The sequence below is a fragment of the Streptomyces sp. NPDC102437 genome (assembly GCF_044765565.1).
Classification (GTDB): Bacteria; Actinomycetota; Actinomycetes; order Streptomycetales; family Streptomycetaceae; genus Streptomyces.
The window spans coordinates 1-56920 of record NZ_JBIWKI010000003.1; the positions used below are offsets into that span (position 1 = coordinate 1).

General features: G+C 70.3%; 51 protein-coding genes and 5 pseudogenes (1 of these 56 cut by a window edge). 39 read left to right on the forward strand and 17 right to left on the reverse strand.

Annotated features, from left to right (window positions below):
• Positions 1-172: 172 nt before the first annotated feature.
• The 3 genes and pseudogenes from ACIRJP_RS04965 to ACIRJP_RS04975 all read right to left on the reverse strand — a co-directional run.
• Entirely contained in the window at positions 173-592 is a 420-nt protein-coding gene (locus ACIRJP_RS04965) for a CBS domain-containing protein (RefSeq protein ID WP_404168221.1), read from the reverse strand.
• 462 nt (positions 593-1054) lie between these two features.
• Entirely contained in the window at positions 1055-1327 is a 273-nt protein-coding gene (locus tag ACIRJP_RS04970; RefSeq protein WP_404168223.1) for an SHOCT domain-containing protein, read from the reverse strand.
• A 362-nt stretch (positions 1328-1689) separates the two neighbouring features.
• Positions 1690-2271, reverse strand: a pseudogene (locus ACIRJP_RS04975) (CBS domain-containing protein); the annotation flags it as partial.
• Between ACIRJP_RS04975 and ACIRJP_RS04980 the strand changes: the two are divergent.
• From ACIRJP_RS04980 to ACIRJP_RS05000, 5 genes and pseudogenes are all read left to right on the forward strand, one after another.
• The gene (locus ACIRJP_RS04980; protein ID WP_404168225.1) at positions 2222-2440 is read left to right on the forward strand and encodes a hypothetical protein; all 219 of its coding nucleotides are present in this window, start codon (positions 2222-2224) and stop codon (positions 2438-2440) included. The pseudogene ACIRJP_RS04975 and the gene ACIRJP_RS04980 sit on opposite strands and share 50 nt — an antisense overlap.
• A 139-nt stretch (positions 2441-2579) precedes the next feature.
• Positions 2580-3233 carry a CBS domain-containing protein gene (locus ACIRJP_RS04985; protein ID WP_404168227.1) on the forward strand — a complete coding sequence of 218 codons (654 nt, stop codon included), beginning with the start codon at positions 2580-2582 and terminating at the stop codon, positions 3231-3233.
• A 153-nt stretch (positions 3234-3386) separates the two neighbouring features.
• Positions 3387-4388 carry an Acg family FMN-binding oxidoreductase gene (locus ACIRJP_RS04990; protein ID WP_404168229.1) on the forward strand — a complete coding sequence of 334 codons (1002 nt, stop codon included), beginning with the start codon at positions 3387-3389 and terminating at the stop codon, positions 4386-4388.
• Between the two features lie 60 nt (positions 4389-4448).
• The gene (locus ACIRJP_RS04995) at positions 4449-5324 is read left to right on the forward strand and encodes a universal stress protein (protein WP_404168231.1); all 876 of its coding nucleotides are present in this window, start codon (positions 4449-4451) and stop codon (positions 5322-5324) included.
• Positions 5325-5635: 311 nt separating this feature from the next.
• Positions 5636-6343 (forward strand): annotated as a pseudogene (locus ACIRJP_RS05000) (response regulator).
• A 32-nt stretch (positions 6344-6375) separates the two neighbouring features.
• Here the strand turns inward: ACIRJP_RS05000 and ACIRJP_RS05005 are convergent.
• Positions 6376-8118, reverse strand: a complete 1743-nt coding sequence (locus tag ACIRJP_RS05005) for a GAF domain-containing protein (protein WP_404168233.1) — start codon at positions 8116-8118, stop codon at positions 6376-6378.
• Between the two features lie 300 nt (positions 8119-8418).
• Between ACIRJP_RS05005 and ACIRJP_RS05010 the strand changes: the two genes are divergently transcribed.
• Together ACIRJP_RS05010 and ACIRJP_RS05015 are read left to right on the forward strand one after the other, a co-directional pair.
• A complete protein-coding gene (locus ACIRJP_RS05010; RefSeq protein ID WP_404168234.1) occupies positions 8419-10746 on the forward strand; it encodes a heavy metal translocating P-type ATPase in 2328 nt (775 codons plus the stop codon).
• A 321-nt stretch (positions 10747-11067) separates the two neighbouring features.
• Positions 11068-11523 (forward strand): Crp/Fnr family transcriptional regulator, encoded by a 456-nt coding sequence (locus tag ACIRJP_RS05015; protein WP_404168235.1) that lies wholly within the window; start codon positions 11068-11070, stop codon positions 11521-11523.
• Positions 11524-11619: 96 nt separating this feature from the next.
• Here the strand turns inward: ACIRJP_RS05015 and ACIRJP_RS05020 are convergent, their stop codons facing one another.
• Positions 11620-12486 carry a CBS domain-containing protein gene (locus tag ACIRJP_RS05020; RefSeq protein ID WP_404168236.1) on the reverse strand — a complete coding sequence of 289 codons (867 nt, stop codon included), beginning with the start codon at positions 12484-12486 and terminating at the stop codon, positions 11620-11622.
• Between the two features lie 168 nt (positions 12487-12654).
• Here ACIRJP_RS05020 and ACIRJP_RS05025 point away from each other — a divergent pair, with 168 nt between their 5' ends.
• The 10 genes and pseudogenes from ACIRJP_RS05025 (at position 12655) to ACIRJP_RS05070 (ending at position 20375) form a co-directional block, all read left to right on the forward strand.
• The gene (locus ACIRJP_RS05025) at positions 12655-13098 is read left to right on the forward strand and encodes a hypothetical protein (RefSeq protein ID WP_404168238.1); all 444 of its coding nucleotides are present in this window, start codon (positions 12655-12657) and stop codon (positions 13096-13098) included.
• Positions 13095-14024, forward strand: coding sequence for a hypothetical protein (locus tag ACIRJP_RS05030; RefSeq protein ID WP_404168240.1), 930 nt, complete (start codon positions 13095-13097; stop codon positions 14022-14024). Before ACIRJP_RS05025 ends, ACIRJP_RS05030 begins: the two co-directional genes overlap by 4 nt.
• Positions 14011-15453, forward strand: coding sequence for a V-type ATPase 116kDa subunit family protein (locus tag ACIRJP_RS05035; protein ID WP_404168242.1), 1443 nt, complete (start codon positions 14011-14013; stop codon positions 15451-15453). Before ACIRJP_RS05030 ends, ACIRJP_RS05035 begins: the two co-directional genes overlap by 14 nt.
• On the forward strand, positions 15438-15851 hold the full coding sequence (locus ACIRJP_RS05040; RefSeq protein WP_404168244.1) for an ATP synthase subunit C: 414 nt from the start codon (positions 15438-15440) through the stop codon (positions 15849-15851). Before ACIRJP_RS05035 ends, ACIRJP_RS05040 begins: the two co-directional genes overlap by 16 nt.
• Before the next feature lies 1 nt (position 15852).
• Positions 15853-16080 (forward strand): hypothetical protein, encoded by a 228-nt coding sequence (locus ACIRJP_RS05045; protein ID WP_404168246.1) that lies wholly within the window; start codon positions 15853-15855, stop codon positions 16078-16080.
• A complete protein-coding gene (locus tag ACIRJP_RS05050) occupies positions 16077-16583 on the forward strand; it encodes a hypothetical protein (protein WP_404168248.1) in 507 nt (168 codons plus the stop codon). The genes ACIRJP_RS05045 and ACIRJP_RS05050 overlap by 4 nt, the downstream gene beginning before the upstream one ends.
• Entirely contained in the window at positions 16583-17017 is a 435-nt protein-coding gene (locus ACIRJP_RS05055; protein WP_404168250.1) for a hypothetical protein, read from the forward strand. Before ACIRJP_RS05050 ends, ACIRJP_RS05055 begins: the two co-directional genes overlap by 1 nt.
• A 15-nt stretch (positions 17018-17032) precedes the next feature.
• A pseudogene (locus ACIRJP_RS05060) lies at positions 17033-18367 on the forward strand (V-type ATP synthase subunit A); the annotation flags it as partial.
• Positions 18364-19758: a V-type ATP synthase subunit B gene (locus ACIRJP_RS05065; RefSeq protein WP_404168252.1), complete on the forward strand. Its 1395-nt coding sequence runs from the start codon at positions 18364-18366 to the stop codon at positions 19756-19758. The pseudogene ACIRJP_RS05060 and the gene ACIRJP_RS05065, both read left to right, overlap by 4 nt.
• Complete coding sequence (locus ACIRJP_RS05070) at positions 19755-20375, forward strand: V-type ATP synthase subunit D (protein ID WP_404168254.1); 621 nt, start codon at positions 19755-19757, stop codon at positions 20373-20375. Before ACIRJP_RS05065 ends, ACIRJP_RS05070 begins: the two co-directional genes overlap by 4 nt.
• A gap of 61 nt (positions 20376-20436) precedes the next feature.
• On the opposite strand, the gene ACIRJP_RS05075 is transcribed toward ACIRJP_RS05070, so the two are convergent.
• Positions 20437-20859 (reverse strand): Hsp20/alpha crystallin family protein, encoded by a 423-nt coding sequence (locus tag ACIRJP_RS05075; RefSeq protein ID WP_404168256.1) that lies wholly within the window; start codon positions 20857-20859, stop codon positions 20437-20439.
• A 172-nt stretch (positions 20860-21031) separates the two neighbouring features.
• On the opposite strand from ACIRJP_RS05075, the gene ACIRJP_RS05080 reads away from it, so the two are divergent.
• The 10 genes from ACIRJP_RS05080 to ACIRJP_RS05125 all read left to right on the forward strand — a co-directional run bounded on the left by ACIRJP_RS05080 (position 21032) and on the right by ACIRJP_RS05125 (position 33700).
• Positions 21032-22465: a nicotinate phosphoribosyltransferase gene (locus ACIRJP_RS05080; RefSeq protein ID WP_404168258.1), complete on the forward strand. Its 1434-nt coding sequence runs from the start codon at positions 21032-21034 to the stop codon at positions 22463-22465.
• The gene (locus ACIRJP_RS05085; protein ID WP_404168260.1) at positions 22455-25310 is read left to right on the forward strand and encodes a cation-translocating P-type ATPase; all 2856 of its coding nucleotides are present in this window, start codon (positions 22455-22457) and stop codon (positions 25308-25310) included. The genes ACIRJP_RS05080 and ACIRJP_RS05085 overlap by 11 nt, the downstream gene beginning before the upstream one ends.
• Positions 25307-25966, forward strand: coding sequence for a potassium channel family protein (locus ACIRJP_RS05090; protein WP_404168262.1), 660 nt, complete (start codon positions 25307-25309; stop codon positions 25964-25966). Before ACIRJP_RS05085 ends, ACIRJP_RS05090 begins: the two co-directional genes overlap by 4 nt.
• Positions 25963-26619: a potassium channel family protein gene (locus tag ACIRJP_RS05095; RefSeq protein WP_404168264.1), complete on the forward strand. Its 657-nt coding sequence runs from the start codon at positions 25963-25965 to the stop codon at positions 26617-26619. Before ACIRJP_RS05090 ends, ACIRJP_RS05095 begins: the two co-directional genes overlap by 4 nt.
• 203 nt (positions 26620-26822) lie before the next feature.
• Positions 26823-28658 (forward strand): acetate--CoA ligase, encoded by a 1836-nt coding sequence (acsA, locus tag ACIRJP_RS05100; protein ID WP_404168266.1) that lies wholly within the window; start codon positions 26823-26825, stop codon positions 28656-28658.
• Positions 28655-29680, forward strand: a complete 1026-nt coding sequence (gene pdhA / locus ACIRJP_RS05105; RefSeq protein ID WP_404168268.1) for a pyruvate dehydrogenase (acetyl-transferring) E1 component subunit alpha — start codon at positions 28655-28657, stop codon at positions 29678-29680. Before acsA ends, pdhA begins: the two co-directional genes overlap by 4 nt.
• Positions 29677-30756 (forward strand): alpha-ketoacid dehydrogenase subunit beta, encoded by a 1080-nt coding sequence (locus tag ACIRJP_RS05110; protein WP_404168270.1) that lies wholly within the window; start codon positions 29677-29679, stop codon positions 30754-30756. Before pdhA ends, ACIRJP_RS05110 begins: the two co-directional genes overlap by 4 nt.
• 1 nt (position 30757) lies before the next feature.
• The gene (locus ACIRJP_RS05115; protein ID WP_404168272.1) at positions 30758-32311 is read left to right on the forward strand and encodes a 2-oxo acid dehydrogenase subunit E2; all 1554 of its coding nucleotides are present in this window, start codon (positions 30758-30760) and stop codon (positions 32309-32311) included.
• A gap of 5 nt (positions 32312-32316) precedes the next feature.
• Positions 32317-32592, forward strand: a complete 276-nt coding sequence (locus tag ACIRJP_RS05120; protein ID WP_404168274.1) for an acyl carrier protein — start codon at positions 32317-32319, stop codon at positions 32590-32592.
• A gap of 190 nt (positions 32593-32782) precedes the next feature.
• Positions 32783-33700, forward strand: coding sequence for a pyridoxamine 5'-phosphate oxidase family protein (locus ACIRJP_RS05125; RefSeq protein ID WP_404168276.1), 918 nt, complete (start codon positions 32783-32785; stop codon positions 33698-33700).
• A 353-nt stretch (positions 33701-34053) separates the two neighbouring features.
• On the opposite strand, the gene ACIRJP_RS05130 is transcribed toward ACIRJP_RS05125, so the two are convergent.
• Genes ACIRJP_RS05130 through ACIRJP_RS05150 form a run of 5 tightly spaced genes read right to left on the reverse strand, consistent with a single transcriptional unit; the run spans position 34054 to position 38653 of the window.
• On the reverse strand, positions 34054-35421 hold the full coding sequence (locus tag ACIRJP_RS05130) for a Ni/Fe hydrogenase subunit alpha (protein WP_404168278.1): 1368 nt from the start codon (positions 35419-35421) through the stop codon (positions 34054-34056).
• A complete protein-coding gene (locus tag ACIRJP_RS05135) occupies positions 35418-36200 on the reverse strand; it encodes an oxidoreductase (protein ID WP_404168280.1) in 783 nt (260 codons plus the stop codon). The genes ACIRJP_RS05130 and ACIRJP_RS05135 overlap by 4 nt, the downstream gene beginning before the upstream one ends.
• Before the next feature lies 1 nt (position 36201).
• The gene (locus tag ACIRJP_RS05140) at positions 36202-37038 is read right to left on the reverse strand and encodes an FAD/NAD(P)-binding protein (protein ID WP_404168282.1); all 837 of its coding nucleotides are present in this window, start codon (positions 37036-37038) and stop codon (positions 36202-36204) included.
• Entirely contained in the window at positions 37038-37496 is a 459-nt protein-coding gene (locus ACIRJP_RS05145) for a Crp/Fnr family transcriptional regulator (RefSeq protein WP_404168284.1), read from the reverse strand. The genes ACIRJP_RS05140 and ACIRJP_RS05145 overlap by 1 nt, the downstream gene beginning before the upstream one ends.
• Positions 37493-38653, reverse strand: a complete 1161-nt coding sequence (locus tag ACIRJP_RS05150) for a 4Fe-4S dicluster domain-containing protein (protein ID WP_404168286.1) — start codon at positions 38651-38653, stop codon at positions 37493-37495. Before ACIRJP_RS05150 ends, ACIRJP_RS05145 begins: the two co-directional genes overlap by 4 nt.
• A gap of 176 nt (positions 38654-38829) precedes the next feature.
• Here ACIRJP_RS05150 and ACIRJP_RS05155 point away from each other — a divergent pair, with 176 nt between their 5' ends.
• On the forward strand, positions 38830-39333 hold the full coding sequence (locus ACIRJP_RS05155; RefSeq protein ID WP_404168288.1) for a hydrogenase maturation protease: 504 nt from the start codon (positions 38830-38832) through the stop codon (positions 39331-39333).
• 664 nt (positions 39334-39997) lie between these two features.
• Here the strand turns inward: ACIRJP_RS05155 and ACIRJP_RS05160 are convergent.
• Positions 39998-41794 carry a multicopper oxidase family protein gene (locus tag ACIRJP_RS05160; protein ID WP_404168290.1) on the reverse strand — a complete coding sequence of 599 codons (1797 nt, stop codon included), beginning with the start codon at positions 41792-41794 and terminating at the stop codon, positions 39998-40000.
• A gap of 551 nt (positions 41795-42345) precedes the next feature.
• Between ACIRJP_RS05160 and ACIRJP_RS05165 the strand changes: the two are divergent.
• From ACIRJP_RS05165 to ACIRJP_RS05180, 4 genes and pseudogenes are all read left to right on the forward strand, one after another.
• Positions 42346-42522: pseudogene (locus tag ACIRJP_RS05165) on the forward strand (IS6 family transposase); the annotation flags it as partial.
• Positions 42523-42698: 176 nt separating this feature from the next.
• Positions 42699-43031: a biotin/lipoyl-containing protein gene (locus ACIRJP_RS05170; RefSeq protein ID WP_404168292.1), complete on the forward strand. Its 333-nt coding sequence runs from the start codon at positions 42699-42701 to the stop codon at positions 43029-43031.
• A gap of 330 nt (positions 43032-43361) precedes the next feature.
• Positions 43362-43805 carry a hypothetical protein gene (locus ACIRJP_RS05175; RefSeq protein ID WP_404168294.1) on the forward strand — a complete coding sequence of 148 codons (444 nt, stop codon included), beginning with the start codon at positions 43362-43364 and terminating at the stop codon, positions 43803-43805.
• A 422-nt stretch (positions 43806-44227) separates the two neighbouring features.
• Positions 44228-45763: a DUF1254 domain-containing protein gene (locus ACIRJP_RS05180; protein ID WP_404168296.1), complete on the forward strand. Its 1536-nt coding sequence runs from the start codon at positions 44228-44230 to the stop codon at positions 45761-45763.
• A 119-nt stretch (positions 45764-45882) separates the two neighbouring features.
• Here ACIRJP_RS05180 and ACIRJP_RS05185 read toward each other — a convergent pair.
• Positions 45883-46200: pseudogene (locus ACIRJP_RS05185) on the reverse strand (hypothetical protein); the annotation flags it as partial.
• 305 nt (positions 46201-46505) lie between these two features.
• Here ACIRJP_RS05185 and ACIRJP_RS05190 point away from each other — a divergent pair.
• From ACIRJP_RS05190 to ACIRJP_RS05215, 6 genes are all read left to right on the forward strand, one after another.
• The gene (locus ACIRJP_RS05190) at positions 46506-46664 is read left to right on the forward strand and encodes a hypothetical protein (protein WP_404168298.1); all 159 of its coding nucleotides are present in this window, start codon (positions 46506-46508) and stop codon (positions 46662-46664) included.
• A gap of 367 nt (positions 46665-47031) precedes the next feature.
• On the forward strand, positions 47032-48063 hold the full coding sequence (locus ACIRJP_RS05195) for a 1-phosphofructokinase family hexose kinase (protein ID WP_404168300.1): 1032 nt from the start codon (positions 47032-47034) through the stop codon (positions 48061-48063).
• 1042 nt (positions 48064-49105) lie between these two features.
• On the forward strand, positions 49106-49972 hold the full coding sequence (locus ACIRJP_RS05200) for a universal stress protein (RefSeq protein WP_404168302.1): 867 nt from the start codon (positions 49106-49108) through the stop codon (positions 49970-49972).
• Positions 49973-50075: 103 nt separating this feature from the next.
• Positions 50076-51548, forward strand: coding sequence for an AAA family ATPase (locus tag ACIRJP_RS05205; protein ID WP_404168951.1), 1473 nt, complete (start codon positions 50076-50078; stop codon positions 51546-51548).
• A gap of 97 nt (positions 51549-51645) precedes the next feature.
• Positions 51646-51840: a hypothetical protein gene (locus ACIRJP_RS05210; protein ID WP_404168304.1), complete on the forward strand. Its 195-nt coding sequence runs from the start codon at positions 51646-51648 to the stop codon at positions 51838-51840.
• Between the two features lie 10 nt (positions 51841-51850).
• Positions 51851-51985 (forward strand): CBS domain-containing protein, encoded by a 135-nt coding sequence (locus tag ACIRJP_RS05215; protein ID WP_404168306.1) that lies wholly within the window; start codon positions 51851-51853, stop codon positions 51983-51985.
• A 277-nt stretch (positions 51986-52262) separates the two neighbouring features.
• Here ACIRJP_RS05215 and ACIRJP_RS05220 read toward each other — a convergent pair whose 3' ends face one another.
• Positions 52263-53687 (reverse strand): RtcB family protein, encoded by a 1425-nt coding sequence (locus tag ACIRJP_RS05220; protein ID WP_404168308.1) that lies wholly within the window; start codon positions 53685-53687, stop codon positions 52263-52265.
• A 112-nt stretch (positions 53688-53799) separates the two neighbouring features.
• Here ACIRJP_RS05220 and polX point away from each other — a divergent pair, with 112 nt between their 5' ends.
• Entirely contained in the window at positions 53800-55527 is a 1728-nt protein-coding gene (gene polX / locus ACIRJP_RS05225; protein WP_404168310.1) for a DNA polymerase/3'-5' exonuclease PolX, read from the forward strand.
• A gap of 31 nt (positions 55528-55558) precedes the next feature.
• On the opposite strand, the gene ACIRJP_RS05230 is transcribed toward polX, so the two are convergent.
• The 3 genes in view from ACIRJP_RS05230 to ACIRJP_RS05240 are tightly spaced (at most 32 nt apart) and all read right to left on the reverse strand, a layout consistent with a single transcriptional unit that may run on beyond the window.
• A complete protein-coding gene (locus tag ACIRJP_RS05230) occupies positions 55559-55987 on the reverse strand; it encodes an archease (protein ID WP_404168312.1) in 429 nt (142 codons plus the stop codon).
• A gap of 32 nt (positions 55988-56019) precedes the next feature.
• The gene (locus ACIRJP_RS05235) at positions 56020-56526 is read right to left on the reverse strand and encodes an HPP family protein (protein WP_404168314.1); all 507 of its coding nucleotides are present in this window, start codon (positions 56524-56526) and stop codon (positions 56020-56022) included.
• 28 nt (positions 56527-56554) lie between these two features.
• Positions 56555-56920: the 3' portion of a nitroreductase family deazaflavin-dependent oxidoreductase gene (locus ACIRJP_RS05240; protein ID WP_404168316.1), read on the reverse strand. It continues 78 nt past the right edge of the window; only the last 366 of its 444 coding nucleotides appear in the window; its start codon lies beyond the right edge, outside the window; it ends in the stop codon at positions 56555-56557.

Here is a 56920-nt window from a genome sequence, read left to right on the forward strand (position 1 = left end):
ACCGGCTCGGACTCTGGAGCAACTGCGAGCCCGCCTGTCGCCCGTCCCAGGCCCTTTCGAAGAGGAGACCTGACAGTTATTCATTTACAGGCCCCCAGGGTGCCGGAGTACTGCCTGGCCACCCCGGGCGAGGACACACCGTCAAGGCAGCACCGGGATGCCACCCCGACGGTCACTTCGTGGCGCAAATGACCTCGACGAGGTGGCCCACTTGCTCCTCCGGTAGGCGACGTGCGAGGTCCGCCTCACTGATCATGCCGACCAGGCGATGGTTCTCAATGACCGGCAGCCGCCGGATCTTGTGCTCCTGCATGGCCCGCAGAACGTCATCCGAGTCGGCCCCAGCGTCAATGGTGATCGGTTTACCCTGCTCCAGCATGCCTGCGGTCATGCTCTTCGGGTCTTTACCCTTGGCGAGACACTTCACCACGATGTCGCGGTCGGTAACAATGCCGTGGAGCCTGTCGTCCGGCCCGCATACCGGGAGCGCTCCGACGTCCAGCTCGCTCATCCGGCGCGCCGCGACGTCCAGCGTCTCGTTCTCCTGGATGCAGGTTGCATCGGCGTGCATGATCTCCCGTGCAATGGTCATGGCCGTCTCCTTCGAGCCTGATGATCCACGCGGCAGAGCCCGCAGGTCCGGCCACGCCCCGAATCCTTCCTCCCTGAAACCAGTGTGGGTTCTTCGTATCCCCGACGCATGCTGGCCCCCAGAGTCGCCGCGCCTGGCCTGACCGCGTTCGGGACGGGATCTCGGTATCGGATGGTGATCCCTCTTGGTGTTCTCCGGGGCCATGGCGTCGACGGTTGCTGCTGCCCTCGCCGGCTACTGCGAGCTGGAGGCAAGTCCGGTCAGCCACATAGGGCTGCAGCCGTGATCGAGGACGTCGAAGTCGTAGGTGGTCAAGAGTCCGACGACACGCCGATGCTTGTCCAGAACGGGCAGGGTGCACACGCCGAACCTGCGAAGCGCGCGCCCCTCTTCTCGCGTCGCATGTGGTCCCCGCACCGCCAGCCTTCAAGGGCCCGGTCGCGGTGTGTGACAGCGCTCTGTTCACCGCTGCTCACGCAACAGCGTGAGGCGGCGCTTGTACTCCTCCTCGTCGATTTCCCCCCGGTCGAACCGTTCCGCAAGCAGGTCTTCGGCTCGCCGGCTTCCCCATGCCGGCTCACCGGAGGACGAACCCGGCTGGCGACCGCGGTGGGTATTGGTGAGGTAGTGAGTGAGGGCAACGATCCCGACGATCAGCAACGACCAGAACACCACCATGATCACGGTCATGAATAGCCATCCGCTCCAGGCCCAGCGTCCGTCGTACCACATCATGCCGATCACCTTCTTCGGGACGGCCGGCCCTTCAAATTCCACAGCGGCGCTGCATGACGCCGACAAGGAAGGGAAACGTGGGCCCTTTCAGGGGGCTGAACGGTCCGTGTGATCTGTACGCGGTCGGTCACTCACAAGTCCGCTCAAGGCGGTGGCCCTCGCGTGCCTCGGCGCTCTGTGGAGCACGACACATCGAAGGAACAACGGTGCGGGAGTCACCCTTCCACACTGCTGTCGCCCCTTGCGCCAGCTCCAAGGCGTGGAGGACGGCGGCAGGGATTGACGGGTGTGCAGTGTTCCCGGAAAGGACGTACCGAGGGCACTGCCGTCGGGCTTGTGGTCGGACGACAGCGGACGATGGCTCACTTGCCAGCGGGCGAACCCGGTACGTCGTCGATCCGGAACGTCAGGTGCTCGGTGACGGACACCACTCCGTCAACGCTCCGGCAGAGCCGTTCGATGACCGGAATCAAGCTCTTGAACTCGACGGCACCTGTCAGGGCCACCTCGCCCTGCCGGACCTCGACCATCACCTCCGAGGGTCCGAGGTCCATCTTCCGCTGCAGCGGATCCCGGTTGGTCTCCTCGCGGATGGCTTCATCTCGGCGCAGGAAAATCCGCAGCAGGTCTCTGCGGCTGACAATGCCCAGCAGCTTGTCCGTGTCGTCCACAACAGGCAGACGCTTCACATCCTGCACTTCCATGAGGCGGGCCGCCTCGACCACGGTCCACTCCGGCCGAGCACACACCGCGGGCGCCGACATCAGTTCCTCGGCCCTGGCCTCCTCGGCCTTGGCCCGCTCCCACTCCTCCAGGCATGGAATCGGGGTCCGGCCGGTCGGGTCGGCGATGTCTGCGGACTTGCGCAGCAGATCGGCCTCGGACAGGACGCCCATGGGCCGGTCCAGCTCGTCCACCACGGGCACCGCGGCGACATCGTTCTCCTATGTGGTGCACGGAGAGGAGGCGTCGTCCAACGCCCTGCCGGACCGGATCGACCGTGAGCTGGGCTGGACAGCGGTCGTACCCAGACCTGGAGAGGCCGGGTCCACTGAGCGGCGCCACGAGGCTGTCGCGCGCGGCTCGTTCTCCGCGGTGCCAGGCTGTGAATGAAGGACGGGAGACACATCGGTGTACGCCACGGAGCCTCACTCGTCGCAGATCCGACGCCAGGGCCGCACCGGCCCCGTCCTCTCCTGTTCGCCACCATGGCTGCAACCAGCCACTCGCCCGCTCCATCGAGGAACCTGCCATGACCTCCACCCGGTACACCGTCGACGACGTCATGACGAAGACCGTCGTCACCGTCACACCCGACACGGAATTCAAGGCGATCGCCGACGCCATCAAGCGGTGGAAGGTCACCGCCGTGCCGGTCGTCGCAGACGGGGACCGCGTCGTCGGCATCGTCTCCGAAGCCGACCTGCTCCCGAAGGAGGAGTTCCACGACCACCCGCCCGGCATGATCGACCAGATGCGCCGGCTGGGCGACACCGCCAAGGCCGGCTCGATCCGGGCCGAGGAACTGATGTCGAGCCCCGCCGTTGTGATCGGGCCCGGCGCCTCCCTGCCGGAGGCCGCCCGGCTCATGGCCGGCCGGCGTGTCAAGCGCCTCCCGGTCGTCGATGCCGATGGCAGGCTCAAGGGCATTGTCAGCCGCGCCGATCTCCTCAAGATCTTCCTGCGCCCCGACGACGACCTCGCCGCCGAAATACGCCGCGAGGTCGTCGACCGACTGTTCCCCGACTCTCACCGGGACGTGAAGGTCGACGTCACCTGGGGGGTGGCCACGCTCACCGGCCATGTCCCCGACACCGCCCTCATTCCCGTCGCCGCCCGCCTCGCTCAATCCGTGGAGGGCGTCGTCCGCGTGGACTGCCGGCTCGAAGGCCCGGCACCGGCCTGAGGGCTGTCCGGACAGGCTGTGGTCCCAGGGAACAGAGGTATTCCTGCCGAGGAGCCGTCCGGGACCAAGACAGGGACGAACGGCCCATACGTATCGGGCGGCGAGCCGCTCCATGCTGAAGCCATCGCCCCTTCCCGCCCCCGGGAGCCCACGATGCTCACCGAAGCATTCGACGACACCGCGCTGGCCGGCCTCGTCGCCGATGCCACCGCCGCCCCGTCCATGCACAACGCCCAGCCCTGGCAGTTCCACTACGGACGTCGCAGCCACACCCTCACGCTCCGGGCGGACTTCGAGCGCGCGATGCCCGAGGCCGATCCCTCCACCCGCGCCCTTCACATCGGCTGCGGCGCGGCCCTGTTCAACCTGCGGGTCTCCGCCGCCCACCACAGCCTGGACACGGCCGTCTCACTGCTGCCCGCATCGTCGGACCCCGCAGTACTGGCCACCGTCCGCCTCGGCATCCACCCGGACGAGCTGCGGAAACCCGTCGATGAAGCCCTTGCCGTTCTCCACCCCGCGATCAAGGACCGGCACACAAGCCGCTTCCCGTTCGACGAACGGCCGGTCCCCGAGGACATCCGGGCACGCCTCGCCGACGCGGCCCGTACCGAGGGTGCGGACTTCGCGTTCCTGACCCCGATCCACCTGGAGACCGTGCTCGGACTGATCCGGGACGCCGAGGGGTACGACCGCGGAGACCTCGCGCGGGAGGCCGAGCAACAACGCTGGACGCGGAACACGACGAGCAAGGCTCCCGTGGACGGAATCCCCGACTACGCCTTTGGGCCCCGCGACGCCTCCGAACGAGCCACCACCCGCGATTTCGCCGGGACCCGGGTCATCCCCGGCCGGGTCCGTGTCCTGTTCGAGCATCGCCCTCAACTGGCCCTGCTGAGCACCTCGGGCGACCGCGTCATGGACTGGCTGCGCGCGGGCCAGGCCCTGGAACGCGTCCTGCTGACGGCCACGCTCCACCAGGTGTCCATGTCATTCGCGACCCAGCCCCTCGAATGGCCGGACCTGCGCTGGATCCTGCGCGACCCGGTCTTCGGCACGGGACACCCGCAGATGATCATTCGTCTGGGGTACGGGTCGCACGGGCCGCGCACCCCACGGCGTCCTATCGGCGATGTGCTGACCATCGAACCGTAGAAACCCTGACCGCATACACCGCAGCAGGCAGCCATCCGAGCAGGAAAGGCGGTAGGAGCCATGCAGCTCTCGATAGTCGTCGGAGTGGACGGATCAGAGGGCAGTCTCCGTGCCCTGGACTGGGCCGCTTCGGAAGCGGCGCGCTCACGGCTTCCCTTGCGCGTCGTCCACGCGTCGTTGTGGGAGCGCTACGAAGGCATGCGTCCCACCTTCGACACCGGGCGTCCAGCCGAGCAGATCCTCGCCGAGCATGTCGTCGCATCCGCGCAGGAACGGGTAGGCCGCCTCCACACGGAGGTGAAGGTGATCGCCGACGTACAGCCCGAGGAGCCGGTGAGCGCGCTGGTGCGCGAGAGCCATGAGGCAGCCCTGGTCGTTCTCGGCTCCCGTGGCCGCGGCCGGATCACCGGCATGCTCCTGGGGTCCGTGAGCCTCGCCGTAGCGGGCCGGTCCCACTGCCCGGTCGTCGTGATCCCGGCGGCCGCACTGGCCGCTCAGCCGAAACCTGGCCGCGTCGTCGTCGGAATCGGCGACGCCGCAGGACCATCAGCAGCCGCCCGCTTCGCACTCGCCCAGGCGGCGTCGCGCCACGGCGAGCTGATCGCCGTACGCGCCTGGCGCTGCCCTGCCCACGAATCCGCGGATCATCCGCTCCTCGCCGGTTCCCCGGCCTCCGCACACCGTCAGCGGGCCGAGGAACACCTCGAGGACGTCCTGGCCGTCCTCGAACGGACCGGATCCGAAGCCGATGTCCACCGGTCGGTGGTGCAGGGTCCCGTGCACCAGGTACTCATCGAGGAGGCCGAGGGAGCGGAGCTCCTGGTCGTCGGCGCGCGTCGTGCCGGTGAACACCGTGGTCACCACCTCGGTGCGGTGAACCACGCGGTGCTGCACTACGCCTCCTGTCCCGTCGCAGTCGTCCCGGACACCCGCTGAACACCTGAGCTCTGCACCGGTCATCAAGGGGGCTGAGGGGGGTCGCGTAATCAGGCCGGTCGGCCTACGCACCATATGCCCTAAGTGGCGCACGATGAAGGGGCCGGGGACGGCGGCACCGCGGTCGGCCCGACGGCCGGACCGGATACCCACGAGGGACGTGTGGCGGATGACGCTTCGCCGCCTGGCCGGGCGACCCCGCGCAAGCACGCATATCGTTCGGTACGGGACCGGTCGACCCTGGTGTGTTCCGCTTGTTCGAACTCACGGGGGCGAAGCGGGGCCGCGCACCTCTTGAAGCCGAGGCCACCATGAGCGACGACACGGGGTTCTCGGCGCAGAGGCCGATCCGCGTGTTCCTGCTGGACGACCACGAGGTGGTCAGGCGCGGCGTCCAGGATCTGCTCGACGCGGAACCCGACATCGAAGTCGTCGGCGACGCCGGCACAGCCGATCACGCGCTGGCCCGCGGTCCGGCGCTCCGCCCCGACGTCGCGATTCTCGATGTGCGGCTGCCGGACGGCGACGGGATCACGGTCTGCCGTGAGCTGCGCTCTCGGATGCCGGAACTGGCCTGCCTGATGCTCACCTCGTTCGACGACGACGCACTGCTCGACGCCATCATGGCCGGCGCGGCCGGCTACGTACTGAAGGAGATCAAGGGCTCGGACCTCGTCACCGCCGTCCGCACACTGGCTTCCGGGCGCTCGACCCTCGATCCGTCCACGACGGCACGGCTGATGAACAGCCTGCGCGAGGAGCAGCCCGGTTCCGGCTCCGAGGAGGACGACGCGCTGTCAGGGCTGCCCCCAAGGGAGAAGGATGTCCTCGCGCTGATCGGCTAAGGGCCGACCAACAGCCAGATCAGCAAGCGCCTCTATCTGTCGGAGAAGACGGTCAGGAACCACATCTCCCGTCTGCTCGCGACGCTCGGTGTCGAACGCCGTATCCAGGACGCGGTGATCGCCGCACACACCTCGGAAGCTTCCCCGCCGGGTGCCGAGCCCCATCAAATCTGACCGTACGGCTCCTCGTAGCGACCCGCGCGGCATCAGGTCAGCCGCAGCGGCACCCGCCAGCTCAGCTTGGTTCCGCCCTGTGCGGACTGCCCCACATTCATCTCGCCGCCGAGTTTCTCGGCGCGCCGTGCGAGGTTGTCGAGCCCGCTGCGGGAATCGCACTGCCTGGGCATGCCCACACCGTTGTCGGAGACGATCAGGTTCACCTCGCCTTCTCCCACCACCAGCGAGATGTCCACCGCCGTGGCCCGCGCATGGCGGGCTACGTTGCTCAGCGCCTCGCCGAGCACCGCGATCACCTGCTCAGCGGTCTCGGCCGCTACATCCGTGTCGATCAGCCCTCCCATCCGCAGCGACGGCTGGAAGCCCAGGGTCCGGGTGGCCTGCTCGACCGTGGCCGCTGTCCGGGCTCGCAACCCCTGGCCGGCCCGACCCGGGCCACCGGCACGGAGTCCGAAGATAGTGGACCGGATGATCTTGATCGTCTCGTCCAGATCGTCCACCGCGCGCAGCAGCCGCTCGCTCGCCTGTGGCTGCTGCACGAGCCGAACCACGCTCTGCAGCGTCATCCCGGTGGCGAAGAGCCGTTGAATAGCCAGGTCGTGCAGATCCCTGGCGATACGGTCGCGCTCCTCCAGCAGGGCGATCTGCTCGGCGGACTCGCGCCGTTCGGTGAGTTCCAACGCCAGTGCCGCCTGTCCGGCGAACGCCAGCAGAGGGGCGGTCTCCGCATCGGTGAAGGCGGGATGCTCCCGTACCCGGGCCAGCAGCAGCACTCCACGGGTCCGCTCCCCCGTGACCATCGGCACCGCGACCGCTGGGCCGAGTCCCATCCACCTCGGCGGGCCCTCGGTGATCCTCGGATCATGTGCGATATCGAGGCTGGTGATCGGCTCCCCCGCGTCCAGGGCGGCACCGGCGAAAGATCCCGCTCGCGGCAGGACCAGACCGCGATGCGTCTCGGCATCCACCCCGGACGCCTGTGCCACCCGGAGGAACTTCCCTTCCACGGGCAGTGCCAGCACACCGAGATCCGCGGCAAGGATGCGTGAGGAGTGATCAACGATCATCTGCTGGACGCGTGCCTCGTCCGCCCCGCTCAGCAGAGCCGCGACGATCTCGCTGTTGGCTTCCTGCCAGCGCTGGCGATCGCGCGTCTCCGCATACAGATGGGCGTTCTCGATGGCCACGCCCGCCGCCACCGCGAGCGTCGACAGCGCGGTTTCGTCCTCGGTGTCGAAGACTCTGCCTCCCCGCTTCTGTGTCAGGTACAGATTTCCGAACACCTTCTCGCGAACCCGGACGGGAACCCCCAGGAACGAGTGCATCGGGGGGTGGTTCGGCGGAAACCCGTAGGACGAAGGATGCTCGGACAGCTCCACCAGACGCAACGGCTCGGGGTGGCGGATCAGCTCGCCCAGGATGCCGTGTCCCTCTGGCAGCGGGCCGATGGCCTCGCGCTGCTCCGCCGTGATGCCCACCGGCAGGAACTGCGCGAGCCGGGTTCCCTCACCGACCACTCCCAGGGCCCCGTACTCGGCATCGACCACGACGACCGCAGCCTCGACGATCCGACGCAGCACCTGGGGCAGATCGAGCTCTCTGCCCACCGACATGACGGCGTCCAGCAGCAGCGCCGCCTCGACCGGGCCCCGCATCACGGCGTCGAGCCGTTCCTGGAGATCGCCCGGCAGCGTTCCCAGCCAGCGGCGTGCCTCTCCGCAGTGGCCGGATCCCTTGTCGCCGTTGTCGCTGTTGTCGCTGTTGTCGCCCACGGTGCCTCCGTCATGACCTGCATAGTGCGGCGGGGTCACCTCTTCACGGTAGTAGCCTCACGGTGAGAAGCATCCGCTGAGCAGCGACCGGCTCAGCGAAGCGTCAAGGACGTCACACCGGGTCCCGCCACCCCGCTTGTGCACACGCCGCGATCACGACCCGGAGCCCGGAGGTGCGAGGAGCGGCTGCACGGCCCCGGTGACAGAGCCGTTCGTCCCCTGCCACAGGCCCGCCCCGCCAGGGTGTGATGGACAGGGACAGAACCGCAGGCAACGATGCCCGACGGACAGAGGTACGTCATGAATCGCTCTGCCTTCGTCACACGGCTGCGCTCGCCGGCCGGAGCGGTCACCTCACGGCTGGAGCCCGCGCTACTGACCGTCACGGCAGCGGCCCTCACCGCAGGAGGTGCCGCCTGGCTCACCGGCGACGAGGGCCTCGCCGACCTGCTGTGGGGCCTGGGCACCCTGCTCGCGGTGCCACCGGCGGTGGGCTGGGTGGCCGCCGCGCTCCGCCACGGCCGGGCCGGCGTCGACCTGATCGCGGTCCTCGCTCTCGGTGGCACCCTTGTCGTCCATGAGTACCTGGCCGGGGTACTCATCGCGCTGATGCTGGCCACCGGGCGAACACTGGAAGCGGCAGCCCGGCGGCGTGCCTCGCACGACCTGACGGCACTGCTGGAGCATGCGCCTCGCTCGGCACGGCGCCGGACAGCGGCCGGGGTCTCCACGGTCCCACTGAGCGAAGTCGCCACGGGTGACTTGCTCGTCGTGGGGCCCGGCGAGGTCGTCCCGGTCGACGGGCGGGTGGAGGGCGCCGCGGCCGAGCTCGACGAATCCGTGCTCACGGGCGAGTCCCTGAGCGTCGCGCGGCCGGTGGGCGACATCGTCCGCAGTGGTGTGCTCAACGCCGGCGGCGCCTTCGAGCTGCGCGCCACGGCGACCGAGCAGGACAGCACATACGCCGCGATCGTGCGACTGGCCGAGCAGGCCGGGGCCGGGGCCGCGCCCGTGGTACGGCTGGCCGACCGCTACGCGGCCTGGTTCCTTCCGCTCACCCTGGCAGTGGCGGGAGCTGCATGGCTGCTCAGTGGCTCAGCGGTGAGGGCGGTCGCGGTGCTGGTGGTCGCGACCCCGTGTCCGCTGCTGCTGGCCGCACCGGTGGCCATCGTCTCCGGGCTCTCCCGCGCCTCGCGCCTGGGAGTGGTGATGCGCGACGGTGGCGCTCTGGAGAACCTGGGCCGGGCCCGTACCCTGCTGCTCGACAAGACCGGCACTCTCACCCGCGGGCGCCCTCGCGTCATCGATGTGCTCGCCGCACCCGGATGGCGGCCGGCGGAGGTACTGAGGCTGGCCGCTTCGCTGGACCAGTACTCACCCCATGTCCTGGCCGCGGCGATCGTCGACAGCGCGCACGAACGGAAGCTGGTCCTGTCCGTCCCGTCCGATGTCACCGAGCAGCCCGGCCGGGGTGCTTCGGGCACCGTGGAGGGCCAACGGCTCTCCGTCGGCCGTTTCGACATGTCCGATGCCCGCCCGCCCTGGGCCAGGGCAGCGGACAACCGTGCGCTTCTCGACGGCGCGACCGTGGCCTGGCTGGCCGTGGACGGTTGTCCGGTGGGTGCGGTGCTGCTCCGGGATCCCCTGCGCCATGACGCCGCACGGACCCTGCGTCATCTGAGGGCCGCCGGCATCGAGCGACTGCTGATGCTGACCGGGGACCGAGCGGAGCCGGCGCGTGAAGTGGGGGCCGTCCTAGGTCTGGACGATGTCCGCGCCGGGCTCGACCCGGTCGACAAGGTCGCCGTGGTCCGGGCCGAACGCGAACGCGCGGTCACCGTCATGGTGGGGGACGGCGTGAACGACGCCCCCGCGCTGGCCGCGGCTGACATCGGTGTGGCGATGGGTGCTCGCGGCTCGACCGCCTCGTCGGAGGCGGCCGACATCGTGCTGACCGCCGACCGGGTGGACCGGCTCGCCGACGCCGTCTTCGTCGCCGTACGAGCCACCCGGATTGCCGTGCAGAGTGCCGTGGCCGGAATGGCCATGTCCGTGGCGGCGATGGCCGCGGCCGCCTTCGGCCTGCTGCCGCCCGCCCCGGGGGCCCTGCTCCAGGAGGCCATCGACGTAGCGGTCATCCTGAACGCCCTGCGCGCGCTGTGCGTGGACCGCGCGGCGCGGCCGGCGCTGACGCCCGCGGCCGAGGAACTCATTCACCGCTTCGCGTCGGAACACGACGACCTCCAGGACGTGCTCGAAGCGGTGCGCGGTGCGGCGGACCATCTCTCGGACGGCCCCGGCCCGCGGGCCCTGACTGCCGTCGAAGAAGCGCATCGGCTGCTCACCGAGCGGCTGCTGCCCCACGAGTACGCCGAGGAGCACGAGCTCTACCCTGCGCTCGCGCCCACCCTGGGCGGGCCGGAGTCGACGGCCACCATGAGCCGCGCCCACACCGAGATCGAACGCCTCTCCCGCCGCATCGCGACCCACCTGCGGCTGGCCCACGCCGAGGGCGGCCTGTCCCCCGGCCAGCTCGACGATCTGCGCTGCTGCCTGTACGGGCTGCATACGGTCCTGCGCCTGCACTTCACGCAGGAGGAGGAGAACTACTTCTCGCTGGCCCAGTAAGCCGACCGGGGCCGCGCTCCCCCGCTCGCCGCGTCGCTGCCCGGGGCCTGCGGCCCTGGCGCGGAGCGCGGTGCTCAGGTTTCGGTCCCGCTTCCGCGCCGGCCACCGCCCGACCGGTGCGCCGTGGCAGTGGGCGGGCGAGCCGGCTGCCGGACGCCCAGTGCCCGGGCACGACGGCCCTCACCGAGGATGCAGCGGCGTACGCGCGGCCAGGGGTGGCTCGCATGGGCCGATGGGCCCTGGTCGGAACCGAGCGGCCCTTGGTGGCGGGACCTGCGAGCGCTCACGCTGTGAAACAGCGACACGAAGGGAGCCGGTGTGATGACTTCCACCACCATGACCACTGCTTTGCCCACCGAGCACCGCGACCGCCTGCTGCGCCTCGCCCGCGAAGTCTCCTTCGATGCCGGTACCCGGCTGTTCGAGGAGGGCCGGCGCGCCGACCACTTCTGGGTCATCCGCACCGGCACCATCGCCCTCGATCTGCATGTGCCGGGCCGTCGTTCCGCCGTCATCGAGTCGATCGGGCGCGGCGAACTGGTCGGCTGGTCCTGGCACTTCCCGCCCTTCACCTGGCACTTGGGCGCCGAGGCGATGAGCCCGGTACGGGCCTGGGAGTTCGACGCGGAGGCGGTCCGGGCGGTGTGTGCCGAGGATCCGGAGTTCGGCCGGGCGATCGCGGTCTGGGTCGGCCGGGTGGTCGCCCAGCGGCTGCACGCCTCCCGGGTCCGGCTGCTGGACCTCTACGCCCCTTACGGCAGTGGTGGTCTGACGTGACCGCCCGTTACTGGAGGGAGGACGGTATACGCATCGTGGTGACGCCCGCCGGGGCCGCACGCGCCCGTCCGTACACTCGGGTCTCCTCACGCACCGTCAGGTCCCGCTGGTGAGGAGGTTCTTCACCTCGGCGACATCCGCGATGCCTGCCACCTCCGCCACCAGCCGAGCCGCGTCGGCCGTCGGCATGTTCCCGGTCAACTCCACGATGCCCTCGTGCACGGCCGCCTCCACCGATTCCCGGCCGCCGGGCGGGCAGCACGACTCGATCCTGGCCATGACCTCCGCCCGGATTTCGGCATCGTCCCTGATGAGAGCCTGCAGTAGCGCGTCGCGTCGTACGACGCCGACCAGGCGGCCCCCGCGATCGGTGACCGGGAGCCTCTTCAGCCGGGACAGCGCAGCGAGCCAAGCGGCCTCGGCGACGGTCGCGTCGGGCAGCACCGTGATCGCGGGACTCGTCATGAGGTCGGCCGCTGTCTCGCCGATGGCCTTGCCGTGGATTCGCCGCTCGCGCAGCCTGCCGATGCGTCCGACCCGGTGGCCGGAGGCCTCGAAGGCGACCTTCGCCAGCAGATCGGACTCCGAGACGACGCCGACCACGTGATCCTCGTCGTCCACGACCGGAATCGCGCCGACCTGCTCGCGTGCCAACAGGCGGGCGATGTCGCGGTACGGCAGATCGTCGCGCAGAGAGGCGGCGGGTACGTCCATCACGTCCCGCACCGGAGGTGTCCCCGCCCCGGGTGGCGGGGACGGCTGCGGAGGCGACGGCGCCGAACGGGCTGTGCCGCCTGCCGGAGCCTGCTCCTCGGCGCGTGCGTGCCCGGCCGCGGCCGAGGCCACAGCTCCGAGATAGCGAATCAGCGCGCCCTGCCGTTCCGCCTCGCGGGGGCTCTCCGGCCGGGAAGGCAGGTCCCGCCGGGCCTCGGCCTGCGCGGAGTGGTTCTCGTGCCTGTTCACGGCGGCCTCCGGACTCCGTCGGGTTGCCTACCGTCCCAGTCTTCCGCTCCGGTTGGCCTTGCCAAGAGCCGAACGGCCCTGGTGGAACGGCGTGACGGCCCTATGCCGGTGCGGGGTGGAACGGGAACGGTGAGAATGAAGGAGCAGCCGATAGACGGGAGGCCGCCGATGAGTCTGCGGGACTTCCTGGAGCGGTTCCGTCCTGCGGGAACACCGGGACCGTCCGCCACCGGCGTGCCCGCCGACCGTACGGCCGAGCGTGTCGCGGAACTGGAGCCCACACTCACGCAGCTGATGGATGTGCAGCGGGAGGCGGCACGGATCCGGGCCTCGGCGGACGAGGCGGCCGAGGCCGTGCGGCGGGACGCCGCGCGGGAAGCGGCAGAGCTCGTCGCAGCCGCCCGGGCGCAGGCTCCTGAGATCCGTCGGCAGGCCGCGGAACCCGTCCGCCGGGACGCCCGGCGGGAAACGGACGCCCTTCGCGCCGCCGGGGACCGGGCTGCCGCGACTGTCCGGAGGCGGGCGAGGCAGCGCATACCTGATCTGGTGGACCACGCGGTGGCTGACGCGCTGCACCTGGCCTGCGGCCCGGACGAGGGCGAAGCGCCATGAGCTCGGGCTGGACCGCCGGGTCGGTGCGGGCCAAGGCCTTGGCCGGCCGGCACCCCGGCGTCGGCGGTGCGCGGGAGGTCGCCGCCTGCGACACGCTCGACGATGCCCTGCGGTGCCTGGCGGCGACGCCGTACGCGAGAGGTGCGCGGGCGGCGGTCGGCCTGCCCGAGGCCCAGCGGGCGGTGACCGCCACGCTGCTGTGGCATCTGCGGATGCTGGCCGGCTGGCTCCCCCAGGGCGGTGTTCGTCTGCTCGTTCCGCTGGCAGCGGGGTTCGAGATCGCCAATGTGGCCTCCCGGCTGGCCGCACCGGACGGTCGCCGCGTGGATACTTTGCAGCCGTACCGGCTCGGGGCCCTGGAGACCGCCTGGCGGGGTCTGGAACGTGCCGGAACACCCGCGGAACTGCGGGCGGCGCTCGCCGCCTCGCCCTGGGGTGATCCGGGCGATGACACGCCGTGGGCCCTGGTCACAGGGATGCGGATGGCGGCCGCGCGGCGCACCGCCATCGCCGTGGCGCCCGCGCACCGCTGGGCCCGGGGGCGGGCCGCCCTGCTGACGGCCCGTGAACGATTCGTGTACCGGCGCTCTCTTCCGGAGCCGGCGCGGCGTGACGCGGCACGGCTGCTCGGGGCGCGGGCGCCGGCGGCCGCCTCGTACCAGGAGTTCCGCGAGCGTCTTCCCGCTACGGCTGGCTGGGTCCTGGCGGAGGCCGACGAACCGGGGGCTCTGTGGAAGGCCGAAGCCCACTGGTGGCGGACGGTGCAGGGCGACGGTGCGGCAATGCTGCGCGACGGTCGCTGCGGGCCGCGGGTCGTCGTCGGCGCGGTCGCGGTGCTGTCCGTGGACGCCTGGCGGGTGCGGGCGGCGCTGGAGTCGGCGGCACGCGGCGGACGGCACCGGGAGGTCTTCGATGCCCTGGTCTGAGGCGATGGCACCGGTCCGGATGCGCCGTGTGGCAGTGATCGTCCCGGAGGCCGCCCTGCGAGGCTCGCTGGTGCGGATCGCCGAGGCCGGCTGCGTGGAGCTGGACCGTGCCGAGGAAGCCGCTCCGGGAGCGGCGGCGGTGCGGCTCCAGCGGATGCGGGGCGGTGCCACAAGGACCGCACCCGGGAGCGTCGCTTCGGCCGTCCTGGCCGTCGGCGCGCCCGATCTCGATCTGCTGGAAGAGCGGAACGATGCCGGGTTGCTGGCGGGCGAGGCTCAGCTGGAAGAGCTCATGTCAGGCGCTGTACGACGCGGAGAGGTGGCCGCGCTGGTCGGGTGGTGCCCAGCCGCCGAGGTGCGCCGCGTCGCGGACCGGCTGTCCGCCGCGGGCGGCACGCTGGTGCCGCTGCCGTCCCCGCGCGGCGCGGATCCGCCGACGCTGCTGCGGTCGGGCGGCTCCGCATCCTTCACGCCGCTCGTGACGACGTACGGCACACCGGCCTACGCCGACCTGGACCCCTCGTGGCCGACGGGGCTCGCCTACGTCGCGATGTTCGGGATGATGTTCGGTGACGTGGGCCACGGGGCCCTGCTGGTCCTCGGCGCGCTCGCGCTCCGCCTCGGACGGCCCCGCCGGCTCGCCGCGCTGCGTCAGCTGTGGTCGTTTCTGGCGGGCGCGGGGATCGCCGCCATGGTCGCGGGCGCAGCCTATGGAGAGTTCTTCGGTCCGACCGGGCTGCTGCCGGTCCTGTGGCTGAGCCCGTTGGACAGCCCTGCCCGGCTGCTCACCGCCGCCGTGGTCTTCGGAGCAGGGCTGCTCACGGTCGCGCACGCCGCCGGAGCGGTCAACCGAGTACGTGAGCAGGGCTGGGGAACAGCTCTGTACGCGGCGTCGGGCTGGGCCGGGCTGCTGTTCTACCTGGGGCTCGCGCTGGCCACGGCGGGCCTGCTCCTGCGTTGGCCGCCCGCAACCGTTGCCGGGGCGGCGCTCGGGGTGACCGGGCTGGCGCTGGTGGCCCTCGGACTGTTCCGGGCCACGGCCGGCGGCCCGGCCGGATGCGCCGAGACAGCTGTACGACTGTTCGACGTCGTCGTGCGCGCGGGCACCAACACTGTGTCGTTCGCCCGGCTTGCAGCCTTCGGTCTCACCCACGCGGCGCTCGCCGACCTGGTGTGGCGCGGCACCGTCGGCCTGGCCGGGCGCGGCGGCGCCGGAGTGGCCGGCGCCGTGATGCTGTTCGCCGTGGGTACGGCCCTCTCATTGGCTCTGGAGGCCCTGGTGGCAGGCGTGCAAGCCCTGCGGCTTGAGTACTACGAACTCTTCTCCCGCCTATTCGGGGCGGAGGGCCGACCGTTCTGCCCCTGGCACGTTCCGGTGGCGGAACCTGCCGATCGTGCTACGAAGGTGATCCCATGCTCACCTGGCTGATCGTCCTGCCTGTTCTGGCTGCGGTGCTCGGCGCTGCCCGGCTGCTGCGGCGACGCAGGGCGAGACACGCCTTCCGGTGGCTGCTGGCCACCAACCTGGCCCTGCTGGGCGGGGCCTGTGCCGTCCTGGCCACGGCTCTGACGGCCCCCGCGCAGGCTTCGGCCCAGGCCGCCGGATCCGGCGGAGGCAACGGGGCCGCCTTGATCGGGGCAGCCATAGCGGTGGCCGGTGCGTCGATCGGGTCTGCGATCGCCGTGGCCTATACGGGCGCGGCGGCGCTCGCCGCGCTGAGCGAACGTCCGGAGATGTTCGGCCGAGCGATGGTGATCGTCGGCCTGGCGGAGGGCATCGCCGTGTACGGCCTGGTGGTGGCGATCCTGCTGATCGGGAGAGCCTGAGATGGGCACCGTATCCGCCATCGGGGCACGGACCGGCGTGTGCGGCCTGGCGCTGGCAGGGGTCAACGTCGTCGTCGCGGAAGATTCGGACGCTGTCCGCCGCGCTTGGCGCGCACTTCCCGGCACGACCGGCCTCGTGATCCTCACGGCGGAGGCCGCCGAAACGCTGGGGGCCGAGGCGACGGCGCCCGATCCGTCCCGCCCGCTGACGGTGGTGACGCCCCGGTGACCGCTTCCGTGGACGCGCTGGACCCTGTACGCGCAGAACTGCTGCGTGCGGCTCGGGCCTCGGCCGACGCGGTCCGGGACCGTGCACGGGCCGACGCCGCCGAGACCCTGCGCGCCGCCCGCGCGATGGCCGAGGACCTGCTGGCGCACGCGCGGGACCTCGGCACGGCCGAGGGCATCGCGTGCGTGGAGCGGGAGCGGGTACGAGCAGTGCAGGATGCCTGGGCAGCGGAGCTCGTGGTCCGTGCGGAGGTGTACACGGAGCTGAGGTGTGCGGTCCGTGAGGGTGTGCGCCGGGCACTGATGGAAGGTGCTGTGCCGCAGGCCCGGCTCGCCGGGACGGCGCGGGCCCTGTTGGGAACGGAGGCACGGGTCACGGCCGCCGAAGGGGGCGGTGTGACGGCCGAGGCGTCCGGCCGCCGGGTCGATCTGTCGGCCGACGCCCTCGCCGACCGGGCCCTGAACCGGCTGGGTGCGCGGGCCGAGACGTTGTGGGAGCCGTAGTGACCGCCCCGGGAAGCCAGGGGGCGGAGCCGCGAGCCCCGGGAACCGGTCCGGCGCACCCGGCGCGCGACGATACGTTCAGCTCTCGGATCCTCCGGGTCGCCGGTCCACTAGTGGAGATCACCTGCCCGGCCACGGTCGCCATGCACGACACCGTCGTGCTCGGGGCCGACCGGGTGCCGGGCGAGGTGGTCGCCATCCGGGGCGACACGGCCACGGTCCAGGCGTACGAGTACACGGGTGGGCTAGCCCCGGGGCATCCGGCAGAGCCGGAGGGCAGGCCGCTGTCGGTGCGGATGGCGCCGGATCTGCTCGGCGGCGTGTTCGACGGTCTGCTGCGTCCCCTGGCCGGCGCCGGCGACTTCCTGACCAGCGGATCGGGCGGTGTGCCGGACCGGCGTTCCTGGCAGTTCACCCCGCGGGTCCGCGCGTGAGCGCGGGTCGCAGCCGGCGACGCGCTCGGGGAAATCGAAGCGATCGTACCTCTTCGGCTGCTGGCGCCGCCGGGCAGGTCGGGCGAGGTGACCCGGATGGTCCCGGCGGGCGAGCACTCCCCGGACGACGTGCTCGCCGTCGTGGGCGGGCACGAGGTGCGGATGGCGCAGTCCTGGCCGGTGCGCAGGCCGCGGCCGGTCGCGGAGCGGTTGCCGGCGGACCGGCCGCTGCACACCGGTCAGCGAGCCGTCGACCTGCTCTTCCCAGTGGCGCTCGGCAGCACGGTCGCCGTGCCGGGCGGCTTCGGCACCGGCAAAACCATGTTGTTGCAGCAGATCGCCAAGTGGTGCGACGCCGACGTGATCGTCTATGTCGGCTGCGGTGAGCGCGGCAATGAGATGGCGGACGTCATCGAGGAGCTGGCGGAGCTGACCGACCCGCGTACGGGAGGTCTGCTGGCGGAGCGGACCGTGACGATCGCGAACACCTCCAACATGCCGATGATGGCCCGCGAGGCGAGCGTGCACACGGGCGCGACGGTCGCCGAGTACTTCCGCGACATGGGCCTGGACGTCGTCCTGATCGCCGACTCGACCTCCCGGTGGGCCGAGGCATTGCGGGAGTTCTCCTCCCGCATGGGTGAACTCCCCGCCGAAGAGGGCTATCCGGCGGGGCTCGCCTCACGACTGGCCGCGTTCTACGAGCGAGCCGCCGCGGTTCGGACCCCGGGCGGCGCAACCGGCTCCGTCACGGTGATCGGATCCGTTTCCCCACCGGGCGGCGACCGCGCGGAGCCGGTCACCGCCCACACCGAACGCTTCGTACGGTGCCTGTGGAGCCTGGACCGCGACCTCGCCTACGCCCGACACTACCCGGCCGTCTCCTGGGCCGACTCCTTCTCGCGGGACGTGCCCGTGCTGGCCGGCTCGCATGCCCGGTCCGGTGATCCTGGGTGGGCCGCACGACGCGGGCGGGCTGCGCGGCTGCTGGCCGAGTCGGACCGGCTGGCCGACCTGGTCGAACTGGTCGGCATCACGGCACTGCCGCCCCGGGAAAGGATCAGTGTGCTCGCCGGACGGCTGCTGCGCGAGGCCGTGATCCAGCAGAACGCACTGTCACCCATGGACGCCTACAGCGCCCCCGAGAAGACGGCTGCACTCGTGGAAGCCACGCTCACGGTGATCGACCGCTGCCTGGAACTGGTCAGCTCCGGTGCTCCGGCGGACGCGGTCGAGGCGGTGGACTTCACCCCGCTCCTGCGTGCCCGCGAGACCGCGGGTCCTCTTGAGACCGCTCCGGTGACGGAGGCACGGGACATCGTGCTGGCCCGGCTCAAGGAGCTGGCGTGAGCGGCATCGTGGACATCGAGTACACGGCCGTGCGGGAACTGCGCGGGCCGCTCGTGATCGTCGAAGGCGTGAGCGGGGTGGGCTGGGACGAGTTCGCCACGATCACGCTCGATTCCGGTGAACGACGGCACGGGCTCGTCCTCGAAGTGAACGGTGACCTCGCGGTGGTGCAGGTGCTGGAGGACACGGCCGGCATGGACAGGGCGGCTACACGTATCGCCTTCGCGGGGACGCCGCTGCGGATCCCGGTCGGCTCCGGATGGCTGGGGCGGGTGTGCAACGGCCGGGGTGAACCGGCCGACGGCGGGCCGCCGGTGCTGGGCGGCACGGACGCCCCGGTCGGTGGCGTGCCGATCAACCCCGTCCGCCGGGAACCGCCGAACGAGCCGGTGCTGACCGGCGTGGGCGCCGTGGACGTCCTCACCACACTGGTGCGGGGCCAGAAGCTGCCGGTGTTCTCCGCGGCGGGTCTGCCTCATCTGGAGTTGGCGGTGCAGATCGCGGCCCAGGCGACGTGCGGCGGTGAGCCGTTCGCCGTCGTCTTCGCCGGAATGGGGCTCACGCATGCCGACGCGGCCTTCGTCCGTGCCGGTCTGGCCGCCCGTTCCGCCGCACGAGAGCTGGCCCTCCTCGTCAACACGGCCGACGATCCCGTGATCGAACGGCTGCTGACCCCGCGTCTCGCGCTGACCGTCGCCGAGCACCTCGCGTTCGCGCAGGGCCGGCACGTGCTGGTGGTCATGACCGATATGACGGCCTACTCGGAGGTGTTGCGCGAGGTGTCCGCCGCACGGGGCGAGATCCCGGCCCGGCGGGCCTATCCCGGCTACCTCTACAGCGACCTCGCGTCACTGTACGAACGCTGCGGAAGCATCAAGGGCCGCCCGGGGTCGGTGACCGTACTGCCGGTGCTCACCATGCCCGCGGGCGACATCACCCACCCCGTGCCCGACCTCACGGGCTACATCACGGAGGGTCAGGTCGTGCTCTCCCCCGATGTCCACTCCGCCGGTACATATCCCCCGGTCGACCCGCTGGCCTCGCTGTCGCGGCTGATGCGCAAGGGGGCGGGACCGGGGCGTACCCGCGCGGACCATCCGGCCGTCGCCGCGCAGTTGATCGCGGCGCTGGCCCGGTCCCGGCAGGTCCGGGAGCTCGCCGACCTGATCGGGCGGCCCGCGCTCAGCCCGACAGACCTGCGCTTCCTGGACCTGGACGACGCCTTCCGGGACAGGTTCCTGGCCCAGGGGACGGACGAGAACCGGTCGCTGGAGGAGTCCCTGGGCCGGGCCTGGGAAGTGCTGCTGACTCTGCCGCGCAGCCAGCTCGGCATGATCCCCGCTGACCTGTTCGACGCCCACGCCCCGCCGCGGGACGAGGAGCCGACATGAGCGGCCACGGGCGCCGGGTACCGGCAGGACGTGCTGGCCGGCTGCGCCTGCGCCGGAGCCTCGCCGGCGCGCTGCGCGGAGCGGACCTGCTGGAACGCAAGGCACGGCTTCTCGTGGACCGCGAGCGCGTGGAGCGGCGAGCGGCCGGGGAAGCGGGCCTGGTATGGCGGGATCGACTGGCCGAAGCCGATGCCTGGCTGGTGCGCGGGGTGATGCTCGGCGGCGAACGGGCGCTGGCCGAGGCCGTTCCTGCGGACCGGGCCCGCGCCGAGGTCCGGTGGGACGCGCTGATGGGTGTGCGCCATCCCGCAGCCGTGACCTGGACCGGCCCCGTCCGTTCACCGGCAGAGCCGACGCCCCCCAACACCGCGCTCGCACACGCCGAGACGGCCTACCGCGCCGCGGTCCGCGCCGCAGCGGACCACGCGGCCCACCAGGCAGCCGCCGATCTGCTCGCCGCCGAGGCCAAACGGACCCGGCAGCGGGTGCGCGCCCTGCGCCGTCACTGGATCCCTCGGCTCCAGAGCGAACTGACGGCGGTGAACATCGCGTTGGAGGAAGCCGAGCACGAGGAAGCGGTACGGCGCCGCTGGGCGGCCGGGCGAGAAGCCGGCTGACAGCCACCGAAGCGTGCCGACGGCGGGCCCGTGGCGGGGCCCGCCCCGCACAGCCGACCGCTCAGGCGCCGTGCTTGATCTCCACGTGCTTGGCCGACGGCTTCTCGGCTCCCATGCCCACGCTGACCGTGAGCATGCCATCGGTGTAGTCCGCCGTGACATCGTCCTCGTCCGCGCCCGACGGCAGCGTCACGCTGCGGCTCATCACGCCGTAGCGGATCTCGCTGTGGTTCTTGTCCACTTCCCTCTCGGTGCGTTCGGCCTGGACGGTCAGCACACCGTCGCTGATGAAGACATCGATGTTCTCGGGAGATGTACCCGGAAGCTCTGCCCTCACCACGTAACGGCCGTTCTCCGTGTAGTCCTCGATACGCACTGTGTACAGCTCGCCCATGGTGGGCATCGCGAACCGGGCGGGCAGGTTCTCGAACCAGTCCGGGACGTCCGGGAACGGGAATCTCTGGCCGCGCTTCAGGGTGGTCATCGTGGCACCTCCTCGGTGTTCGGTCGCCGGTGCCGACACCCCCAGTCCAGCGCGGCCGGGTTCCGATTACTGAGGCCGATCGGCCCATGCCCGGGGTCCCTCCGGTCCCTTTCTCCCAGTCGGCCCGCCGTCAGACTGGTGGCCAAGGGACGATCACACGGCGGCGATCACCATGTCCGACGTCACGACCACCGATCTCTACGAAGTGACCATGGCCATGTCCTACCTCCAGGAGGACATGCGGGCTCCGGCCACGTTCGGTCTGTTCGTCCGCGATCTCCCGCCCGACCGGGGTTTCCTGGTCGCCGCGGGTCTGGAACCCGCGCTGGACTTCCTGGCGAGCTACCGCGTGGAGCGGGAGGACGTCGAGGCGTTCGCAGCCGTCCTGCACCGCCCGCAACGGAATCTCGAACCGCTCCTCGGCCTTGCCTTCGAGGGCGAGGTGCGTGCTGTGCCGGAAGGCTGTGCGGTGTTCGCCGGAGAACCGCTGCTGGAGGTGACCGCCCCTCTGCCGCAGGCCCAGCTCGTCGAAACGTATCTGCTGAACCAGCTCTGCCACCAGACGACAGTGGCGTCCAAGGCGGCGCGCAGCGTCCTGGCCGCGGGCGGAAGGTCCGTGGTGGACTTCTCGCTGCGCCGCGCCCACGGGCCATGGGCCGGACATCAGGCAGCCCGCCTCGGCGCCCTCGTGGGCTTCACCGGCACCAGCGACGTCGCTGCCGCCAACGCCCTCGGCATCCCGGCCTCGGGCACCATGGCCCACTCCTACATCGAGGCTTTCCCTGGCGAGGAAGAGGCGTTCCACGCCTTCGCGCGCGCTCATCCCGGCCCGGTCACCTTCCTCGTCGACACCTACGACACGGAGGAGGGCGTGCGTACAGCCGCACGGGTCCTGACCGATCTCCGGCGCGGCCCCGGCTGCGCGATCCGCTTGGACAGCGGTGACCTCGGCGCACTCGCCTGCCGGGCACGCACCGTTCTGGACGGCGCCGGACTGACCGATGTGCGGATCGTGGCCAGCGGCGGACTCGACGAGTACAGCGTGGACCGGCTGGTGCGCGCCGGTGCCCCGATCGACGTGTACGCCGTGGGCACACGTGTCGGCGTGGCCGCGGACGCCCCCTATCTGGACGCCGCGTACAAGCTCGTCGAGTACGACGGCCGCCCCGTGATGAAGCTGTCCTCGGCGAAAATCACAACCCCGGGCCGCAAGCAGGTCTTCCGCCGGGCCGGGCGGCCCGACCTCATAGCCCTCGATGGAGAGGACCCACCGGACTCCGCCCGGCCGCTGCTGCGCACGGTCATGCGGGGCGGTCGGCGAGCGGGGGCGCCGGACCGGTGGCAGGACGCCCGTGAACGATTCCGCGAGGACATCGCCGCGCTGCCCGCAACGGCCCGTCGGATCCATGATCCCGAACCGGTCACACCGATCCGGTCCCCGGCCCTGGAAAAGCTGACTGCCACGGTGCGAGCCGACATCATGGCCCGGCTGCGCCGGGCGCGTCGTGCCGCGCCATCGGGCACGGCAGCCTCCCGCGCGGGGCCCGGCCGGGGCCGTCCGGGCCCCGCGCGGACCGCGGCGTGCGGTGATCCGCATGAGCCGTGAACCCGCCCCACGGGGAACGGCCGCGCTGCGCGAGGACGGCCGGCCGTCGAACGGCACGGTCCCCGCGAACAAGCCGCTGTCCGACCGGTCGGGCAGCCCCGCTGCGTCCGTCTCCTCCCTGCCTGCCCGGGAAGCATTCGCCGCCCTCAACAGCTACCCGCGCGGTCTGACCCCGGCCGAGGCCGCTGTGCGGCAAGCCCGTTACGGCCGCAACGAGCTTCCCGGCGTGAGCCATGGGCATGTGTGGGCACGCCTGGTTGCGCAGTTCACCGACCTCTTCGCAGTCGTGCTGCTCGTCTCCTCGGCGATCACCTTTCTGGCGTACGCGTTGGAACAGCCCCGGGACCCTGCCACGCTTCAGCTTGCGCTGGCCATCCTCGGCGTGGTGCTGCTGAACGCCGGCATCGGGTTCGCCCAGGAGTACTCCGCCGAACGGACCGCAGAGTCCCTGCAGGCGATGGTGCCGCACACCTGCCGGGTGTTGCGGAGCGGGGATCCGCGGGATCTGCCCGCGCGCGAACTGGTTCCCGGTGACGTGGTGCTCCTGGAGGCCGGGGACGCGGTGTCGGCCGACTGCCGACTGGTCGAGGCCCATGAGGTGGCCGTCAACAACGCGGCGCTGACGGGCGAGAGCGACGCGGTCACGCGGGTGGCCGAGCCGGTGCCGGCGGGGCCGCCGCTGGAGGCGCGCAACCTCGTGTTCATGGGCACGGACGTGATCGCGGGCACGGGCAAGGCCGTTGTGTGCTCCATCGGGACGGCCACCGAATTCGGGCGGATCTTCCGGCTCACCTCCGCAGCGCCCCGGCAGAAGACCCCACTGCAACGGCAGGTCGCGGCCATGGCCCGCCGGGTGGCCGGCGTCGCCCTGGCGACCGGGGCCGTCCTGTTCGCGGTGCGTGCGCCCAGCGGGCAGCCGTTCGTGGACACGTTCGTCTTCTCGCTCGGGGTGATGGTCGCGCTCGTACCGGAGGGCCTGCCAGCCACTCTCTCCGTGTCCCTGGCGATCGGCGTCCGCCGGATGGCCCGCAGGCACGCCCTCGTCAAGCAACTGCTCGCGGTGGAGGCGCTCGGGTCGACGAGCGTGGTGTGCACCGACAAGACGGGCACGCTCACCCAAGCCGAGATGACTGTCGTGCGGCTGTGGGCGAACGGTGTGCTGCACTCCGTGGCCGGAGTGGGGTACGCACCCGTCGGTGTGGTCGCCGATGCCGGACCCGTGCGGGAGCTGCTCCGGGCAGCGACACTGTGCAGCAACGCCCGGCTGGTCCCGCCGACCGGCCGGGATGGGTGGCGGGTTCTCGGCGACACCACCGAGGGTGCCCTGCTGGTGGCCGCCATGAAAGCCGGCCTGGATCCGGCGGCCGAGGCGGCCCGCACACCGCGGGTGGCGGAGCATCCGTTCGACCCCGTTCGCAAGCTGATGAGCACCGTGCACCGCGATCTCGACGGCAACTGCCTGGTGTACGTCAAGGGCGCGCCGCTGGAACTGCTCGCCCGCTGCGACGCCGTCGACCGGGAAGGTACGCGGGAGCCGCTGACGGAGGACCGCCGTACGGAGATCACCACCGCCGCGGACGACATGGCCGGGCAGGGCCTGCGGGTGCTCGCGGTCGCCCGGCGGCGGGTCGACAGCCCGCGCCCGCCGCTCGGGGACACCGAGTCGGGGCTGGCCTTCCTGGGGCTTGCCGGGATGTACGACCCGCCCCGACCCGAGGTGCAGGACGCGGTGGATGCCTGCAGGCGGGCCGGGATCCGGATCGTCATGGTCACCGGCGATCACCCCCTGACCGCCGAGGCCGTTGCCCGCCGCGTCGGCATCGTGCGGGGACGGGCCCCGTCCGTGGTGACGGGCACGCGGCTGGACGCACTGGACGACGACGGCCTGACCGCCCTGCTGGCAAGCTCCGCCGAGTTGTTGCTGTGCCGGGTGAGCCCCGAGCACAAAATGCGGGTGGTCACCGCGCTGCAGCGGCGCGGCGAGGTCGTCGCCGTCACCGGGGACGGCGCCAACGACGCGCCTGCCCTCAAACACGCAGACATCGGCGTCGCCATGGGCGCCTCCGGCACGGATGTCGCCCGAGAGGCAGCGGAGATGGTGCTGCTCGATGACTCCTTCGCCTCCATCACCACGGCGGTGGGGCTCGGCCGTTCCGTCTACCGGAACATCCGCAAGTTCCTGATCTACCTCTTCAGCCACAACATCGCCGAACTCGTACCGATCCTCGCGGCGACCTTCGCCGGATTCCCGCTGGTGCCGATCACGGCTGTACAGATCCTCGCCATCGACCTCGGTTCGGACGTGCTGCCCGCGCTGGCGCTGGGCGCCGAGCCGATGGAGCGCGACGTCATGGACAGCCCGCCGCGGCCGCGACGGGAGCGGCTGTTCTCGACAGTTGTCATGGGCCGCATTCTCTTCCTCGGAGGCATCCAGGCCCTCGGCGTGTGCGCCGCCTTCTTCTGGCACATCCACGCCTCGGGCATCCCTTATGCCGACTTCACCAAGAGCGATCCCGCCTACCGGGAGGCAATCACCATGGTTCAGGCCGGCATCGTCGTCAGCCAGTTCTTCAACTCTCTCGCGGTGCGCACCGACCGGCAGAGCGTCTTCCGGGCCGGGCTGCTGGCCAATCCCTGGCTGCTGGCCGCAGGCTGTTTCGGGATCGGGCTGATGGCCGCCATCAGCTACGCACCGCCGCTCCGGGCGATCTTCAACACCGCGCCGCTGGCCGTCGCCGACTGGGCGGTCTTGACCGCGTTCGGAGCACTGTTGCTGTGCGCCGAGGAAGCACGGAAATGGGTGCTGCGGCGACGTGGTGATTCCTCGAAGGGAGAAGCGCGATGAGAGTGATCATCGTCGGCTGCGGGCGGGTCGGGGCCACTCTCGCCACGCAGCTCGTTGCCGAAGGGCACGACGTACGCCTCGTCGACCGGCAGGCCGAGGCGCGCAGACTGTTGCCGACGGGATTCTCCGGCGTCTTCCACGCGGGCAACGGCTTCAGCCGATCCGTGCTGGAAGCCGCCGGGATCGACCACACGGACGCGTTCGTCGCGGTCACCTCGGGGGACAACAGCAACATCATCAGCGCGCGGACCGCCAGGGAAACGTACCGGGTCCCGACCGTCCTGGCCCGCATCCACGACCCCCGCCGAGCCGATATCTACCGGGAGCTGGGCATCCCGACGGTCTCCAGCGTCCAATGGGCCGTAAACCGCATCCACCAGATGCTTCTGCACCGCCATCTCATCCCGGAACTCTCCTTCGGCAGCGGCGAGACCCTGATGGTCCGCTCCCGGCTACCGGCCTATCTCACCGGACGGCCGCTGACCGGGTTCGACGTCGACGGGGAGATCCGCGTCGTGGAGATCACCCGTGGCAGCCGCTCGCTGCTGCCCGCCCACGGTGTCCTGGCCGAACCCGGTGACCTGGTCACCTTCGCCGTCGCCGCCACCGCGCTGGGCCGGCTGCGCGGCTTTCTGGACAAGGAGCTGGGATCGTGAAGGTCCTGATCGCAGGTGCGGGCCGCCTTGGAACTCAGGTCGCCCAGGTGCTCTCCGCAGCGCGCAACGACGTCACGCTCGTCGAGCACGACGAGGACCGTATCGCTGAAATCGGCGGCCTGCCCGCTGTGCGTCTGGTGGCCGGGGATGCCTGCGATCCCCGGCTCCTGGAGCGGGCGGGCGCGCTGACCTGCGACCTCGTCATCGTCGCCACCGGCCGGGACGAGGACAACCTCGTCATCAGCCTGCTCGCGAAGCGCCGATTCGAGGTGGCGCGCGTGGCAGCGCGGGTCAACGACGCGGAGAACGCCTGGCTCTTCGACGAGCGGTGGGGCGTGGACGTCGCGGTTCCTGCGGCCACTCCGCTGATCTCCCTGATCGAGGAGGCCACGGGTGCCACGGACACGGTGGCGCTGCTGCGACTCAGCAGGGCGGGCGTCGAGGTCATCGAGACAGCGATCACCGAGAACTCCCGGGCGGCCGGTCGGACGCTGGGCGAGATCACGCTTCCGGCGGGTACGGTCGTGGCCACCGTCGTCCGCGACGGGCGTCCGACGGTGCCGGGGCCCGAGGTGCGGCTGCTACCGGGCGACGAACTCCTGCTCGTATCGCACGAGGCTACCGAGCGGGAGATCCACGCGGCCTTCCAGTGACCCCTGGGCGCCGGTTCCGGCCTCGGCTCCTGAGCCGTGCCCCTGGCGTCATCGCCGTCCTGTCTCGTACGTGCCCCGTCGCCGTCCCGGGCGGTGGCAGTGGGCTGAGCCGTCCGGCCATGTACGGGGGCCGTTCGACCCAGTGCGGGCGGACGTCCCGGGGCGGATGGTCGAAGAAGCGCCGAAGGTGAGGAGGGGCCGGTATGCGGTGGGAAACGATTCGCAAGGACACTGCGCCCCGGACCGCCCCCAATCTGGGCGACTACGACGAGGAGTGTGCCGGCTTTTCGTGGTCCGAGGCACGGGCCGGGCTGGAAGGGCTGCCCGGCGGGCGGGGGCTGAACATCGCGTACGAGGCCGTTGACCGGCACGCAGCGACGCGTACGCCGAAGATCGCGCTGCGCTGTGTCGCGCGCGACGACTCCGTGACCTGCGTGACCTACGCGGACCTGGCCCGTTCGACGGCACAGTTCGCCAACGTGCTCCGCGCTCTTGGGGTCGGTCACGGCGACCGGGTGGTGACGCTGCTGGGGCGGTGCCCCGAGCTGTACACCGTGGTTCTCGGCACGCTGAAGAACACCAGCGTGCTGTGCCCGTTGTTCCCGGCGTTCGGACCGGACCCGGTCGCCCGGCGAATGACGCTGAGCGACGCGCAGGTACTGGTCACCACGGCGGAGCTGTACCGCAGGAAGGTCGCCGGGCGACGCGACGGACTTGCCGCCCTGCGCCACGTGCTCATCGTCAGGCAGGGCGCGGACGAGCTGCCCGGCACCGCTTCTCTCACCACGCTGATGGCCGACGCGGCCGACACCTTCACGATCCCGCCGACGTCGCCCCAGGACATGGCCCTGCTGCACTTCACGAGCGGTACCACCGGCACCCCCAAGGGCGCGGTGCATGTGCACGAGGCGGCCGTGGCCCACTACATGTCCGCGTTCTACGCCCTCGACCTCCACCGGGACGACGTGTTCTGGTGCACCGCCGACCCGGGCTGGGTCACCGGCATGTCCTACGGGATCATCGCGCCGCTCATGCACGGCGCGACCGTCGTGGTGGACGAGGGGGACTACGACGCCCGCCGCTGGTACCGCATCCTCGCCGAGCAGCAAGTGAGCGTCTGGTACACGGCGCCGACGGCCCTGCGCATGCTGATGCGGACGACTCCGAGGACCGGACCGTACGACCTGCCCCGCTCGTTCGACCTGAGCGCGCTGCGGTTCATCGCTTCGGTCGGCGAGCCGCTCAATCCGGAGGCCGTGCTGTGGGGGCGGGACGTGCTCGGGCTGCCCGTGCACGACAACTGGTGGCAGACCGAGACCGGCGCCATCATGATCGCCAACTTCGCCGCCTGCGAGATCCGCCCCGGTTCCATGGGCCGTCCGCTGCCGGGTGTAAAGGCCGCGGTGCTGAAGCGCGGAGAGGATGGCCGGGCCCAGGTCACCGGCGGACGGGTCACGGTGCTGAAGGAGCCCGGCGTCGAGGGTGAACTGGCACTCCGGCCCGACTGGCCGTCCATGTTCCGCGGTTATCTGCACGACGAGCTCCGCACCGCGGCGGCCTTCGCGGACGGCTGGTACCTCACCGGCGACCTGGTGCGACGCGACGCCGACGGCTGGTACTGGTTCGTCGGCCGGGCCGACGATGTCATCAAGTCGGCGGGACACCTCATCGGGCCTTTCGAGGTCGAGAGCGCGCTGATGGAGCACCCTGCGGTCGCCGAGGCCGGAGTCATCGGCCGGCCCGATCCGGTCGCCGGGAACATCGTCAAGGCGTTCGTCGCGCTGCGGCCGGGTTTCGACGCGACCACCACGACCCGGCAGGAACTACTGGCCTTCGCCAGGCACCGGCTGGGCCCGGCCGTGGCACCTCGCGAGATGGCCTTCGACCAGCACCTGCCGCACACCCGTAGCGGCAAGGTCATGCGCCGCCTGCTACGGGCACGTGAGCTCGGCCTACCCGAGGGCGACACCTCCACCCTTGAGAAGGACGAGTCCTTCCCGGACGACTCCTCACCCGCGAGGACGGAACAGTCCACATGAGCGCCACCCGAACGCCGCGCACAGCACGACCCGCCACCCGGCCGAACCACCAGACCGCGCACCGCCTTGCCCTGCTCGAATCGATGCTGCGCATCCGCCGGTTCGAGGAACGCTGCGTGGAGTTGTACAGCGCCGCCCGCATCCGGGGCTTCATGCACCTCTACATCGGTGAGGAAGCCGTGGCAGTCGGCGTCAACGAGGCGCTCACCGACGACGACGCGGTGGTCTCGACGTACCGCGAGCACGGCCACGCACTCGCCCGCGGGGTTCCGGCCGAGGCGATCATGGCCGAGATGTTCGGCAAGGTCACCGGCTGCAGCCGTGGCCGTGGCGGCTCCATGCATCTGTTCGACACCGACCGCCGCTTCTACGGCGGCAACGCGATCGTCGGTGGCGGGATCCCCCTCGCGGCCGGCCTTGCCCTTGCCGACCGCATGACGGGCCGCAACCGGGTCACCTGCTGCTTCTTCGGTGACGGCGCCTTCGCCGAGGGCGAGTTCCACGAGACCGCCAATCTCGCCGCGCTCTGGGGGCTGCCCCTGCTGCTGGTCTGCGAGAACAATCTGTACGCGATGGGAACAGCTCTGGCCCGCCACCAGGCCGAGACCGACCTCGCGCTACGGGCCGCCGGATACGGAATGGTCTCCTGGGCCGTCGACGGCATGGACGTATTCGCCGTCGAGGACGCGGCCCGGCGGGCGGCCGAAGGGGTGCGGGCCGGAAGCGGACCTCACTTCCTGGAGGTGCATACGTACCGCTTCCGCGCCCACTCCATGTACGACTCCGACCGCTACCGGGACAAGGCCGAGATCGAGCGATGGAAGGAGCGCGATCCGGTCGAAGGGCTCGCGCGGCAGATGCGGGATGCGAAGAAGCTGACCGAGAAGGCTCGCACCGCGATGGAGGACCGTCTGTCCGCCGAGATCGACAGTGCCGTCGAGGCCGCCGAGCAGGCTCCCGAAGAACCCGTCGAGGATCTGCTGAAGTACGTCACCAGCCCAGTGGAGGCGAGTCGGCCATGACCGCGACCCGGACCCCTGCCGCCCGGCCGGGCGCTTCCTGCGACCGGAAGACGACCTATCGGGAAGCGATGCGCGAGGCACTGCGCGAGGCACTGCGCACCGACGAACGGGTCTTCCTGATGGGCGAGGACGTGGGCCGGTACGGCGGCTGCTTCGGCGTCAGCCTCGGCCTGCTGGAGGAATTCGGGCCGGAGCGGATCCGCGACGCCCCGCTGTCGGAATCCGCCTTCGTGGGTGCCGGAATCGGCGCGGCGCTGGCGGGCATGCGGCCGGTCGTGGAGATCATGACGGTCAACTTCAGTCTGCTGGCCCTGGACCAGATCCTCAACAACGCGGCGACCCTGCTGCACATGTCGGGCGGCCAGCTGCCGGTACCCATCGTGATCCGGATGACCACGGGTGCGGGTCGACAGCTCGCCGCCCAGCACTCGCACAGCCTGGAGGGCTGGTACGCGCACATCCCCGGCCTGCGGGTCCTGGCCCCGGCGACCCTGACCGACGCCCGGTACATGCTGGCCCCCGCGCTCGCCGACCCCGATCCCGTGCTGATCTTCGAGCACGGCAGTCTGTACAACGTCTCGGGCGATCCGCCGACCGACGCGGGCCCGGTCGACATCGACCACGCGGCGGTCCGCCGGCCCGGACGGGACGTCTCCTTGATCACCTACGGCGGCTCGCTGCCCAAGGCCCTGGCCGCCGCCGACGACCTCGCGGGCTGCGGCATCGACGCGGAGGTCGTCGACCTCCGTAGCCTGCGCCCTCTGGACGACGCCGTCATCGGCGACTCCGTCGAGCGCACCCACCGCGCCGTCGTCATCGACGAGGGCTGGCGCACCGGCAGCCTGGCGGCGGAGATCTCGGCACGCCTCACCGAGCAGCACTTCTACGACCTCGATGCCCCCGTGGAGCGGGTGTGCAGCGCCGAAGTACCCATGCCGTACGCGCGCAGGCTGGAGGAGGCCGCGCTGCCCCAGGTCGGCGGAATCGTCGCTGCCGCACGCCGCGCGGTCGGCGACCCCACGCCGACCGGTCCCGGCGAGGCGGAACAACAGCCGGCCACCGGGAGGGCGGGCTGAGATGACCGAGTTCACCATGCCCTCGCTCGGCGCGGACATGAACGAAGGCGTGCTCCAGGAGTGGCTCGTGAGCCCCGGCGACCGGGTCCGGAAGGGCGATGCCGTGGCGGTCGTGGAGACCGACAAGGCGGCCATCGAGGTCGAGTGCTTCGCATCCGGCACCGTAGGACGCCTGCTCGTCCCGCCAGGAACCCGCGTACCCGTGGGGACACCGCTCGCCATGATCGAAGGCGAGGGCGCGCCCGCGAAGCGGGTAAAGAATGGGCCGGAACAGGGCTCACCCGCAGCTGCCGGGACCGTCACCGAAGCTCCCCGACGCGGCACGGCCCCGCCCCCCACACGCACCGGGGCCGGACAGGAGCCGGTCGCCCACCACGAACGTCCGCGGCCCCGTCGGAAGGCGGCCCGTGAGCCGAAGAGGGCCCAAGGGCCGGCACTCACAAGATCCCGGACCGAGCCGGCCGGGCAGCCCATACCCACGACGGACAGCCTCGCGAGCCCACCGCTGAAGCCACCCCCCGCGGCCGAGTCGGCACCGGAAGCCGGGCCGCTCGTGCGGCACCTCGCGGAGATGCGGGGCATCGACCTGACAAGCCTGCACGGCACCGGAACCGGTGGACGGATCACCCGAGCCGATGTGGAGCACGCCCCGACGCCCCTTGCACCCAGGGTGCGGGCCACCCCCTATGCCAGGCGGCTTGCCCGCGATCTGGGCATCGACCTGACAGCTCTGCGGGGCACCGGGGACGGCGGAGCCGTCCGAGCGGCGGACGTGCACGCAGCCGCGCGTGCACGCGCCGAGCCCCCGGAGCCAGCCGGCCGGGCCGCACATCGGCAGCGCGGCGAGGCGCGCCCCCACGCAATGCCCATCGGCAGCGGGGCGCAACAACGAACGGACACCATGCGCCGTGCCATCGCCGACCTCATGGGCCGCTCCAAACGGGAGGTCCCGCACTACTACCTGTCCACCACCATCGACCTCACAGCGGCCGAGGGCTGGCTGCGCCGGATCAACCGCGGCCGTCCGCCCGCCGACCGCCTGGTGTCTGCGGCCCTGCTGTTGAAGGCCGCCGCTGTGGCGGCACACGAAGTGCCGAGCCTGAATGGCTACTGGCAGAACGACGGGTTCGTCCCCGGCCCCGCAGTGAACCTCGGGGTCGCTGTGTCGCTACGACAGGGCGGACTGCTCGCACCGGTCATCCACGGCGCCGACACGCTGCCGCCAGACACCCTCATGGCCACCCTCAAGGACCTGGTGCAGCGCGCCCGCCGAGGTCGGCTGCGCGGCAGCGAGATGTCCGGCGCCACCCTGACCGTCACCAACCTCGGCGACCAAGGCGTGGAGACCGTCTTCGGTGTCATCCATCCGCCCCAGGTCGCCCTGGTCGGCTTCGGAACGGTCGTCGAGCGGCCCTGGGCCACGAACGGAATGCTCGGCGTGCGTCCCGTGGTGACCGCGACCCTGGCCGCCGACCATCGAGCCTCGGACGCCGCCGTCGGGGCCCGCTACCTCACGGCGCTCGACCGACTGCTGCAGAAACCGGAGGAGTTGTGAGCCAGATGAAACCCCTGAACAACACCGAGGCCCTGGCCGTGCTCAAGGAATCGATCACCCGGATCGTCCCCGACGCGGACTTCACTCAGGTCGAACCGGACGCCAGGTTCCGTGATGTGCTCGAACTCGATTCGCTCGACTTCCTCAGCCTGGTCGAGCTGCTGTCCGAACGTACGGGAGTCCGGATCGACGAGGAGGACTACCCGGAACTGACCACGCTGTCGGATGCCACGCGGTTCCTGGCCGCCAGGTCAAAAAACAGCACCGGCTCAGCACGGTGAGTCGCCGAAATCGTACGTGCTGCGGTTCCAGCGCCGACCAAGCCACGAGTTCCTCATCTCGTTCAGTAGCACCTAGGGATTTTCAGATGCGGGGCACTCATCTCACGGACGCCGGGTTCTCGCACCATGCGGCGGGGAGTCCCGCGTGGCAGGTTGGATACACCACAACTCTGAGGAGAGGGCGGCGATCATGCGAGCTCACCTCGGCGACCAACTCGTCATCGAAAGTCCGGCAACCGGCGCTGCCAGGCGCGACGGCGAGATCGTCGGCCTGCACCACGAGGACGGAACACCTCCGTACGACGTGCGCTGGTCGGACACGGACGAGGTGACGTTCGTCTTTCCCGGGCCCGACGCCCACATCCGCCACCTGGAGCACGGACAACCCAGGGCCGCGCGCGAGGCACAGCCGGACACGGGTGAAGCGGCAGTTTCACCGGCTGCCCCGCCGAGCGGGGCGGCCGACCCCGGCGACATCGGCCGACGCGTGGCCGCCGAGCGCCGCAGGCTGGGGGTCAGCCGGGAGGAAACGGCCCGCCGTGCCCGGATATCGCTCAACTACCTGACCTACCTGGAGGAACACCCCTCCGACCCGACCCTCGCTACCCTCCTCGTGCTGGCCGACGCGCTGGGCACCACGGTCGCCGCTCTGCGCGGCGGCGGCATCGACCTTCCACCTGGCCAGGGGCATGCGTTGCTGCACCCTCGGCTACAGGACCTCGGCCCGGAAGAATGCCGCACCCTGCTCTCCACACACGGCGTGGGACGCGTCGCAGTATCGGCGTCCGACGGCCGCCCAGCGGTCATCCCGGTCAACTACGCGGTCATCGACGACGCCATCGTCTTCCGGACGGCGCCTGGTTCCGTCACCGCTGCTGCCGCGCACAAGGAAGTGGCCTTCGAGGTCGACCATGTGGACGATGCCCTGAGCCAGGGGTGGAGCGTGCTCGCCGTCGGCCCCGCGAGCATCGTGACGGATCGCGACACCGTGCGCAGACTCGCCCAAGAGGCTTACACCAAACCATGGGCGGGCGGGGACCGAGAGATGTGGATGTCGATCCGGCCCACAAGTCTCACGGGCCGGCGGATCACTTCCACCGACGAGTAGCCCCGAGGTCTCTTCGGGCACACGCTGCCGCATCTAATACCGACTCACGCGGCCGTCGCCCTGGCACACCTCGTCCCGGCCGCGCCGCGATCCGAGAGCCAGGCGGTGTGGAGCGGCGAATAACCGATGGTGCGACGTTCCCGATGACACGCCCTCCGTCGCAGGCAGGTGTATGGGCCCGACTTGCCGTGCGGCACTCACCTGCGGTCTGCGCAGCTCGCGGGCGCGGCTGACCTGCACCTAGGTACAGGGACGGCTGTTGCAGTACAGCTGCAATGAGCGACGTCGGTGCGGCGGCCGACGCGGGATCGGTGACGTGGCTCGTCGATCCGCACGCCTCCTTTGTCCGACCTTCAGGTTCGCTCGACGCTGAGGTTGAGAAAGTGGGCCGAGCACGAGATGCACGGGTCGTAATTACGGACCGCCCGTTCGCACAGAGCGGTCAGCTCCGCGTCGGTGGAGTCGCCCTCTTCCAGGCGTGCCTGCACGACGCGGCGGAGGTCCTCCTCGACCGCACCCAGGTTCTGCGCGGTCGGCGGGACAAGGCTGGCGTCGGTGACGAGCCCTTCGGAGTCGAGGGTGTAGCGGTGGTACAGGAGACCGCGCGGCGCCTCAGTCGCCCCGTGCCCGGTACCGGCTCGTGAGGGCACGTCGACGTAGGGGCGCGGCGGGGCTTCGTAGGCGTCGATGATCCGCAGCGCCTCGTCGACCGCGTAGAGCACCTCAACCGCTCGGACGATGATGCTGCGGAAGGGGTTTCGACAGACGGTGCCCTGCAGAGGGTCGCCGAGCCCGGCGTCGTGGGCGGCCTGGAGGGCAATCGGGGACAGCCAGCGGCCGCTGATGGCATACCGGGCGAGTGAGCCGGTGAGATGGCGGCGGTTGTCCAGCAAGGAGTGGAGGGCGGTGGAGTGGGGTAGCTGGCTCTCGGCGACATGGGCGCCGAAGTCGTGGACCCCGAAGGTGCGGGTGGGCAGCGCGCGGTCGGATTCGGGGGGAAGGTCGGCGGTGTGTGGCGCGGCCATGACGGTCGGGGTGCCGGATTCGATGGCGTAGGTTCCGGGCTCGGACAGGGCGAACAGGTCGTTGTCGCATCCGGCGTCGGGGAACTCGAAGCCGGCCACCCACCGTACGGTTTGGGCCGCGTCGTCCCGGGCCCGGTGCAACCGCTCTGCCAGCGGGCGCAGTTCGTCCGTGGTCGGGGTGCGGTGAAAGCCACCGAGACGGACATTGATCGGGTGAATCGCCCGACCGCCCAGCAGTTCGAGGATCGCGTTGCCGGCTTGTTTGAGCCGAAGGCCGCGTTCGATGTCGGCGCGCCGGGTGCGTGCGAGGTCGATGACGCTGTCGCAGCCGAAGAAGTCGGGCGCGTGAAGGAGGTAGATGTGCAGCGTCTGGCTCTCGATCCATTCACCGCAGTAGAGCAGTCGGCGCAGCGCTGCCAGCGGCCCGCCCACGACGACGCCGCAGGCGTCCTCGATCGCCCGGCAAGCACTCATCTGGTACGCGATGGGGCAGATCCCGCACACCCGGGAAGTGATATCAGGCGGCTCGGTGTAGGAGCGCCCGCGCAGGAATGCCTCGAAGAAGCGTGGCGGTTCGTAGATCGCCAGCCGTGCCTCGGTGACCTTGCTGCCGTCCAAGCGCAGATGCAGTGCGCCTTCACCCTCGACGCGGGCGAGCGATCCGACTTTCAACAGCCTTGAGCGGCGGTGGGTCACTCTTCCAGTTCCTTCCGGGATGCCTCGTCGAACTCGGGAGCGGCGGTATTGAAGGTGCGCAGCACCCGCACCACCTCGAGAGTGTTCATGCCATCGCGACGCAGGAGGGGGACGAACGAGGGGAAGTTGGTCGAGTTGGACGGGCCGAAGCAGCCGTAACAGCCGCGTCCGTACACGGGGCAGAGCGCACCGCATCCGGCGTGGGTGACCGGCCCCAGGCAGGGCGTACCGTGGGCTACCGTCACGCATACCGTGCCGCGCTGTTTGCACTCGAAGCAGACGCTGTGCGCTGGTACGTCGGGTTTGCGTTCGGCCAGGTAGGCGGTGATGACCTCCACCAGCTGGCCGCGGTCGATGGGGCAGCCGCGCAGCTCGAAGTCCACAGGAACATGGGCGCTGATGGGTGTGGAGGTGGCGAGCGTCTCGACGTAGTCCGGTCTGGCATAGACGGCAGCCTGGAAGTCGGCGACGTCCGCGTAGTTGCGCAGCGCCTGGATGCCGCCTGCGGTGGCGCACGCCCCGATGGTCACCAACCGCTTGGAGACGGCCCGGATGTGCTGGATCCGGTCGACATCCTGCTGGGTGGTCACCGATCCCTCGACCAGCGACAGGTCGTACGGGCCCGGTGCGTCGGCACTGGAAGCCTCCAGGAAGTGTGAGATCTCCACCCTCTCGGCGATGCCGAGGAGTTCGTCCTCGCAGTCCAACAGCGTGAGCTGGCATCCGTCGCAGGAGGCGAACTTCCAGACGGCGAGGCTCGGGCGATCACTCGCTGCCACTTCACAACTCCCTGACCATGAGAAGGGGTTGGGCCTTGGCCCAGCTGAGGACGGGGCCGTCGCGGCAGAGGAGGAGGGGGCCGAGCTGGCAGTGTCCGCAGTGGCCGGTGGCACAGTGCATATTGCGTTCCAGCGAGACCCGGATCTGCTCCGGATCGACGCCGCGGTGCACCAGTTCGCCGGCGGCGGCCCGAATCATCGGCTCGGGGCCGCAGATGAACGCCGCCGACGTCCCGGGGCCGAAGGCAGCCCGGTCGAGCAGGCTCGTGACGACGCCGACCTCGCCCCGCCACGGCGGGTCCGCGCGGTCCACGGTGGTCAAGACCCGGGCGGCCGGCTGCCAGCCACGGACATCCTCGGTGTAGAGCAGTTCGTGGGGCGTGCGCGCTCCGATGAGAACGTTCAGCCGTCCGTAGCGCTCCGGTGCGGCGAGCGCGTCGCGTACGAGCGGGCGCAGCGGCGCCAGACCGATGCCTCCAGCCACGACGAGCAGGTCGTTTCCCGCTGCGGCAGAGAGTTCCCAGCCGGTGCCGAACGGGCCACGCACCCCGACGGTGGCACCACGCCGCAGCCCGCTCAGCACGCCAGACACCGCTCCGACCGAACGGACGGTGTGCGTCAGCCGCCGCCCGTCGATCCCGGAGACCGACAACGGGATATCGCCGACGCCGAAGGCGTACACCATCGCGAACTGCCCAGGAACGAAGGGCTGCAGGGCCGAGCGGACTGGTTCCAGGACGATCGTGGCAGTGTCGGGCGTCTCGGCCTCGCGTTCCACCACCCGGTACGGAGTAGGGACAGTTTCTGGCCGGGCAGTCAATGGTGAGGCAGCAGTCATCACGACTCACCGGTGTCGGGAGGGCCGTACAGGTCGAGCAGGCGGAATCGGGTGGACTTCAGCCGTCGTGCAATCACCTGCGCAACACAGTTGGTCAACGCCAAGCCGAACGGCGGATACTCAACACACGCGGCTCGGACCCGCTCCGCGTCGAACTCGAACGCCGAAACGGTGCTGCGGGCCTGCGCGCCCAAGTGCCAGCGGTAGGGCTCGAACAACCAGGACCAGCCCAGCAGATCGCCTTCCCCAAGGGTCTCCAGGACCGCCTCGCGCCGGCCCGGAACGTGAACGTCGAGCGCAACGAGCCCGGAACGGATGATCCAGAACCGGTCGGCCGCACCGCCCTCATCGAAAATACGGGTGCCACCAGGGAAGGAGACGTCGTGAGCGAACGTGGTCAGCCGCTCGCGGTGGCCGGGCGAGAGAGCGCCGAGAAACCCATGGCGGACAACGGTCATGACGGGCCCTGCCCCGACTCCGGCAGGGCGGCCTCGCGTTCCAGGTTCAGCGCATGGGCCTCCTCGGTGATGTCGATCCCGACCGGGCACCATACGATGCAGCGCCCGCAGCCGACGCACCCGGAACTGTCGAACTGGTCATACCAGGTCCCGAGTTTGTGGGTGGCCCACTGCCGGTAGCGACTACGCGAGGAGTTGCGGACCGGCCCCGCCTGCAGGTGGGAGAAGTCCAGGTCGAAGCAGGACTCCCAGCGCCGCCACCGCTCGGCGTGGTCTCCGGTGAGGTCCGTGACGTCCTCAGTGGTGGTGCAGAAGCACGTCGGGCAGACCATGGTGCAGTTTCCGCAGGTCAGGCAGCGGGCGGCGACGTCATCCCAGCGCTCGGCCGTGAGCGTCTCACGCATCAGCACCTGCAGGTCAACCAGCGGCATGCTGCGACCCATACGATCCGCCGCGTCGGCGACACGCTCGCTCGCCACGGTCCGAGTCGCGGCGTCGGCGGGACGGTGGGGCAGCTCGGCCAGGACCGACTCTCCCTCCTCGGTCCCGATCCGCACCAGGAAGCGGTGGCCGTCGGAATCGAGCACCTCGGTCAGCGCCAGGTCGTAGCCGGGCCCCACGGCCGGCCCGGTGCCCATGGACACACAGAAGCAGGTCGCACCCGGCTCGGTACACTCCGCCGCGACCAGGAAGGCCCGCTCGCGACGCCCGCGATACGCCGGGTCGCTGTACATCCCGCCGGTCAGCACCCGGTCCTGGATCGCAATGGCCCTCAGGTCGCAGGGGCGCACACCGAGGAACGCGTACGCCGGCGGTGGTGTCCGGTCCTCGGCCACCATCAGTTCGCCGTCGGCATCGCGATCGGCCGTCCACTGCCGTTCCCGAGGTGGATGCAAAAACGTCTTCCAGGACTGAGGGCCCGCGCTGTGCGCGAACACGGCACCGTCCTCGCGGGCACGAAGCCGATAGATACCTGCCTCCAACTCGACTCCCCAGCCGTAGGGGAGTTCCGCGCCGCTGGAGATCTCGGACAGGACGATCGCCCCATCACGTACGGTCGGTCCCACAACCGTACGACCGCGCCCGGCCAGGACCGTGATCAGCGCCTCCAGACCGTCCTTGCCGATCACCGCGGCCATGCCGCCGTCGTCCGCCATCGCCAACCTTCCGACGCCACCGATGATGCTTGCCCGGCCAGTATGTGCACGGACCCGCTGCCCGGCATGGGCCGCCCGGCCCCTGCGTGGTCCAGGTGGCTGTGTACGTCACCCTGTACGGCCCCCGCGCGGGCCGGTACCACTGGCGAGCCCGTGCGGCGGGAAGGGGTGAAAACGTGAACCTCACTGCGCGAATCGCTGTCATCGGTGTCGGTAACGAGTTCCGCCACGACGACGGTGTGGGCTTGGCCGTCGTGGCCCGGCTGGCAGAACGGGCCGAGGAACGGCCACTGCCGAGTGGAACCGCCCTTCTGGTGTGCGCTGGCGACCCCGCCTATCTGATCACACTGTGGGAAGACGCCGACCTCGCCATCCTGGTGGACGCCGCACACGCACACCCCGGGCTCCCCGGTCGGCTGCATCGCCTGAAAGTGGATGACGGGCAGATGTCACAGACAGGCACTGCGACAAGTTCCCACGGGCTCGGACTCCTCGATGCCGTCGAACTCGCCCGCCAACTGGACCGCCTGCCCGGACAGCTGGTCGTCTACGCCATCGAGGCAGCCAACAGCAGCCTGGGCATCGGCCTGTCAGCACCCGTCGCAGCCATCGTGGAGCCGCTTGCCGAATGGATCGCGACAGAAATCTCGCTGCACGCAGGTCCTGCCAATAGCAGGTAGGTGCGAACCGGCTGCATGCGACATCTATGCCCCCTTTTCTCGGAAACTCGCACGTGATCAGCGTGGATGGCTGCGAATCTCTTGGCCGACGGACGGCCCCAACAACGGCGTAGGCCCTCGGGATTCGCCACCAGGCGGGATCAGGTATGCGTGGGGCAAGAGGCCCACCCCACCGCCAAGTCCCAGGTGTCGTAGCGATCACGGCCCCTCTTCCCTCGCCACCACGGCTGATCGGCACTGTTCTTGCGGCCGTACGGCCCGTCACTGCGATCTTCGTCCTGCGCCGCGTGCCGCCACGGCCGGTGCGCTGCCCGAGGTGCGGCCTTCTCGGCTGTCTGCGCGCTCCCGGAAGCCGCACCGCCGGGGTGCGGAGCAGTTCCTCGCGGCCGCCGTACTGATCGTCGCCGGTACTCAGCCCCGTTGCCCTACCAATGGGGGAACCTCAACACCCGAGGGATCAAGTGGTACGCCTCCACCAGCTCGCGCCGCCGGAAGGCAGTGGCCAGGACAGCGGTCACCACGAGGCGCCCACCACCCAGCCGAACCGAGCCGCGCGACGGTGCCCGGTGCCGCCCTGTCGCCGGTTCCCGCTCGGGCTGATCTTGCTCCAGGGAAGCGCTCCGAGGTACAGAGGTACATCCGAGCTGCTGAACCTCTTCCGTTGTCATCCGACGGTGTAGGGGCGCATCATTTCGTTGTCTTCGTGTTCGAGCATGTGACAGTGCCAGACATACCGGCCTGCCCGGTCGAACGTCGCCTTCAGCCTCGTCACGGCACCCGGGTAGGCGACTGCTGTGTCCTTGAACCCGTTCTCCCACGGCTCGGCAGGCCGGGCCGCACGGCCGGCCTGTTGCCGGTCGAGAACTTGGAACTGGACTTCGTGGACGTGGATCGGGTGTGCGTCCTTCGTGAAGTTGTGAATCTCCCAGATCTCGGTCGCGCCCAGGGCCGGATTCTCCGTAACGGGGTCGTCCCAGCGCATGGGCGCCGGGGCCCCGTTCCGGTCCAGGGTACCGAGCAGCATTTGCCGGGGTCCGACATGTGGCAGCGATGCGGAATTCTGTTCACTGAGGGAAAGACGTCGGATACGGCTCGCCTTGCCCAACGGTTCGAACGGCGGAAGAGACAGCTGGGACGGTGGCACGGTCGTGTCCGGTGAGGTGAGTGCTTCGATGACGAACTTCATGACTTGCCCGGTGGTGGCAGGGTCCGCCGGGGAGTAGTCCGTACCTGCCTTCCCGCCCTGGAATGCTTTGTCGGGGCCCTCGTTGATCAGATACAGCTCGGTCCCGACCGTTACGGATGCGAAGTCGACGATTACGTCGGCGCGCTCGGCGGGAGCGATGAGCACCTGGTCGCGCCATACGGGCGTGGGAAGGAAGCCCCCCTCGCTGCCGATCTGGCAGAAGGGGAGGGCGGGCGTCACGGGGCGGTCGGCGAGTGGGCGGGTGACGATCTTGAGGATCAGGTACCGCGAGTTGCATCCGTTGAGAAGCCTGAAGCGGTAGCGGCGCGGTTCGACTTGAAGGACCGGCCAGGTGCTCCCGTTGATCACCATCGTGTTCCCGAAGAACTCAGGGTTCCAGATCGGGGAGATGTCGCTGTCCGGGATGTAGGGGCCCTTGAATCCATCGAAGGCAGTGCGTCCGGCCGGATAGAACAAGCTGCCGTCGGCGTGGAATGAGCGGTCCTGGATGGCGAGAGGGATCTCGTAGTACTTCCGGCCGGGCGAATCACCAGCTCTGGGCGCGGGACCGGGCAATGCCCCGACAGGAAGGTCCGCGGGTCCTCCCCGCAGAAGGTAGAACCCTGCCAGTCCGGCGTAGACATTCAGCCGTGTGACGCCCAGGGCGTGATCGTGGAACCAGAAGGTCGAGGGCCTCTCCGCGTTGGCGTACTGGAACACGGCGTCCCCCCGGCCCCAGGCATCGCCGAACCGGTCCTCGAACTTCTCCTTGAACTCCTTGTAGAACGAGCCGACTTCCGCGTATCCCGCAGGAAGGTCAAGCGCGCCGGGAAGGTACCAGGCTTCGGTGTAGCCGTCGCTCTCCTCCGAGTTCTTCCCGCCATGCAGGTGCGGCACGATCGGCACCGGGCCCGTGTACGGCCCTGGCGTCGAGCGGAATCGGGGACGTGAGTCCCGGGCCGGTGTTCCGCCCGGAGGGTTCGCCCAGTGCAGTGTGGGGTCGACCGGCAGCAGGTGCGGCAGGTAACGGCCTTTGCGGTCGAGCAGCTGGTTCTTCCACCTCACACGGACAGGCGTTCCGGCACGGGCCTCGATGGTGAACGCGGGGTAGTGGAAGCTACGCGTATGCAGGGTTGATCCGTACCCCCACACGGTCGTCGCCGGCAGGCCGGCGGGCAGCACTTGCTGCCGGAACTGTCGCACGCCGATCTCGTAGCGGTCGATGTGATCAGCGACGCCGCCCCCGGCCCGCGGCATGACGGGCGGGACGACCAACGGCGTAATGTATTTGTCTACTTTTCCCGGATCCAGAATGCCCTTGCTGCTGGGCTCGAGGAGGCGCGGAGTCGCGTAGGCCGCCGGAAGGAGCGCGAGCGTTCCGCCGAACGCCGCCTGCACGACACGCCGTCTCGTGACCACGTACATCCTCCACCGATTGCGGACACCATCAAATGTCGCAGCTTGCAGAACCTCGCGGTCCGGGCAGCGCTCCATGGGACGTATCCGGCGACCAGCGCGTAACCGTCGTCCGAGTACCGGGCTCGGACCCGCGCGTGCCGGACCTCCAGAGGCTGCCCTTGGCGAGGTTCTTTGATTTCTTCTGTGTGCATTTAAGTCGCTATGGATGCCGGGTTCGTGTCAGGAGCGAGGGAGCACGCCTCCTGTCACCCCATTGGTTCGGAGCCGATGACAGGCAATCAGCTGACTGGATCCGAAAAGATCCTCTTCAGCCGGCCACGGCCTGATTCGCAAGGCACAGGGACGGCGCTGTCAGTTGACTGGCCCGTGGTTTGATCGCCGGGTTGATCAGGTCAGGGAAGCCGTCTGTGGCGGGTGCGCCGCCGTCGCACAAGGGGCACCGACACCCGGTCGAGGTCATCTCGTACCGCGTGTGGCTGTACTTCCGGTTCCCGCTGAGCTTCCGTGAGGTGGAGGAGCGCATGCTCCAGCGCGGCAGGACCGTCTCCCACAAGACCGTACGCCGTTGGTGTCTGAAGTTCGGCCAGGCGCCGGCGCGCTACGCCGCCGACAGCCCCGCCCCGGGCGCGCAGGCTGGAGGAGGCCGCGCTGCCCCAGGTCGGCGGAATCGTCGCTGCCGCACGCCGCGCGGTCGGCGACCCCACGCCGACCGGTCCCGGCGAGGCGGAACAACAGCCGGCCACCGGGAGGGCGGGCTGAGATGACCGAGTTCACCATGCCCTCGCTCGGCGCGGACATGAACGAAGGCGTGCTCCAGGAGTGGCTCGTGAGCCCCGGCGACCGGGTCCGGAAGGGCGATGCCGTGGCGGTCGTGGAGACCGACAAGGCGGCCATCGAGGTCGAGTGCTTCGCATCCGGCACCGTGGGACGCCTGCTCGTCCCGCCAGGAACTCGCGTACCCATGGGGACACCGCTCGCCGTGATCGAAGGCGGAGGCACGCCCGCAAAGCAGGACTCCCCCGCAGCCGCCGAAGTGGCGGCAGACGAGTCGGGCTGTACGACCAGTTCTGTGCGGCCTACGGGTACGACGTGACGGCGTGGGAAAGCTGCCCCGTCCTCGCGGGTACCCGAAAGCTGCGGATGGCGACGTGCGCGGCCCAGCATGCGGCCAGCAACGAAGAGTGGATCAGTCAAGCACAGGACCGGATCGACTGCGTGCGCGGTCGATCCGGTCCGTGGTCGTGGTCGTGGAATCCTCTGATCGGCTGCCGTCGCCGTCAGACGGCCCCGCGCGTGGCTCAGGCCTTCGCGACAACTGCTCGGGCAGGGCCGCCGTGCTGCGGGAATCGCGGACACCGCTCAGTCACGACAATGCTGCGCTCATGTCACGCCACCAAGGACCAGCAGGCTCCTCCCTCTGAGAATGGTCCCGCTGACAGAGTTGGACCACCAGTGGGCGCTGCGCCGACCGGTGGCTGTCGACCACGACGAGGTGCTGGCTGGTACGGAGCGCGAACTCCCGCCCGACCGGACCTACTTCTACCCCCGCCGGGCCACCATGGCCGCCGAACGCACACATGTGGCGGCTCTGAACGGGGTCGGGGTGGTCCAGGCCGAGGACCCAAGCCTGGTCAACCGCCAGCCGCTCCATCAATCGCGCCGCAGCCGACGGATCCAGATCGCGCTCGGTCTCCCGCACCCGGGTATAGCGAAGAGTCAGCTCCTCATAGGTCGGCGGGACCTCCCCGGCCCGCTGCGGATCCAAGTCGGGGAAGCGGTGACGGGGAAGCAGCAGGGTCGCAGGAGTGAGCCAAGAGGTCTCGGTTGGCCACTGCCCGGGCGGGCTCCAAGACGCGGTGATGGCTGACGTCTCTGAGCCCTCTTCGGCCTGTCCTTCACCTTCGCCCTGGTGCTCCGTGTAGCTGTAACCAGGAAGCGGAAAGATGAGGTCGGCTTCTGGAATCGAGAGGCTCTGACGCATCAACAGGCGCGCTGAGTGACGGGTGATGACAACGAGACGATCCCGCTCCTCACCACCCTTGAACGGGGGACCAGGGGACCGTGCGCCATGACCTGCCGGGCCCGGTTGCCGGGGGGCGGACGCGGTGATCTACTCGAAGGAGTAGGTGCATTGGAGCAGCTGGGCCTGGTAACCCATGGAGCATGGCGCAGAAGGCCGCCTTTTGACGTGCACCGGGAGGGCCGGGACGCATCGTCGAAGGCCCTGGCTTCCTCAGCTCACGTGGTGGCAACAAGCGCGCTGTCCAGCCATATGAGAGGAATGCGGTAATGGCGTCCTCAGCTACCGGCAACCGTCCCATACGACGCCTGCGGCACGATCTCGCCGAGGCGGCAACGGATATCGGCCAGGCGGCGGCCGCCACCGGAAAGGCCACCGCGGCTGCCGTACGTCACACGGGGGCGACCATTGACCGCGCCAGGAAGATGACGCGGGCCCTGCCTGTGGCATGGCACTCGGTAAAGCCGTCGCTGACCGGCCGGATGGACGACTGGCGGCGCGAGTACGCGTACACACTCGGGGAACAGGCCTTCGTCTACGGCTTCCCATACATCTACAACGCCGTGCTTCGCCACCGCTGGGTGACCCAGAAGCCCAAGACGGAAACGACGCCCTACGCGCCCGTCAACCACTTCTGGCATGCGAGCAGGCTCTGGGACGCCTCGGACCGGGAGGGCGTGTCCCCCAACAACGACACGCTGTACTCCTGGGCGTGGGTGGACCTGCGCGAGGAGCCCCTCATTCTCTCGCACCCGGACATGAGCGACCGCTACTTCACCTTCGAACTGGTCGCCTTCACTTCCGACAACTACGACTACGTGGGCATGCGGGCGACGGGGTCGGAGGCCGGCGACTTCGCCCTCATCGGCCCGGACTGGACCGGGGACCTCCCGCAGGGTGTGCGCCGCACGGCGACCGCCCCCACTCCGTGGGTCCTGGTGGTCGGGCGGACCCTCGTGGAGGGTGTGGACGACCTACCGACCGTCCACGCGCTGCAGCAGCAGTACCAGTTGACGCCGCTCCACCTGTTCGGTGAGGAGGGCGTCACGCTCCCGGAACGCCGCGACGTACCGGTACCGGTCGACCCCGCCCAGGATCCGCTCGGGCCGTGGAAGACGCTCAACGCGGCGCTGGCCGAGAACCCTCTGCCGAAGCACCACGATGTCCTGCTCCGGCAGTTCGCGGAGATCGGCGTCGGCCCGGGGATGGACGTCGAGGCACAACCGGAGCCGGTGAAGGAGAGCCTGATCCGGGCCGCCGCCACCGCCGTGCCCATGCTTGAACAGCAGCTGCTCAGTGGCCAGTGGGGCGAGCTCATCAACGGCTGGCGGTACCCTCCCCCGCAGATCGGGCACTTCGGGGACGACTTCCTCAGGAGGGCCGCGGAGCAGTCCCTGGTGGGCGTCGCCATCAACGATCCCGAGGAAGCGGTCTACCTGGCAGCCTTCACCGACAGCGCTGACGAAACACTGACCACCGGCCGTTACGAGCTCCGCTACGAGGCGGGGACGCTGCCTCCGGTCGACGCGTTCTGGTCGCTGACCGTATACGACGAGGACCGGAACCTGATCCCTAATCCGATCGACCGGTACTCCATCGGAGATCGCACCCAGGGGCTGGTCAGAGAGGCCGACGGCGGCCTGACCCTCTACCTGCAACCGGACTCACCGGGGCCGGGCAGGGACTCCAACTGGCTGCCCACGCCACAGCAGGGCATCTGGTACGTGGCACTGCGCATGTACCTCCCAAGGCCCGAGGTCATCGACGCACGGTGGCACTGCCCTCCGATCACCCGTGTCGGTTGACGGGAGGCAGGTCACCCAGCTGCCTTCGCAGCCTGGGGCGGTGAATTCCACCGGTATGGCCATCACCGTCGCTCTCTCGCCACTGCGCGTCCTGTTTGTCGGAGAGCCTGAGGTCCACGTCATGTGCGCTGCCCGGCGCGCAGGGGCCGCAGCCTGAGCGTGCCGTCGGGCCCGCCGTCGACACGGGTGCCGAACTCCCGGCTGTGCCTGTCGAGGACGGCGCGGAGCCACTCGGTGTCCTCGGGTGAGGCGTGTTCCAGCCGCATCCTGCGTGCCTGCAGGGGCACCATCCGCGCGTCGACCAGTCGGCCGGTGTCCGCCTCCACCGAGACCAGGTACAGCACCCGCAGGTCGTCCCGGTAGCTCTCGTATCCGCCGATACCCTCATAGTCGTCGACGAGGTCGCCGCAGCCGTACAGGATGAGCCTGTCCCCGTAGCCCCCACCACCAGGCCGGCACCGAGCCACCACACCGGGCCCGGCCGCACGAGACGGCCTGCCTCCCCGCCTTCGTGACCGGCTGCTGCGGATTCCGGCCGCTCATACACCGGTTGTCACCGCCGAGCGGTAGCACCGCGTCAGGGCCGGACGGTGTCGAGGCGCCCAGGGAGGGATGCTTTCCACGGCACTCCTCCGACCAGAATTCACTGTCTGCGTCAGCACATCATCAAGGCATACCGACGTTGCGGCAGGCGCGCTCCTCCTCGTGGCGGGCCTGCGCTATGTGACGGTACCGCCGGGCTGTGGGACCCGCCGACGATGACGACCCCGATCGGTACACCGGCCACGAATTCCAGATGGCGCCACCACTGCTGCCCCAAACCAATACGCACCGCAACGCAGCGATCGACGGCTGCATCCACGTGTTCACCGCGACGGCGTTGCCGACGCACTTTTTTTGAGCAGCAGGGAGACCTTCTTCCTCTCCCCCTCCGGCTTCCCCCACGGAAGCTGCCTTGACCGCCCGGTGCAACGACATCGACGGTCAGCCCGCCCCCGCACCAACCCGGCGAGTGCCCGATCCAGCGCCTGGAAGCACCCACCCGGACAACAACCCGCAGCGGTCCGCCTTCCCGGCACACTGAGGTCGGGGCTCTGAACACCGAATACATGGTGGGCTGGGCGGGGCCAGCATGCGGGTGACCTCGCGCTGCCTCAGCATGGGAAGCAAGTCGTCTCCCTGTGCGCGGAGGTGGGCGCGATGACGCAAGGCCATGTCCAGCAGACGGCACGCCGAGCCCGGATGGGCCCGACCGCCCGGGTACCACGATGAGCGCCCGCGCAACGCCGACCCCCACTCCTGCCAGGAAGACCGGCAGTGAAAGGGGCTCGCTGAGTAAAGCCGCCGGGCCGTCAGTACTCACCCTGACGATCAACCCCACCGTCGATCTCGCCTGGGAGGTCGGGCACCTGATGGGCATCGGCAAGAACCGTGCCTGGGTGAGGTCGGTGGCTGCCGGGGGCGGAGGGATCAACGTGGCCCGTGGTGTGGTGCTGCTCGCAGGACGGGCCACTGCCGTCCACACCGCCGGAGGCGAGGTCGGCCTGCGTCTGAACCGGCTGCTGGACGAAGAAGGCGTCGACCATGTCGCCGTCGACATCGAGGAAGAGACCCGCGAAGCACTCGTGCTGTTCGAGACCGAATCGCGTCACAGCTACCACATCGTGCCGCCCGGCCCGCGACTGCGCGAAGACGAGGGGCTGCGGTGCCTCGACGCACTGGAGCGGGCCGCCGGCCATTGCCCGTACGTCGTGGCCAGCGGCAGCTTGCCCGGCGGCTTGCCCGCCGCCTTCTACGCCATCGTCGCCCGCCGTATCAAGGAAGCCGGATCCCGGCTGATCCTGGACACCTCCGGGCCGGCGCTCAACGGAGCACTCACGGAAGGCGTCTACCTCCTCAGGTGCAACCGGACAGAGGCCGCGAGCCTGACCGGCCGGGACATCCTCAGTTTCGACGACGCCCGAGGCGTCAACGAGCACCTGCTCACCACAGGAGCCGCCCAAGTCGCCGTCACCACGGTGGGAGCGCTGGGCGCGGTGTGCTCGACCGGCCACGGCCACACCGAACTGCACGCGCCACCGCTGCCCGGCGAGCCGTTGAGCGATGCCGGCGCGGGAGACGGCATGGTGGCCGCCATCGCCGCACGGCTGACCGCCGGCGACGACCCCGTCAGCGCCTGCGCCCTGGGGGTGGCCGTGGCCGCCGCAGCGATGCTCACCCCCAGCACCGAGCCCTTCGCCCCGGAAGTGGCCCAATCGCTCCGCCCCAAGGTGAAGAGCAAGTTCCAGGCCCATGGATGAGAACTCGCGTGCTTTGAGTGCCGTGCCGGCCCGCAGTCGTCCCCGGCGCCCCGCGCCTTCCCGCCACGCGCGTACCAGCTGGCCACCGCCTTCGTCAGCGCCGTGACTATCCCGAGTAGCAGGGCAACTGGTGGTATCGGCAGCAGAGTCACCGGCCCGACGGACAGGCGGCGCGAAACACGGCACCGAGTCCCCGGTCGATATTCCAGCCGTGGATCTTGATCTTCACCGCCGGGTGGCTGCGGTAATGGCGTGCGCGGGCTTGGTGTCGGCGGCGCCGGCGTGACCAGCGCAGTCGGTGCCTGAGGTCGTGGATCGGACTGGTTGTTGTGGCGGACTGGATCCCGTTGCGGGTGGGATCAGGCCGTCGCGGAGCGGGCCGACCACGGCGTTCGGTGGCTGAAGCAGCGGTGACCGGCTTCACCGCCCGCGGCTACCAGGGTTGCCGACTACCGAGGACACCGCACGGTACTCACCACTCCGGACCGGTTCAGTTGCGCCCACGGTGGGTCCACAACGGTTCCACGACGGCCCACTCGCTCTCCCAGTCGTCCAGGGTGGCGGCCTCGGTGCGCCGCAGGCGCAGGCCGCTTCCGCGCTCGCCACCTCGATCGGAATGGCGTGCCGACCGAAAGCCGTACGCCACATCGGGAAGCGGGGAAGATCGCCGAGCAGTCCCTGACGTCGGCGAACTCGGGGAAGAAGCTGCGACGGGCATTCCATGTCGGTCGGCATGTAACGTTCGCTCCTTGCGACGTGGATCGACTTGTCACCCCACTCTGGCGCCCGTCGGCGTGCTCCCCGAGTGCCGGACGGGCCCGGAAAGGGGCCGAACGGGGCACGGCTTCCAGGGACCTACCGAGCCCTCCGGCGCACAGCCACGACGCCGCAGCGCTCCCGAATCGGATCCCGTCGCGGCCCGCATGCGCGGCCGGACGATCTGGGGTACTCCTCGAATGGGAGGAAGAGGCGTGCTTCGGTGCTCAGACGCCGACGCCCGTGTGCTCCTCCCCGCGGCGTCGTTCGATCGGAGGCAGTTGCCATGGAGCCAGTCGTTATGGTCGGCCTGGACGGCTCGCCCCAAAGCATGGCGGCCGCTCATTGGGCGGCCGACGAGGCCGAGCGGCGCAGGGTCACGCTGCGTCTGACGCACGCCTGGCCCATGCTCGCGCCCGAGCCGGTCCGCGCCGCGTCGGAGATCGATCAGAACTACTGGGCGAAGCGGCTTGTGCACAAGGCGCAGGCGGAACTCCAGGCCCGCCACCCGGGCCTCCTGATCGTCGGCAACCTGGTCGCCGACGACGCGCAGGACGCGCTGGTGAAGGCGGCATCGGAGGCCGAACTGACCGTGCTGGGTTCGCGCGGCCTGACCTCCGCCGAGAGCTACTTTCTCGGCTCCGTCAGCATGGCCGTCGTGGCACGGGCCACGCGGCCCGTGGTCCTGGTCCGTCCCGAGCCCCGAGAAAAGCGCACCTCGCCCGCCCCCGGCGGCGTTGTGGTCGCGCTGAAACTGCACGGCCCCTGTGACGACCTCCTCGCCTTCACCTTCGAGGCCGCCGCAAGCCGCGGCGTGCCTCTCCAGGTCGTGCACGGCCGAAGTCTGCCGCTCCATGCGTACACTCCGTGGGGCGTGGACCACGACATCGTCAAGGAGATCACGGAGGATGCGCAAAAGCAGCTGGATCAGGTCCTGCGCCCCTGGCGCGAGAAGTTCCCCGGCGTGGAGCCGGTCGGTGCCATCCGGCTCGAAAGCCCGGCCGAGGCCGTCGTGGGCGCCGCCGAAGGGGCCGAGCTGCTGGTCGTCGGCCGGCGCAAGCACCGCCCCCCGCTCGCACCACACCTCGGTCCCGTGGCCCATGCCGCCCTGCACCACGCGCGTTGTCCTGTCGCCGTCGTCCCTCATGACTGAGCCGACCCCGTTGAACGAGCTGATCGCGACGGTGCGCCAGGAGCACACTGCCACGCTCCGGCCGGGCGCCGCCTTTGACACCGGTGCGCCTCCGCGGTCGGGGGTGCGCGAGACCCACACCGCGGTCGTGTTCTTCGTCGGCGATCGCGCCTACAAACTCAAGAAGCCGGTCGACCTGACGTTCCTGAACTACAGCACCGTGGAGGCGCGGCGGATCGCGTGCGAGCGGGAGGTCGCTCTCAACCGCCGCTTCGCCCCGGACGTCTACCTGAGTGTGGGCGAGATCCGCGTCCCGGGCGCGGAGGCGCCCGAGCCTCTCGTGGCCATGCGCCGCATGCCGGCCGAGCGCCGCCTGTCCAGGCTCGTACGAGACGGCGCGGTCGTCGACGATGCCCTGCGGGCCGTCGCCCGACTGCTCGCGACCCACCACGCGAGCGCACCCCGCACGCCCGACATTGAGGCGCAGGGCACCCGGGACGCCCTGTCGTCGCGCTGGGAGGCAAGCTTCACGCAGGTGCGTGAGATGGCCGTGGAAGGCCGCGTTCCGGAGGGCCTGGAGGAGGTCGAGCGGCTGGTCCGCCGCTATCTCGCCGGCCGTGAGCGGTTGTTCGAGACGCGCCTCGAGCAGGGCCGGATCGTCGACGGGCACGGCGATCTGCTCGCCGAGGACATCTTCTGCCTCGACGACGGCCCCCGCGTCCTGGACTGTCTGGAGTTCGACGACCGCCTGCGCTCTGTCGACGGCCTCGACGACGCCGCCTTCCTCGCCATGGACCTGGAACAGCTCGACGCCCCCGATCTGGCGGCGTTCTTCCTCGCCCGGTACACCGAGTATTCCGGCGACCCCGCGCCGCCGTCCCTGAGGCACCACTACGTCGCCTACCGCGCCTTCGTCCGTGCCAAGGTCTCCCTGATCCAGGCCCGCCAAGGCGCGCGCGACGCCGACCTCACCGCACGGCGGCTGATCACCTCGACCCTGCGGCACCTGCGCGCCTCCGCCGTCGGCCTGATCCTCGTAGGAGGACTCCCCGGCAGCGGGAAGTCCACGCTCTCCGGAGCACTGGCCGACCGTCTGGGCGTCACACTGCTCAGCAGCGACCGTCTGCGCAAGGAACTCGCCGGGGTCCCGGCGGACCGGCCCGCTTCCGCACCGTACGGCGAGGGCCTGTACACGCCCGAGTGGACCGCCACGACCTACGCCGCCCTGCTGGAACGCGCTGCCACGCTGCTGACCCGCGGCGAGTCCGTCATCCTGGACGCCACCTGGTCGAACGCCGGACAGCGCGAGGCCGCCCACCGCGTGGCCGAACGCACCAGCGCCGACCTCGTGGCCCTGCACTGCCGGATCCCAGACGAGATGAAGGCGGACCGCCTGGAAGACCGCGCCGCCGGCCCCTCCGATGCCGACCTCGATGTGGCGCTCGCCATGGCGGAGCGGGAGCCGCCGTGGGCGGAAGCCGTCACGATCAACACCAGTGGCCCCCTGGAGGCCGCCGTCTCCCAGGCGCTGGCAGCCGTGCGTCCGCACGACACCGGCCCCCTGGTCTTCCGCCGCCCCTATATGGAGCCGGACTAGCAGCGGAAGACACCACTGCGACCGAGCCCACAGCACGACTCACCCCCCCCCACGACCGGAAGAGCCCATCCCTCGTTACCCCGCGAAAGGAGACGACATGTCGGAGAGCATCGCCCCGAACGAGCACGAGAGGCTGCGCATCCTGGAGTCCCAGGTGCAGATCCTGGCCCAGGCCGTCAGAGCGCTGGCCGAAGGACTGGAGGAAATCCCTTCAGAGGACACCGAGATGGGGAAGCAGGCAGCTCGCGGCGCCCGACTGGCACACGAACTGCTGCTGTCCCAGGGGCTGTAGGAGCCCGACGATGAAGGTCTCCGAAGCGATGAGCCATCCGGCGGTGTCCGTGCCGACCGGAACACCGCTGGGGCAAGTCGCTCGCGAGATGGCCGAATACGGGATCGGATCCGTGATGCTCACCGAAGGTGAGATCCTCCGCTGACGCACACGAGGTGGCCGATTCGCTGATGACGTTCACGTGCCCTACCGGCACTTCCGCAGGTCCGGGGTCCGTCGCCTGCCCGTCCTCGACGATCATCGGGTCGTGGGCGTCTTGACCGTGGACGAGCACTCATCGACGTCTTCCAGCGTTTGGCCGACCTGCTCGGCCCGGTCGCCTGGAGCGTCCTCGAGGAACGACCCGGGCCGCCCTCGGGGGACACGGGTTTGCGCGGGGCCTGACCACACCTGTCGGTGCCGCCTGGCGGACCTCCTGTCCGTCATCCCTTGACGACCCCGAGCGGTACCAGGCGGGCGACCAGCGTGGCGAGCCCCGCGCCCTCCGTGGCGGCGGCCACGGCGTCGACGTCCTTGTAGGCGTCGGGCGCCTCCTCGGCGAGCGCCCGCCAGGACTTCGGCCGGACCGCGATGCCGTGGGACTCCAGCTCGTCGTGCAGTTCCTCGCCGCGGACCCGGCGCAGCGCCTGGTGGCGGCTCCAGACGCGTCCGGCGCCGTGGGCAGAGGACCAGAAGGCGTCGTTGCCGACAGCGCCGGCCATGACGTACGAGGCCGTGCCCATGGTGCCAGGGACCAGGACCGGCTGCCCGGCCTCCGCGAGGTCGTCCGGTAGGTCCGGGTGTCCGGGCGGCAGAGCCCGGGTGGCGCCCTTGCGGTGGACGCACAGCCGGCGCCGTACGCCGTCCACGTAGTGGGTCTCGATCTTCGCCATGTTGTGAGAGACGTCGTAGACGAGGTCCAGACTCACCCCGGCGGCGACGGTGAAGGCATGGCGCGCGGCTTCGGTGAGCACCTGCCGGTTGGCGCGGCCGTAGTTGGCGGCCGCCGCCATCGCCCCGAGGTAGGCGCGGCCAGGGGTGGAGACGACGGGGGCGCAGGCCAGCTGCCGGTCCGGCAGCCGGATGCCGAAAGAGCCCAACGACTGGTCCATGCCACGGACGTGGTCGCTGCACACCTGGTGCCCCAGGCCGCGCGAACCGCAGTGGATCATGACGCACACCTGGCCGGCGTGCAGACCGAAGGCGGTCGCGACCGGCTCGTCGTACACCCGTTCCACCGCCTGCACCTCCAGGAAATGATTGGCCGACCCAAGGCTCCCCACCTGCTGGAGCCCCCGGTCCACGGCCCGTTGGCCGACCTGCGACGGATCGGCACCCGCCAGCGTCCCGCGGTCCTCGCAGCGTTCCAGGTCTCGGGGCACACCCCGGCCGTGCTCGACAGCGTAGGAGCCGCCGGCAACCATGAGCTCCTCCAACTGCGGCTGTCCGGACAGTTTCCACAGCCCGCCCGGGCCCAGGCCCCGCGGGACCGTGTCGCCGAGGATGTCCATCAGGCGCCGCGTCCGGGGAGCCAGCGCGCCGCGGTCGATGTCGGCGGCGAGCAGCCGAACGCCGCAGGAGATGTCGAACCCCACTCCGCCGGGCGAGATCACCCCACCGGCGTCGATGTCCGTGGCCGCCACGCCGCCGATGGGAAACCCATATCCCCAGTGCACGTCGGGCATGGCGTACGAGGCGCGGACGATGCCGGGCAGCGTGGCCACGTTCGCGACCTGCTCCAGTGCCTTGTCCCCGGCCGCCCGCGGCAGCAGCACCCGCGTCGCGAAGACGACGCCAGGAACGCGCATCGGGTCCCGCCGCTCAACGCGGAACCGGACCGGGGTCTCCTCCACCAGGTTGATGTCCATGCCCGTCGTCCCTTCCCGGGCCCGTGACTTCCAGTAGACACTCGGCGTCACGGCTTCGCCCACCGGAGAGCGCGGCAAGCGCGGCGTGCCCCCGGTTCATAAACTGGAAGGCGTGGTCCGGCCCAACGAGGAGGCCGAAGCGCTCCTTCAGGAGTACGCGGACCTCATCGCCATCACCGGAGGCGAGGCGTTCAAGGCGCGCGCCTACGAGAAGGCGGCCCGCGCGATCGGCGGCCACCCCGCCGACGTGTCCCGCCTCGACGCCGCGGGCCTGCGGGAGATCCCGGGCGTCGGCAGGTCGATCGCCGACAAGGTCGTCGAGTACTTCCGCAGCGGCAAGGTCGCGGTGGTCGAGGAGCGGCGGGCGCGGATCCCGGCCGGGGTGCGGCAGCTCATGAGCATCCCCACCCTGGGCCCCCGGAAGGCGATGACGCTCTACAAGGATCTGCACATCTCCTCGGTGGACGAGCTGGCCGACGCCATCAGGGCGGAGAAACTGCGTGATCTGTGCGGGTTCGGGGAGAAGACCGAGGCGAACATCCTGCACGGCATCGCCCTCCTGCGGCAGGCGGGCGGGCGCATCCTGCTAAGCGCGGCCATGGAAGCGGCCGAGGAGATCGTCACGGAGCTGTCCGGGGTGGCGGGCTGCGAGAACTGCGCGTACGCGGGATCGCTGCGCCGTATGCGGGAGACCATCGGCGACCTCGACATCCTGGTCGCCGCCAGCCGGTCGGCCCCCTTCATGGACGCGCTCACCGAGCTGCCCTCCACTGCCGAGGTCCTCGTCCACGGCGCCAAGAAGACCTCCGTCCGCACCGTCGACGGCATCCAGGTCGACCTGCGCGTGGTGCGACCGGACTCATGGGGCGCCGCCCTGCAGTACTTCACCGGCTCGAAGGCGCACAACATCCACACCCGCACGATCGCCGTCCACGCCGGGCTGAAGCTGTCCGAGTACGGGCTGTTCGACGCGGAGAGCGAAGACCTGATCGCCTCCCGGACCGAGGAGGAGGTGTACGCCCGGCTCGGCCTGCCGTGGATCCCACCCACCCTGCGCGAGGACCGCGGGGAGATCCAAGCCGGCCTGCGCGGCGAGCTGCCCGAGATGGTGACGGAGAACGACATCAGGGGCGACCTGCACACCCACACCGACCTCACCGACGGCCTCGCTCCGCTGGAGGACATGGTGACAGCGGCCGCCGCACGGGGATACGCGTACTACGCGATCACCGACCACGCGCCGGACCTGTCCATGCAGCGCATGACCGACGAGAAGGTCCTGGACCAGCGCGAGCTTGTCCGGGCTCTGGACGGCAGGCACCACCGGATGCGCCTCCTGCACGGCACCGAGCTCAACATCGGTCCGGACGGCGAGACGGACTGGCCCGACGCGTTCCTCGCCGGCTTCGACATCTGCGTGGCCTCGGTGCACTCCCACTTCGGCCTCGACCGGGCGGCGATGACCCGGCGGCTCGTCCGCGCCTGCGCGAACCCCCACGTCAATGTCATCGGCCACCCCACGACCCGGCTGCTGGGCAAGCGGCCGGGCGTCGACGCTGACTTCGACGAGGTGTTCGCCGCCTGCGCCCGCACCGGCACGGCCTTGGAGATCAATGCCCAGCCCGACCGTCTCGACCTCGGCGACGAGGACATCCTCCGCGCCAGAAGTCACGGGGTGAAGTTCGCCATCGGCACCGACGCCCACTCCATCCCGCAACTCGCGTACCTCCGCTACGGCGTCGGCACGGCGCAGCGCGGATGGCTCACCCCCGACGAAGTGATCAACACCTGGCCGCTGCGACGGCTGCGCCGGTTCCTGTGGAAGGGCCGATCCGGCTGAGGCGAGACCGCACCACTGTCCCCTGCGGGAGTCACACGTCGAGCGTCACCGAGCACGTCCAGCCGTCCGGCCCGCCGGTCATGGCCAGCCCGTGCAACGTGACGGCCTTCGGAGCGGCACCCGTCACGGGCAGCGACCTCGCGTCGGCCATCCACAGCACACCCTGTATCCCGCCGTCGACCGGAGCCAGTTCCACATCGACCGGGACCTCTCCTTCGGTGTCGAGCCGGTAGACGACCTCGTCCAGCAGCGCGACGAGCACGTCCTCATCCCGCTCCGCCCGCACCACGGCGTCCCATCGGCGGACACCGACCGCCCCTGTCAGATCCAGGAACGACGCGCAGACCCCCCGCACAGCCTGCGCCAGGCACTCCTCGCGCGTGGGAGCCCACGCCTCCACCCGCAGGTCCGCCGTATGCGGAACACCGCGATACCCACCGCGTGCGGCAACTCCGTCCACGCCTCATCTCCTTTGCGCGTCGCCTCCGGCGGTCAGGGAGCAGCCTGGCCACGGTAGCCCCGCCGAGGCGGCAACCCGGGCAACACCGTGCCGGCCTGCGGCCGACGGTCCGCTGACTCCTTCCGTACCGGGTGGCCGGCGAGGGCCGAGACGATGTCGGCAGCCGTCAGCACCCCGGCGAGACGCCCGTCCTCGGTCAGCACCGGAAGGGCGTCGGATTCGGTGTACGTCATGAGGTTGGCCGCGTGGCGTACGGTCTGCTCCACGCGGACGAGCGCCGGCCCGTGGCCCCGAAGGAGTTCGTCCACCCGCACGTCGGACAGCGAAACGGCGGGGGTCCCGCACGCGACCGCCACATCAGCCCTCTCCAGCAAGCCGGCACATCGACCGTCCGGACGTACCACAGGTAGGTGACGGGAGCCCGACCGCTGCAACAGCTCCCACGCCACGAGCACTGTTTCGCCGACATCGACCGTGACCACGGCGGGACGCATCACCGCGCCGACCGTCCGCGCCAGGATCTCCTGCTGCTCTTCCACGATCGCCTCCTCGGCGAACCGGTCGCCGTCAGCGCTGTCCGGCCGGTTCGAGGACGAAGACCGGAATCTGCCGGTCGGTCTTGAGCTGGTAGTCGGCGTAGTCGGGGAACGCCTCGACCGCGCGCCGCCACCACAGGGCCTTCTCCTCGCCGGTGGCCTCGCGGGCGTTCATGTCCTGGCGGACCGGCCCGTCCTGGAGCTCCACCCGGGGGTCGGCCACGATGTTGTGGTACCAGACGGGGTGCTTGGGGGCGCCGCCCTGCGAGGCGACCACGGCGTACGTGCCGTCGTGCTCGACCCGCATCAGCGGGGTCTTACGGATCTTCCCGCTCCTGGCCCCGCGGGTGGTGAGGATGATGACGGGCATGCCCCGCATCGTGGTTCCCTCGGTGCC

Excerpts from the sequence above, each read along its gene's own strand:
- ACIRJP_RS05220 (WP_404168308.1), bottom strand. The coding sequence starts at position 53,687 with ATGGACATCAACCTGGTGGAGGAGACCCCGGTCCGGTTCCGCGTTGAG.
- ACIRJP_RS05115 (WP_404168272.1), top strand. The coding sequence starts at position 30,758 with ATGACCGAGTTCACCATGCCCTCGCTCGGCGCGGACATGAACGAAGGC.
- ACIRJP_RS05045 (WP_404168246.1), top strand. The coding sequence starts at position 15,853 with ATGGGCACCGTATCCGCCATCGGGGCACGGACCGGCGTGTGCGGCCTG.
- ACIRJP_RS05180 (WP_404168296.1), top strand. The coding sequence starts at position 44,228 with ATGGCGTCCTCAGCTACCGGCAACCGTCCCATACGACGCCTGCGGCAC.
- ACIRJP_RS05140 (WP_404168282.1), bottom strand. The coding sequence starts at position 37,038 with ATGACTGCTGCCTCACCATTGACTGCCCGGCCAGAAACTGTCCCTACT.
- ACIRJP_RS05120 (WP_404168274.1), top strand. The coding sequence starts at position 32,317 with ATGAAACCCCTGAACAACACCGAGGCCCTGGCCGTGCTCAAGGAATCG.
- ACIRJP_RS05215 (WP_404168306.1), top strand. The coding sequence starts at position 51,851 with ATGAAGGTCTCCGAAGCGATGAGCCATCCGGCGGTGTCCGTGCCGACC.
- ACIRJP_RS05110 (WP_404168270.1), top strand. The coding sequence starts at position 29,677 with ATGACCGCGACCCGGACCCCTGCCGCCCGGCCGGGCGCTTCCTGCGAC.
- ACIRJP_RS05030 (WP_404168240.1), top strand. The coding sequence starts at position 13,095 with ATGAGCTCGGGCTGGACCGCCGGGTCGGTGCGGGCCAAGGCCTTGGCC.
- ACIRJP_RS04985 (WP_404168227.1), top strand. The coding sequence starts at position 2,580 with ATGACCTCCACCCGGTACACCGTCGACGACGTCATGACGAAGACCGTC.
- ACIRJP_RS05200 (WP_404168302.1), top strand. The coding sequence starts at position 49,106 with ATGGAGCCAGTCGTTATGGTCGGCCTGGACGGCTCGCCCCAAAGCATG.
- ACIRJP_RS05195 (WP_404168300.1), top strand. The coding sequence starts at position 47,032 with ATGAGCGCCCGCGCAACGCCGACCCCCACTCCTGCCAGGAAGACCGGC.
- ACIRJP_RS05175 (WP_404168294.1), top strand. The coding sequence starts at position 43,362 with ATGGTCCCGCTGACAGAGTTGGACCACCAGTGGGCGCTGCGCCGACCG.
- ACIRJP_RS04965 (WP_404168221.1), bottom strand. The coding sequence starts at position 592 with ATGACCATTGCACGGGAGATCATGCACGCCGATGCAACCTGCATCCAG.
- ACIRJP_RS05075 (WP_404168256.1), bottom strand. The coding sequence starts at position 20,859 with ATGACCACCCTGAAGCGCGGCCAGAGATTCCCGTTCCCGGACGTCCCG.
- ACIRJP_RS05025 (WP_404168238.1), top strand. The coding sequence starts at position 12,655 with ATGAGTCTGCGGGACTTCCTGGAGCGGTTCCGTCCTGCGGGAACACCG.
- ACIRJP_RS04980 (WP_404168225.1), top strand. The coding sequence starts at position 2,222 with ATGGGCCGGTCCAGCTCGTCCACCACGGGCACCGCGGCGACATCGTTC.
- ACIRJP_RS04995 (WP_404168231.1), top strand. The coding sequence starts at position 4,449 with ATGCAGCTCTCGATAGTCGTCGGAGTGGACGGATCAGAGGGCAGTCTC.
- ACIRJP_RS05070 (WP_404168254.1), top strand. The coding sequence starts at position 19,755 with ATGAGCGGCCACGGGCGCCGGGTACCGGCAGGACGTGCTGGCCGGCTG.
- ACIRJP_RS05040 (WP_404168244.1), top strand. The coding sequence starts at position 15,438 with ATGCTCACCTGGCTGATCGTCCTGCCTGTTCTGGCTGCGGTGCTCGGC.
- ACIRJP_RS05010 (WP_404168234.1), top strand. The coding sequence starts at position 8,419 with ATGAATCGCTCTGCCTTCGTCACACGGCTGCGCTCGCCGGCCGGAGCG.
- acsA (WP_404168266.1), top strand. The coding sequence starts at position 26,823 with ATGCGGTGGGAAACGATTCGCAAGGACACTGCGCCCCGGACCGCCCCC.
- ACIRJP_RS05080 (WP_404168258.1), top strand. The coding sequence starts at position 21,032 with ATGTCCGACGTCACGACCACCGATCTCTACGAAGTGACCATGGCCATG.
- ACIRJP_RS05125 (WP_404168276.1), top strand. The coding sequence starts at position 32,783 with ATGCGAGCTCACCTCGGCGACCAACTCGTCATCGAAAGTCCGGCAACC.
- ACIRJP_RS05150 (WP_404168286.1), bottom strand. The coding sequence starts at position 38,653 with ATGGCGGACGACGGCGGCATGGCCGCGGTGATCGGCAAGGACGGTCTG.
- ACIRJP_RS05015 (WP_404168235.1), top strand. The coding sequence starts at position 11,068 with ATGACTTCCACCACCATGACCACTGCTTTGCCCACCGAGCACCGCGAC.
- ACIRJP_RS04970 (WP_404168223.1), bottom strand. The coding sequence starts at position 1,327 with ATGATGTGGTACGACGGACGCTGGGCCTGGAGCGGATGGCTATTCATG.
- ACIRJP_RS05210 (WP_404168304.1), top strand. The coding sequence starts at position 51,646 with ATGTCGGAGAGCATCGCCCCGAACGAGCACGAGAGGCTGCGCATCCTG.
- ACIRJP_RS05145 (WP_404168284.1), bottom strand. The coding sequence starts at position 37,496 with ATGACCGTTGTCCGCCATGGGTTTCTCGGCGCTCTCTCGCCCGGCCAC.
- ACIRJP_RS04990 (WP_404168229.1), top strand. The coding sequence starts at position 3,387 with ATGCTCACCGAAGCATTCGACGACACCGCGCTGGCCGGCCTCGTCGCC.
- ACIRJP_RS05090 (WP_404168262.1), top strand. The coding sequence starts at position 25,307 with ATGAGAGTGATCATCGTCGGCTGCGGGCGGGTCGGGGCCACTCTCGCC.
- ACIRJP_RS05035 (WP_404168242.1), top strand. The coding sequence starts at position 14,011 with ATGCCCTGGTCTGAGGCGATGGCACCGGTCCGGATGCGCCGTGTGGCA.
- pdhA (WP_404168268.1), top strand. The coding sequence starts at position 28,655 with ATGAGCGCCACCCGAACGCCGCGCACAGCACGACCCGCCACCCGGCCG.
- ACIRJP_RS05170 (WP_404168292.1), top strand. The coding sequence starts at position 42,699 with ATGACCGAGTTCACCATGCCCTCGCTCGGCGCGGACATGAACGAAGGC.
- ACIRJP_RS05085 (WP_404168260.1), top strand. The coding sequence starts at position 22,455 with ATGAGCCGTGAACCCGCCCCACGGGGAACGGCCGCGCTGCGCGAGGAC.